The sequence below is a fragment of the Streptomyces zagrosensis genome (assembly GCF_014203645.1).
GTDB classification, from domain to species: Bacteria; Actinomycetota; Actinomycetes; order Streptomycetales; family Streptomycetaceae; genus Streptomyces; species Streptomyces zagrosensis.
On the sequence record NZ_JACHJL010000006.1, the window covers coordinates 172,471 to 230,141 of the forward strand.

Here is a 57,671-nt window from a genome sequence, read left to right on the forward strand (position 1 = left end):
ACTGGGTCCTGGACCGCAAGTTGCCGCCCGGTGCGGAGCCCAGCGAGGAGCAGTTGCGGCTCGCCGTACGCTACTTCCTCGCCGAACTCCCGCTGTTCGCCGATTCCGGCGGAATTTGTGGCGGCGGGCCCTCGCTGTTCGTGTACCACACCCGGGTCGCCTTTCTGGAGAAGTTTTACTCTGGGGAATTGCCCTGGGCGCCCGCGCCGGGACAGGGATTCCTCGTCGTAACGGAAAGCGAAGCCCGGCAGACCGATACCTCCATGCTCGGGGTGGGTGGCTGATGAGTACCGAAGAAGACCGGCTCGATGACTACGCGTTGACCCGAGTGCCGGACGAGGCACGCGTTTCTTGGGTATCGGTCGCGGTCCAGCGATTCGGGCAAGTTTCCTCGTTCCAGCAGTTCTTGGTGGGTGCGGTCCTCGGCTTCGGCATGGACTTCAAAGATGCCGTCATCGCCATCACCATCGGCTCGGTGATGCTGGAGATCATCACGATTTTGTTGGGCATCGCCGGAGTGCGTGAGGGGCTTTCGGTATCGGTCCTTGCCCGCTGGTCGGGATTCGGCCGAAAAGGCTCCGCGCTGGTCGGTATGCTTATCGCGCTCAGCCTCGCCGGATGGTTCGGCGTCCAAAACGGAGTATTCGCACAGGGAATGCACGACCTGGCGGGTGGCACCCCCGAATGGGTCTGGGCAATAATCGGCGGGGCCATCATCACGGCGATCACGCTCTATGGCTTCACCATCATGGCCTGGACGGCCTATCTGACCGTCCCTGCTTTTCTCTTCCTGGCCGGCTATTCCATTGTGGACGTGCTGTCCGACCATTCGATCAGCGCCCTGATGAGCTCCGCACCGCCAGGGCCCGCGATGTCACTCGCCGAGGGCACCACGCTGGTGTCCGGCGCCTTCATCCTCGGCGCACTCATGACCCCGGACATGACGCGGTTCAACCGGCGCCCCTCCGACGTCGTCAAGCAGACGCTGATCAGCGTGACGCTGGGGGAGTACCTGATCGGGCTGACCGCGGTGCTCCTGGCGCACGCCGCGAAGTCGTCGGACATCGTCGGCATCATCACCTCGTCATCCGGGGTGTTGGGCACATTGGTCCTGGCCACCGCGATCTTGAAGATCAACGACTGGAACCTCTACTCGTCCTCGCTCGGCCTGGTGAACTCCATCGACGTGCTGTTCGGGCGACGCGTGAGCAGGCGGGCAGTCACCTTGATCATCGGCGTCGCGGGTACCGCGCTGTCGGCCGTGGGCATCGTGGACAACTTCACCGACTTCCTGGAAACCATCGGCGTCCTGGCGCCGCCGGTCGCCGGGGTCATCATCGCCGAATACTTCCTCGTACGGCGGTTCCGCGCCGAACTTGACCAGGCACGGGAGCGCGGAACGCTGCCCGAAGGTGGCGCCGACTGGATGCCGCTGTCGCTGATCTGCTGGGCCTGCGGGTCCCTGGTCGGCAAATACGTGGACGGCGGAATTCCCGCCATCAATTCGGTCGTCACCGCCCTGGTGCTGTACGCCGTCGTCGGAAAGCTCGTCGTGGCCCGGCGCACACCACCCATCAAGGAACCCCGGCCCCCCATGGTCGAGGTCAACATGACGAAATCCGGAGGCTGATGTGCTGCCACTGATCACAAGGGAGCAACTCCGCAAGGAAATCGACGCCAACGCGGTGATCGTGATCGACACGATGCCGACCGACTACTACGAGCGCGAGCACCTGCCGGGCGCTGTCAACATCCCCGGATTTCCCTACGAAGACGCCGCCGAGTTCACCGACGAACTCGCCCCACGGCTGCTTCCTGACCAGGGCGTGCCGCTCGTCGTGTACTGCGCCAACGTGCCCTGCCGTAACAGCGAACTCGTGGGAGTGCGGCTCGTAGAGCTCGGCTATCTCAACGTTCGCAAGTACCGCGAGGGAATCGAGGACTGGGTCATGGGCGAACTGCCGACGGAGTCGGCCGCCTCGTGACTCCGTGCCGCGCTGGTCGCTACCCCCGGGCCAGCGAGGCAGCACACAGCACCACGCACAGGAATGCACCGGAAACCTCCGGGGCATCCCGGCGCACCCGGACGGCCGAGAAATCGAGCATTCCGGCAAAGCGCGGGACGTCAGTACCCCCACGGAATCGAGAGGACAAGCACATGTTCCGTAAATCGACCGTCATAGCGGCGGCAGTGGCCGCGCTTCTTGGAGGCGCCGCCCTTCCGGCCGTCGCCGCCCCGTCCTCGCACAGCGCCAGCGCCCAGGTTCAGGCGGAGCCGTCCGTTGTTGATGTGACGGCCTCCAACCTCGAACAGGTGCTGGAGATGTCCAACCGCCGTCCGGTGGTGCTCAACTTCACCGCCACCTGGTGCCCCCCGTGCAAGCAGATGAAGCCGTATCTGCAGCAGTACAACACCGCGGACAAGGGCACCTGGGTTTGGGCACGGGTGGACGCCGACGCCAACAGGGCGATCCTCACCAAGTACGGCGTGAAGTACCTGCCCACGCTGCTCAACATCCGCAACGGCAAGGAAGCGGGCAGCCGCATGGTGGGCTATGACGGCCCGCAGGCGCTGCGTACCTGGCTGAACAACCTGTAACAGGCCGACGCGCCGGGCCGGGTGCCCTCCTTGGCCTCGGCCCGGCGTGTCCCCCACAGCACGAGCTAATCCCCCCATTCGTGGCCTGAGACCGCCACCCCAGGCCCCGACAGGCCCGAGCCTGACAGGCCCGGAACTCCCCACACCAGGTTCGGGGCCGCGTGCTCCCGCACACGCGGCCCCGGGTCGATCCATCCCGTACCCCGCATGTCCCGCACGCTCCGTGCCTCGCCTGTGCCGGCCCGGGGACCGTGTGATGCCCCAGCTCCCCCCGCCATCTCGAAAGGTTCACGATGACGAAGAACGCCCTGTTCCGGTCGGTGGTGACGGCGGCAGCCGCCTCCGCCCTCGTGTTGCCGCTGGTCGGTTCGGCACATGCCGTGAGCGACACCAACCGGGCCGAGACCGCCGTCTACGTGGTGCAGTTGAACGACGTCGAAGCCACCAAGGACGCCGTCACCCAGATGGCCAAGGGCCTTGTCGCCGAGGACGGCGGCACCCTGCGCCGGGTCTACTACTCCGTGATGCAGGGCTTCTCGGTCACCCTGACCCAGGACCAGGTGGGCAAGTACCTGAAGGACACCCGGGTCGGCTCGGTCACCCAAGACCGGAAGTACCGCACCGCGGGCAAGCTGGGCACCCGGTCCCACCGCGGCCCCGCGCCCGCGCGGCAGGACACCCTCGCCGCGAACGCCGTGACCCAATGGGGCGCGCCCTGGGGCCTGGACCGCATGAACCAGCGGAACCTGCCGCTCGACGGCAAGTACACCGCCCCCAACACCGCGTCGAACGTCCGCGTCTACGTCGTGGACACCGGCGTACGCGCCAGCCACCAGGACCTGCGCGGCCGGGTCAGCGCCGCCTACGACGCGATCAAGGACCAGGCCGGTGGCACGGCCACGGACTGCAACGGCCACGGCACCGCCAACGCCTCGCTGGCCGCGGGCGTGTACGCGGGCACCGCCAAGCAGGCCAGGATCGAGTCCGTACGGGCGCTGGGCTGCGACGGCACGGGAACTCTGGAGCACATTGCCTCCGCCGTGGACTGGATCAACGTCAACGCGAAGAAGCCCGCCGTCGTCAGCCTCGGCTTCACCGGCGACCCCGCCTCCGTGCTCGACTTCCAGCTCTACATGATGACTGATGCGGGCATCACGTACACCGCTCCCGCCGGCAACGGGAACGGCAGTGGGGAAGCCGTCGACGCGTGCGAGGCCACGCCCGGCCGGCAGACCACCGGCATCACGGTCTCGGCGACCGACCGGACCGACCGCCGAGTGGCGTCGGCCAACACCGGTTCCTGTGTGCACCTGTTCGCACCCGGCGCTCGGATACCCGTCGCGAGCCTTGCCGGTGACCGGTACTACACCGAACTGACCGGCACGTCGGCCAGCGCGGCCCAGGTCGCCGGGCTCGCCGCCATGTATGTCTCGGACCACCCCGGCGCCACGGCCCGCGAGATCGACCAGGCGCTGATCGACGCGGCGACCAAGGACCACGTGCAAGACCCCGGCGTGGACAGCGAGAACCGGCTGGCCTACACGGGCCGCGAGGGGGCGTCCGGCGCCGGAGCGGGTGAGCGCCGGTGAACGGCGAAATCCGCGACACCATCATCATCGGCTCCGGACCCGCCGGCTACACCGCCGCCCTCTACACCGCGCGCGCCAGTCTGCACCCGCTGGTCTTTTGCGGGTCCATCTACGTCGGCGGCGCGTTGATGACCACCACCGACGTGGAGAACTTCCCCGGCTTTCCGGAGGGGATACAGGGCCCCGACCTGATGACGGACATGCGCATCCAGGCCGAGCGCTTCGGTGCCGAACTCATCGACGATCAGATCGTTTCGGTCGCACTCGACGGCACCATCAAGCAGGTCACCGACGCGCGCGGCAGCACCCATCGCGCCCGTACGGTGATCGTCGCAACCGGCTCCGGCTACCGCAAGCTCGGCCTGCCACGCGAGGAGCAGCTTTCAGGGCGCGGCGTGTCCTGGTGCGCGACCTGTGACGGGTTCTTCTTCAAGGGCCAGCACCTAGCGGTCGTCGGCGGCGGCGACACCGCGCTGGAAGAGGCCACCTTCCTCACCCGCTACGCCGCATCCGTCACCGTCATACACCGCCGCGACACGCTACGCGCCTCCAAGGTGATGCAGGCCAGGGCCTTCGCCGACCCGAAGATCAGCTTCGCGTACGACACCGAGGTCGCCGAGTTGCACGGTGACCCGAGGCTGACCGGAGTGACGGTACGCGACCGGATCACCGGCACCACCCGCCCGCTGGAGGTCACCGGCCTGTTCATCGCCATCGGGCACGACCCGCGCAGCGATCTGTTCGCTGGCCAACTCGACCGGGACGCCGACGGCTATCTGACCGTGCAAGCGCCCTCGACCCGGACCAACCTGCCCGGCGTCTTCGCCGCGGGCGACGTCGTAGACCACGTCTACCGACAGGCGATCACCGCCGCGGGCACGGGCTGCGCGGCGGCGCTGGACGCCGAGCGCTATCTGGCGTCGCTCCAAGATGCCGTGATCCCGGCAGCGTTGAGTGACACGGCAGACGTCACGACAGGTGATACGTCGGGCGCCACGGCAGGCGCCACGCGGGAGGCGAGCGCCGTCTCGTAACGGCGGTGCGATGGTCGCGTCCCTCCCTCCACCCCTACTCCGGCGGCGGTCGCTGCCCGCCGCCGGACCCCCCGGGGGCCAGCCCGGGGGATGCGAGGGGGAGCGGTCCCCCGGCGCCCCGAGCGCCGGGGGACTCCCCGATGTGACGGCGTTATGACGGCCGCTGACGTCGAACGCAGGCGTGTGAAAGTCGCTGTCGAGAGTCTGGGCTTCCGTATTCCGGTCGGCCATACTCTGCCGAATGGACTTGGAGGTGCGGCACCTGCGGCTCGTGGAGGCGGTGGACGCCGCGGGCAGCGTCACCAAGGCGGCGACTGGTCTGGGCGTCTCGCAGCCCGCGTTGACCGCACAGGTTCGGCGCATCGAACACGTCGTCGGCGGACCGGTCTTCGACCGTGGGCGGCACGGCGCGCGCCCGACGCCGCTCGGCGAGGTGTTGCTGCCCCACATCCGCGATGTACTCGCCGCGCTCGATGATCTCCATCGGGCGGTGCGGCACTTCCAGGGCCGCTCCGGCTCCCGCACCCTGCGACTTGCCGTCCGCCAAACGCCCTTCGCCTCGCAACTGTGCGGCGTGGTCGGCGAGGTCTGCCCCGACGACGTGGTGGACCTGTCGGTGGTGGATCGGCAGGCGACGGTGCTCGCCGCGCTGGCCGATGGCACCGTGGACCTGGCGCTTCACGTGGACTTCTCCGGTCAGCAGCTCGTCCTGCCGCCGGGCATACGCAAGACGGTCGTCGGCTCTGAGCCTATGTTTGTCATGATCGCGCCAGAGCACCCGCTGGCCGACCGAGACGAGGTCGAGCTAGCGGAGCTCGGCGGCTGCGAGTGGCTGCTCGCAGTCAACGGTGACGACGAATTCGACCGCCACCTGTCCGCGCAGTGCGACCTGGCGGGCATCGGACCCATCACCGTCCGGGCGTACGCACCGCTGGTGGCGACCCAGTTGATACGCAGGGGCGAGCCGGTAGTCGCCCCCGTACAGGCGCTCAACACCGGTCTCCCGATGACCGGCAAGGTGCTGCCCCTGCGCGGATCGCCGGTGCGCGTACGGCACATTTTGCTGTGGTCCGAAGACGGCCCCATCGATGCCGAACGCGCCGAACGCATCCGAGCCGGCCTGGTCACCGCGTACGGCTCGCTGGTCGATGAGTTGGGGAGGCTGCCGGGCTGGTGGGACCGCAACGACGGCTGGCTCGGCTCGGCCAGGGGCGTTACGGGCCACGCCCCCGACGCGCCCCCGCACGCGGCCCCCGACGCCGCGCCCCCCGACTGTGCCGCGAACGGGCCCACGCCGCACGGCCCGCGGAGTGCGGGCCCGGGGCGCGATGGGCCGCAGGGCGACGGTCCACTGAGCGATGGCCGGCAGACGGCGGCCCGGGGGGTGAAGGAGCATCCGCGCCAGGTGGTGCCTTTCGCGACATCGCCCACGCCGCCGCCCAAGCCGGCAGCGCGCCCCGTACCCCCTACGCGCCCGGCGCGTACTCCGCCACCATCTCCGGTGGCGTCGTACCCCACCGCGGATGGCGCACCAGCCACGCCTGATACACCGGCGTCTGCTCGATGATCCCGTGCTGCGCTTCCACGAGTTCCTTCCACAACCGCTCGACAAGGGAACGGGGCAGCGGACCATCGGCATGCCAGAACAAGCACGTGCGCTGCCGTAGCGGTGAGTCCCGCAACGGCACCAGGGTCTGCCCGGTGCGTCGCCGGCTGCCCGGCATCATCGGCAGCACCGCCTGCGCCAACTCGCACAGTTGAAAGGCGGTGGTGTAGTCGGCCTGGCGGATACGCGGCGTAAAGCCGGCCCTTTGGCAACCCTGACGCAGATGCTCAACGCCCTCGCTGCGCGGGCCATCCGCCACGCACCAAACCTCATCGGCCAACTCGCAAAGATCAATCTCACTCGCACCGGCCAGCCGGTGCCCCGCGGCCACTGAGACGAACAGCGGCTCAACGGCCACCACGGCGCACTCGATACCCGAACCGTCAGCGGGCCGTGGACCGAGGTTGCCCACGACCAGGGCCGCCTCGACACGGCGATCGGCGAGCAAGGAGAGCTGCACCGCCGGGTCGATCCCGGTGCGAACCTCCACCCCGATACCCATCACCTGCGGCACCGCCACCGTGAGGTTGGCGACCAGCAGGCTCGGCGTACAGCCAAAGCGGACCGAAGGAGGCAGCGTGCCCGAATGGTGCCGCGCGGTGGCCGCGTCCAGCCGGTCCATGGCGGTCAACACCGTACGGGCGTGGGCGGTGACCACCTCGCCCAAGGGGGTCGGTACCGCGCCGTGCGCATCGCGCTGGAACAAGGGCGCGCCCGTGGCCCGTTCGGCGCGCCGCAGGGCCTCGGTCACCGAGGGCTGCGTCATTCCCAACTCGGCCGCGGCGGCGGTGAGTGTGCCGTTGTCCGCGATGGCTCGTACCACCCGCAAATGCCGGAACTCCAGCTCCATGGGCGGACTCTACGCAACGTGGAGATTGTCGCGGAAGCGGTGCCGGCCGGGTTGGCAGGGCTGATCGGGGTGATAGGGGTGATAGGGGCGGTCGGCGGGCTTCGGCGCCGTTGGTCACTCGCCCTGACGCTCACCCTTGGGGCCCTTGCCCCGCTCGGTGCGCGGGCCCCTGCTTTGCCATTTCGGGTCCGCTTGCAGGGATTCGTTCGCCTCGATGTTGGCGTCCTGGTCGGAGATGCCGCGGTTCTCCGCTTCCTTGCGGCGCCGTGCGCGTTCCTTGTCGTACGCCTTGCTGCCGGGCTCCGGCATGGTGCCCGCCTCCTTCAACGGATCGGTGGTGCGGTCGTGCGCCCGTACGGCCCCGGGCCCTGGGGGCCGCGAGGCGGTAGGGGGTCTCGGATGGGAGACCTCTGGCCTCGGGCCCTGGCCCGGGGGCGCGGGTGAAGGGCCTAGAACCGGTCTCCCTTCGGCTTCGCGGGTTGGTCGGGGGTGCCGTGCGGCGGAGAGCTGGCCGGCTGGGCGGCGGTGCGCGGGGAGACCGGCGAGCCGGCGCGCGATGCGGTGGGGTGATCGACGCCCGCGTTGGGGTCGCCCGGCGACGGGGTGCTGCCGTGTTTGAGCTGATCGAGCCGGGTGGAAAGCACCTGCACCACCCCGGGCCGGTTGGCGTGCTCCTGCTCGTATCGCAGCACCATGCCGGTCTCCGTGGAGCTCAGCGAGCGAACGCGGTGCTCCAGGGCGCCGATGGCTAGCTGGTCGTAGTCGGCGAGCGGCAGCTCATCAGGTCGCTGGGTGCCCATCTTCTCCTCCTTCACACCGTGGCCGGTGGCGGCTCCGTCGCCCCGTACGGCTGGGTTGCGCTGGGTGCGCTCACTAGGCGCCCCATCGGTAGAGACCGGGTTCACCCGTGGAAGATTCCGAAACCCCTGCCGCAGTGCCGAAACGGGCCGCAGCACCGAACCCGGGCCGGCCGGCCCTAGCAGAGGCAGGGCCGAACCGGGCACGGTCGGCCCTAGCGGGGCGCCCGTGGGCCCGCCGCGAGCGGAACGCCGGTGCGCAGGCTCTGGACAAGCGATGGCAACGAGTCTCGGCTGAGCGCGGCCTCCAGCGGAATAACGGGCTTGCGCGGTGGTTGGTCAGCCGGCGGGGCGTACCCGTCAAGGCGGGCCCTGCCCCAGACGTACGGATCGGCCTGGGCACTGCCGTACGCGGACCAGGCCAGCCGGCTCTGGCCGGTCTTGTCCGCCGTATCGGAGTCGTAGACCAAGATGTTCGCCGTCAGGGCCGCGGGGTCGGCGGTGGCCGGCAGCACATCAAGCGGGATCTTCACCTCGACGGTGTACCCGGTGTACGGCTGCTCGCTGACGGTGGCCGCCCACTGCATGCCCGGCGCCGTCTGCGCCGCCGGGCCCTGATACTGGTCGGCGTCCCGAGCCGCGCACGCGCCGCCATCGGCGGTGAAGGGGAGCACCGCTGCCTTGAACGTGGTCGAGGTGTCATCGGCGGTGCCACGCGGATCAAGGGCGACCTCCACCGCGTCGGTGCGCCAGTGCCGCTTGCAGTCCGCCGTCTCCACAGCAGCGCCCCGCGTGTCATCGGCGACCTCGATCACGGCGTACAGATCGTCGCCGTGGCGGGCGAGCCGAGCCGTGGCCGCGCAGTCCGCCGCGGTGCACTGCGCGCCCTGCCAGTGCCCGAGCCGCAGCCGCTCGCCTGGATACTCGCCCGACCCCGCGGTGCCGTCAACGACGGGGCGCTGGGGGATGGCCGGAACCGTGGTGGTGGGGGCGGCGGGGTAGTTGGGCTGCGCGTCGTTCGCCAGCCAGGGCATATGGACCCGCGCGGCCCAGTCCCGGAACTCGGCGAACAACGGACGCAGGCCCGGCTGCGGCTGGGGCTGTGTGGACGTAGTGGTTGTTGGGTTCGTTGCGTTTGTCGGGTTCGCTGGGTTCGCTGGGTCGGCTGTCGGGGTCGGCTGTGTTGGTTTGCCGTTGTCGGCCAGTACGGAGAACCAGTCGCAGCCCAGCTTGTCCCGGGGCGTGGTGATCTTCGGCGGAAGGGAGCCGAAGCCCTGCGTCACGTAGGTGCGGGCCGCTGTGCGCTCCTGCTGTGCCCAGGTGGTGCGGTGCTGACGGGACCAGGCGCCCTCCCAAACACCTCGTAGCGGCAGCCCAGTGGCGGGGTCGCGCGCCTCGGCACTGGCGCACTCGGGGCCGACCGGCCCGCGGAAGCGCCAGTTCTGGGCCAGCAGTTGCGAAGGCTGCCAGGGCCGATATTTCTCCTTCGTGATCTGTTGCGGGAAGGCGGTGGGGTCCCCGGCCAGTTGGTACGCCTCGACGGCCAGCCGTCCGGCGAGTTGATGGGCGCCGTGCTGGTCGAAGGGGCGCGGGTCCATGGTCACCACGGTCTGCGGCGTGGTGGCCCGGATCAGCCGTACGAGCCGCTCCAAAGTGTCCGCCTCGCGGGGCGGACCGTCCCAGATGCGGGAGGTCAGCGGCGCCGAGAGGGTGTACCAGAAGTCGGGCTTGTCCAGGTAGAACACATTGCGGATGCCTGCGTGGCGTACCGCACGGCGCTCCTCCCGCTCCCGGATCAGCCCGAGCTCGGTGCCCTCCTGGGGCCCGTTCGCGTTGCCGCCGCCTTCGCCGCGCGTGATGGTCACCACGCCGGTGGTGGCTCCGCGCTGCTCGTGCCACTGCCCGAAGGTGGACAGCGCCCCGTGCTCGTCGTCCGGGTGGGCGCCGATGAACAGCACATCGGTATGGGCTCGTGTAGTCGGATGTCGTTCGGTATGAGCTTGTTCGGTACGGGCCCGGTCGGTATGGGCTCGTACGATAGCGGCCCGGCCGGTCGGCGGCTGGGCCGCCAAGGGGCCTCCGGGTTCTACGGCGCCGGGCCTTGTGCCGGCCGAAGCCGTCTTGTCCGGCTCCGCGCCCCACGGTTGGGCAGCGGACGCGGGCCCGGCACCGAGCGTGCAGACCGCAGTCAGCCCCAGCGTGGCGACGGCGGCCACCAGCGCCCCGCGCGAACGCCGTGTGATGCGTGGACGCTGTGCGGAGCGCGGGCTCCACGCGCCGCGCGGGCCGCCTGCACTCCGTGGACGCGGCGAGGCCGGGGTTGGTGGGCCCGGCGGGACTGGTGGGGCCAGTGGGTCTGGTGGGGCCGGTGGCTCCACCGGCCCCGGCGAACGGCGCGGCATGGGGGCGACTGCATCAGATGACACCGGGTCAACTCCTTCACACGGCTCGGCGCGATGGTTCATCTCTGCCCACGAGCGGTGCCGACCCGAACGTCCGGCTGGCGGCGACGGCGCGCCCCTCGGCGGTGTGGTGGTCCGCAGGACTCACCTTCACCGCGGTCACTGCTGGTCATGCCGTGGTTTCGCCTACGCGGCCGTGCGGGCCTGCGCCACGTAGACGGTGTTGGCTGACGTCCCATCCTGTAGAGGGTTGTCGAAGTTGACGACATGGGCTTGTGAGTTCGCGAAGACCTCGGCGAGAGCGGCAGTGAACTCTTCGTCCGGCGGGTCATTGGACCACAGCGCGAAGACACCACCGGGGTGGAGGCGATCGGCCAGGGCGCGCAGCCCCGCGGGCCGGTAGAGCGCCGCGTGGCGTGGATGCAGCACATGGCGTGGCGAATGATCAACGTCGAGCAGGATCGCGTGAAAGCGGCGGTTCGGCGCCTGCGGATCGAGGCCGTCGCCATCGCCGACCATGGCGAAGAAGTCGCCATGCACCAGGCGGCAGCGAGGGTCCGACGTCAAGTCGCCGCCCAGCGGCACCCAACCACGCTCGTGCCACTCGATCACCTCGCCGAGCGCGTCGATCACGATCAGCGAGCGCACCCGCTCGTCCTCCAGCGCAGCCTGGGCGGTGTACCCGAGCCCGAGCCCGCCCACGGCGACGTCCAGTGCGGTGTCCGGGACCCCCGCAAGACCGAGTTGGGCGAGCGCAACCTCGCCCGCGGTGAAGAGGCTGGACATCAAGAACTCGTCGCCGAGCTTCACCTCGTACACCTCGGCACCCGAGCCGGGGTCCCGTCGCCGCCGCAGGCTGATGTCACCCATGGCGGTCGGGCGCCAGTCGATCTCCTCGAAACGCATGCTCATCCGTACACCCTTCTGACGCCAGCGCTGCCGGCGAGTCATCCGTGCCCACCAGACTGCCGGCCCCGCGCCGGGCGTGCGGGGCGAGGAGCCGTACACAGCACCGACCGGCGGGCGATCCTCCCACGTCATGCTCCGTTTGCGCATCGCAGCGCCGACTACCGTCCTGTCGGCCCTCGGCCCTCGGCCCTCGGCCCTCGGTTGGGGCCCCGGTGCTGTGCTGGGCGTACCGGGGCCGCCGTGGGCCGTCACGAGGTGGCGGGGCGGGTCGCGCAGTGGTCGGCTGGCAAACCAATGCCCCGTGGTCCGCTGTCTGGCTGACAGCGGACCACGGGGCAGGAGCCGGTGGACGAGGCCGGCACAGGTCACAGGCCCAGGGGGGTGCGGGGACCGAACTGCGTCAGGGCGTGGGGTTAGAGACCGACGTTGAAGCTGCCCTTGGCTTCGGTGGAGTAGTACGTGCGGGTGCCCTTGAACTCGGCGACGTACCCGGAAAGCGCCGCCGTGGCCCAAAGTTGGGGGTCGCTGATCTGGGCGCCGGTGTCGAACGTCGCCTTGCCCTGGTCGTTGGTCCGGGCGGAGCCGAGCTCCTGGCCACCGGTGGCAACGTAGAAGTGGATCAACTGGCCCGGGATTCCCTGGCCGTCCTCATCGAGGAGGGTGGCCTCGACCTTCGCCCTCGCCTTGCCCTGAAGGGCGCTGCCCTTCACGGTGTTCGCTTCGAGAAACGCAGGCCGCTTGATCCGCGGGGCATCGGGATCAACCGGCGGAGCCGGCTGCTGCGGCGGGTAGTAGTAGACCGGCGGCGGGGGCTGCTGCTGCGGGTAGTAACCGGGCGGCGGGGGCGGCTGCGGCTGGTAGTACCCGGGTGGCGGGGGCGGCTGCGGCGGCGGGTAATAGGCCGGCGGTGCGGGCTGTTGGTAATACCCGGGGGGCGGCTGCGACATGGTGAACTCCCTAGATCGAGCTGCGGGTTGACCTCCACCAGGGTGTTGCGCGGGGGCCAGTTCTGCTGACCACCGCAGGCTCTCGCGAAAAGAAGTCACCGTCGGCCGCGTGCCGATGAAATGATTTCCTAAGCCCCTCGTACGGGCGTAACTGTCCGACTACGCGAGCGAACCTCCGAAAAGGCTGTCGGCACGTACGTGCGGGGCGCGGTTCAGTAGGGGTGCTTGTTGGGCCGGCACTTCCAAACGCAGTACGCGGTGGCGCCGAGCTCCGGGAAGATCTGCTTGATAGGGATGAGGCGCTGGTTGAGTGGCTTTGTGAAATCCTCGTACTGGAAGGCGTCGCTGAAGCCGATATCCGCGGTGGCCTTGAGGTCGCAGGCGAAGTAGACGGCCCCCAGCCGCGCCCAGTAGATAGCGCTCATGCACATGGGGCAGGGTGCGCCGCTGGTGTATATCTCGCACCCCTTGAGCATCCGGGCCCGCTTGGGGAGGGTGTCAGGTGATCCGTGCTCGCGGGGGATGAGTTTGAGGGTGCTGGCGTTCTTGCGGGCCTCGGAAATCGACGGGGCCCATGGGTTGAGAACCTGGACGGCCTTGCGGATGGCCTCGATCTCCCCATGGGCGGTGGGGTCTCCGGTCAGCAGAACCCGGTTCTGCCCGCGGGCGATGATCTTCCCGTCACGGGTGATGACCGCGCCAAACGGCCCGCCCCAGCCGTTTTCGACCGATTCTGTGGCCAGCCGTACGGCCTCGGCCATGAACAGCACATGCTTCGACATACGCGCTCTCCGTTTTCATCGCGTTCGGCCGGTCACACGGGAAGCCAATTGGCTCCTCTTGACGACGGTATGCGATGGGGTGAGAAGGGCAACTCAGCGCTGTCGAGATGGGCATCCCCCTTTTCGGCGACCGTGGCATACCGCCGCGTGAATGCGGCCGGATAGGCGTGATCGATGAGGACGCGGAACGACAGCTTGCGCTTGATCCACCGTCTGGCAGCAGCGTCAGGGGGCCAGGGGACGGAGCCGCCTAGGCTGTGTGTCATAGGAGCCGGTGAACAGCCCTGCCGTGCGCTGCACCGGTTGCAGGACGCCGATGCGCTGCCCCCGAAGAAGTTGCAGCGCGGGGAAACGGCCGTACTCGAATAGCTGGATACTCAACGACCCGCCGTACTGACAGTTGCCGATCTCATGCCCCTTTTTCACCGGGGCCGGCTCAGTGATCTTCTTGAATACATCCGGGAAATCAACGGAGGCGATCGAGTGGAGGCCAACGGGCCGATGTTGCTCCAATGCGCTGGACAACCATCCGCTGAGGCACATTGGCCCCCCGTAAAGGGGAGTTCACCGTGCCGGGAACGGGCACAGCCCCTCGCCGGGGGAGTCCCGTTGCCGAAACGTGGAGCGAGCCGGTGTCGGCAATCGAGGCCGCGCCGACCTGCGGCAGGCCAGGACGACCGGCGCCGGGCCGGCGCCGACCTGCGCCGGGCCAGGACGACAGCGTCGCCGAGGCCGGCTTCGCCACGGTCGAGCCCTGAACGTTCGACTCGTCATGGTCAATCCGAGCACCGCTGGGGCGGCGTCGGTGCCTCTCCATGTCGCGCGGACGGGTGCGTAGTCCCAGCTGGCTGACACAGCTGTGGGTGGCCTCCGCTAGCCTGATCTGCGTGATGACGGGTGAGTTGAAGAGCAAGATTGACCGACTATGGGATGCCTTTTGGTCCGGTGGGATCGCTAACCCGTTGGAGGTCATCGAGCAGATCACCTACCTGATGTTCATCCGGCGCCTGGACATTGTGGAGCAGGCCAAGGAGAACAGGACCCATCGCGTTGGGCGGCCGGTCGAAAACCCGATCTACACAGACGACACCCAAGTCCTGCGCTGGTCGGTATTCGCCAACGAGTCCCCTGAGAACATGCTCGCCCTGGTGCGTGACGGCGTCTTTCCCTGGCTGCGCACGCTGGGTGGTGAGGACTCCACTTATGCCCACCACATGAAGAGCGCACGCTTCACCATGACGACCTCGAATCTGCTCACCAAGGCCGTTGACATGATCAACGGCATCGATATGGGCGATAAGGACACGAAGGGCGACCTGTACGAGTACATGCTCAGCAAAATCGCCACGGCGGGGCAGAACGGCCAGTTCCGTACGCCCCGGCACATCATTCAATTGATGGTGGAGATGATGGCCCCGCAGCCGGACGACGAGATCTGCGACCCGGCGTGCGGCACGGCTGGCTTTCTGGTGGCCTCAGCTGAGCACGTTGAGCGCACGCACCGCGAAGCACTGTCCGAGCCGGCCCATCGACAGCACTTCAACGAGGGCATGTTCCATGGCTTCGACTTCGACACCACCATGCTGCGCATTGGCAGCATGAACATGCTGCTGCACTCGGTTGAGAACCCCGACATTCGCTACCGCGACTCGCTCGCTCAGAGCGCGGCGGGCGAGGCCGATCGGTACTCCCTCATCCTCGCGAATCCGCCCTTCGCTGGACGTCTTGACCACGACGCGACAGCGGCTGACCTACAGAAGGTCGTCAAGACCAGGAAGACCGAACTGCTGTTTTTGGCCCTGTTCTTGCGGCTGCTCAAGCCCGGCGGTCGGGCAGCGGTCATCGTGCCGGACGGGGTGCTGTTCGGCACCAGCACGGCACACAAGGAACTGCGGAAGCTGCTCGTCGAGGGCCATAAGCTGGATGCGGTGGTAAAGCTGCCAGCCGGCGCTTTCAAGCCGTATGCGGCCGTCTCCACGGCCATTCTGTTTTTCACGAAGACCAACAGCGGCGGCACAGACAGCGTCTGGTTCTACGAGGTCACCGCGGACGGCTGGAGTCTCGACGACAAGCGCGCCCCACAGCTGTCACAGGGCAAGCTCGGACCGCTCATCGGTGGTGATGCGCTGAGCGTGGACGAGCACACCAAGAACAACCTGCCTGATGTGCTTGCGCGCTGGCGACGCCGCAACGGCAGCGAGCAGGAGCGGGCACGGACTGAACAGAGCTTTTGCGTCCCCAAGGTCGATATCGCCGCGCAAGGCTATGACCTGAGCCTCAACCGGTACAGGGAGATCGTCCACGAAGAGGTCGAGCACCGGGCGCCGAACGCGATCTTGGACGAACTGGCTCAGATCGAGGCGGAGATCCAACAGGGGATGAGCGAGCTCAAAGGGATGCTGGGATGAAGCTTCGCCCCATCGGTGAACTCACCGAGAAGATCGCCACCTGGAATCCGGCCCGAGCTCAGTCTGTCGATAACTTCACCTACATCGATCTCAGCTCGATCGACTCGCTGACCAAGGAGATTGTCAAGCCCCAACAAGTGACTCCAGAGAGTGCGCCCAGTCGGGCACGACAGTTGGTCCGCGCTGGAGACATTATCGTCTCTACGGTGCGGCCCAATCTCAATGGTGTCGCAGTCGTACCGAGTGAGTGTGATGGGGCGACGGCATCCACCGGATTCACCGTGTTGCGACCAACGACCGAAGTGGAGTCCGCGTATCTCTTCCATTGGGTACGCTCCCCACTTTTCATCTCTGCGATGATCCGCCAGGCCACTGGGCAAAGTTACCCTGCTGTCTCTGACCGCATCATCAAGAATTCATTGATCCCTCTGCCCTCGCGAACTGAGCAGCTGCACATCGCACGGTTGTTGGACCACATGGATGCGCTACGCGCCAAGCGGCGCGAGGCCATTGCCCTTCTCGATGGCCTTGCTCAGTCTATTTTCCTCGATATGTTCGGCAACCCGCGCCAGAATCCCATGGGATGGCCTACGGACAATCTGGCCAATCTGGCCGACCCCACCGACCGCATCAACTATGGCGTCATCCAGCCAGGTGATCACCGCTCGGATGGCATCCCTCTGGTGCGCGTGGGCGATCTCTTGCATGGGCGCGTAGACCGCTCTGCGATGAAAAAGATTGATCCGCAGATTGAGGCAAAATATTCGCGTTCCCGTCTTAGGGGGAACGAGGTTCTCGTCGGTTGTGTTGGTTCGATCGGGGCTGTCGCCCTCGTCAACGACTCCGATATCGGATCAAATATCGCACGCGCTGTTGCGAGAATCCCGATCTCTTCAGAGCCGCTACGACAGTACATTGCCGAGCATCTCCGTGCTGCCAGTATCCAGCACTATTTCGTCAATGAACTGCGCTCGGTTGCGCAGCCCACTCTCAATATCAAGCAACTTGCTGAGACGGTTGTCATGATGCCGCCGCCGGGGCTACCGGAGGAATTCGCCTCGCGCGCGGCGTTGGTTCGTAGACAGCAGAAGAGCCACACCGCGCACCTCTCGCTGCTCGATTCCCTCTTCGTGACACTCCAGCACCGCGCGTTCCGCGGCGAAGTCGTGCCCAACGTCGCAGCGTCCGTCGCCTGAACGCCGACCGAAAACACGGTATGGCTCATCTCCGGGAGGGTGTACCCGGGAATTCCCGTATCGGCAGCAGCGTCCGGGCCACGTCCTTTTCGTGTCTCGGGCTGACCGGACAGGCATTCACGGCCCTTGGCTCTGCGCCCGCGCCGCGGTGTGCCTTGCGCTCCGATCCGCACGGGGGGACGGACCGAGGTGCGGCCTCGCAGGGGTCAGACCTTGATGACGCGGACGCCGGGGCGGCACAGCACGAGGAGGTCCTCGGGCTCCGACGTCTTCGGCGTCTTCGATGAGTTCGCGCAGCAGGTCCCGCTCAAGCTGGCGCTGGATGAGAGCTTCGACGTAGGCGGACATGCCTCGCTTGCCGGTACGCGCCTTGAGGGCGACGATCGTGCCCTCGTGGAGGGAGACGGAGACCGGACGGACGGGGCCTTCGCCGGGAGCAGCAGGGGTGACCATGAACCCACTTCAACAAAACTCTTGATATCGCGTGATCGCTATCCGCGCCCGGTCCCTCGTGCGGGTATCGCTCGCAGTGGTCACCGGCAGCACTGTTCGAACGGCGCACGAGGCGCTGACGTCGAGCGGGTGCGATGAACCACCAGGTCGGATGCCGTTCCGCGAAGGATTCCGCGGGGACTTCTCAGGGACTCTCACACCTGCCCCCGGGCCGATCCAGGGACTTTCCCGCCAGGTGAAGGGGAAAGTCCCTAACAGCGCCGAAAGGTGAGAAAGAGCTGGTCAGAGCCTAGAGCCTCAGCACTCGATCACATTCACCGCGAGCCCGCCGCGGGCCGTCTCCTTGTACTTGACCTTCATGTCAGCGCCCGTCTCCTTCATCGTCTTGATGACCTTGTCGAGCGAGACATGGTGGCGGCCGTCGCCGCGTAGGGACATGCGGGCCGCGGTGATGGCCTTCACCGCGGCCATGCCGTTGCGCTCGATGCACGGGATCTGCACCAGACCGCCGACCGGGTCACAGGTCAGGCCCAGGTTGTGCTCCATGCCGATCTCGGCCGCGTTCTCCACCTGCTCCGTGGAGCCGCCGAGCACCTCGGCGAGACCGCCGGCGGCCATCGAGCAGGCCGAGCCGACCTCGCCCTGGCAACCGACCTCGGCGCCGGAGATGGAGGCGTTCTCCTTGAAGAGCATGCCGATGGCGCCCGCCGCGAGGAGGAAGCGGACGATGCCGTCCTCCTGCTCGCTCGGCGAGGAGCTCTGCGCTACGAAGTTGACGTAGTAGTGCAGGACGGCGGGGATGATGCCCGCCGCGCCGTTGGTGGGGGCGGTCACCACTCGGCCGCCCGCCGCGTTCTCCTCGTTCACCGCCATCGCGTACAGCGTCACCCACTCCATCGCGTGCGCCGCCGCGTCACCCTCGGCGCGTAGCGCGCGAGAGCCGGTCGCGGCGCGGCGGCGGACCTTGAGGCCGCCGGGCAGGATGCCCTCACGGGCCATGCCGCGCGATACGCACGCCTGCATCACCCGCCAGATCTCCAGCAGGCCCGCGCGGATCTCCTCCTCGGTGCGCCACTCCTTCTCGTTCTCCAACATCAGCGCCGAGATGGAAAGGCCCGTTTCGCGAGAGAGCCGCAGCAACTCGTCGCCGGTGCGGAAGGGGTGGGCGAGCACCGTGTCATCCAGCTTGATCCGGTCCTCACCGACCGCGTCCTCGTCCACGACGAAGCCGCCGCCCACCGAGTAGTACGTCTTCTCCAGGAGCGGCAGTCCGTCCGGGTCGTACGCGAAGAGGGTCATTCCGTTCGCGTGGTAGGGCAGCGAGCGGCGGCGGTGCAGGATCAGTTCGGTGGACTCATTGAAGTCGATCTCGTGGTCGGTGCCGATCTCTGCGCCGAGCAGCCGCAGCCGCTTGGTGGTGCGAATGCGCTGGACCTCGGCATCGGCGCTTTCCACGTCCACGGTCTTGGGCGCGTGCCCCTCAAGTCCGAGGAGCACCGCCTTGGGCGTGCCGTGCCCGTGCCCGGTGGCGCCGAGGGAGCCGAAGAGCTCGGCCCGTACGGAGGTGGTGTGGGCCAAGAGGCCCTCGTTCTTCAGGCGGCGGACGAACATGCGGGCCGCACGCATCGGGCCGACGGTATGGGAACTGGAAGGACCAATGCCAATGGAGAAAAGATCGAAGACGGAGATGGCCACGGTGGCTGACCCCTTTGTCTGCTCGGTGTGGGTGGTTCGGAGTACGAAGGGAGAGATGTGACGCTGTGGACGCCGGTTCCTCGCCCATGGGGCTTGGGTGTGAGGGGGCCCCGGGGGCGGCGGTGGGGAGCGGGTGCTCCCACGGTGCTTTTTGATCGTGCTGCTGGCTGTGCTCTGTGGCCGTTCCCGCGGTGCGGTTGCGGCGCTTTGTGGCCGCCCCCGCGGGGCGGGTTGCGGTCCTTGTCGTAGGTGCGGTCCGAGTCGGCGACCCGGGCGGTGGGGCGGGCTGCGCTGGGTGTTGCACAACCGTTGTGTGCCCCGTCCGGACGTGGGACGGGGCACCGGCTCACTTACCAGTGTGCGCGGTGCCCCGGTAAACCCGGTAAACCAGCTTTGCCGCTGGGTTACAGCGTGGAGTACAGCGGGTGCTTCGTGGCCAGCGCGGTGACCCGCTCGCGCAGCGTCTGGGCGTCGTAGGACGGCTTCAGCGCCTCCGCGATGATGTCGGCAACCTCACGGAAGTCCTCCGTCTGGAAGCCTCGCGTTGCCAGTGCCGGCGTGCCGATCCGCAGGCCCGAGGTGATCATCGGGGGACGCGGGTCGTTCGGGATGGCGTTGCGGTTGACGGTGATGCCGACCTCGTGCAGCCGGTCCTCGGCCTGCTGGCCGTCCAGCTCGGAGTTGCGTAGATCCACCAGGACCAGATGCACGTCCGTGCCACCCGACAGTACGGAGACGCCCACCTCGGTCACATCGGCCTGGACCAGCCGCTCGGCCAGGATGCGTGCGCCATCCAGGGTGCGCTGCTGGCGCTCCGTGAACTCCTCGGAGGCGGCCATCTTGAACGCGACCGCCTTCGCCGCGATGACGTGCTCCAGCGGGCCGCCCTGCTGGCCGGGGAAGACCGCAGAGTTGATCTTCTTGGCGAGCTCCGCCGTGGACAGGATCACACCACCGCGGGGGCCACCCAGCGTCTTGTGCGTGGTCGTGGTCACGACGTGCGCGTGCGGCACCGGGGAGGGGTGCAGGCCCGCGGCGACCAGGCCCGCGAAGTGCGCCATGTCGACCATCAGGTACGCACCGACCTCGTCGGCGACCCGGCGGAAGGCCGCGAAGTCGAGCTGACGCGGATAGGCCGACCAGCCCGCGACGATCAGCTTCGGGCGGTGCTCCTTGGCGAGCCGCTCGACGTCGTCCATGTCCACCTGACCGGTCTGCTCGTCCACGTGGTACGGGACCACGTTGTAGAGCTTGCCGGAGAAGTTGATCTTCATGCCGTGCGTCAGGTGCCCGCCGTGCGCGAGGTTCAGACCCATGATCGTGTCGCCCGGCTTGAGCAGCGCGAACATCGCGGCGGCGTTGGCCTGGGCGCCCGAGTGCGGCTGCACGTTGGCGGCCTCGGCGCCGAACAGCGCCTTGATGCGGTCGATGGCGATCTGCTCGATGACGTCCACGTGCTCGCAGCCGCCGTAGTAGCGGCGGCCGGGGTAGCCCTCGGCGTACTTGTTGGTGAGGACCGAGCCCTGGGCCTCCAGAACGGCGACCGGAGCGAAGTTCTCCGACGCGATCATTTCCAGGGTGGACTGCTGGCGGTGGAGTTCGGCGTCGATGGCGGCGGCGACATCGGGGTCGAACTCGTGCAGGGAACTGTTGAAAGGCGACATCGGCATCCCGATCAGATCAGAGTCATCAGGGTTACGGGGGAGGTTGCGTCAGTTTTCGGTGAAGGCGGTGTACTCGTCGGCGGAGAGGAGATCGTCCGGCTCCCCCGACACCTTGACCTTGAACAGCCAGCCGCCCTCGAAGGGAGCCGTGTTCACCAGCGAAGGGTCATCCACGACGTCCTGGTTGACCTCGGTGATCTCACCGGTCACCGGCGCGTACAGGTCGCTGACCGACTTGGTCGATTCCAACTCACCGCAGGGTTCGCCCGCGGTGACGTCGGCGCCGACCTCTGGGAGCTGAACGTAGACAACATCGCCGAGCGCGCCTGCTGCGTGCTCAGTGATGCCGACTGTCGAGGCGCCGTCCTCGGCCGCCGACAGCCACTCGTGCTCCTTGCTGTAGCGAAGCTGCTGGGGGTTGCTCATGTCCTGATTCTCCTGGATGCGATGGCGTGTCGTGCACGGGGATGACAAAACGATGGGTCGGCTACCCGGTCGAAGCCCGAACGGGGCCCGAACGAGTGCAGACGTGCGTGTGAGGCGCAGGCCGCGGCAGCGCGGGGCGGCCCCGGTCCGGTCAGAGGCGGATCTAGCGCTCGCGCTTGTAGAAGGGCAGCGCGACGACCTCGTACGGCTCGTGCGTACCGCGGATGTCCACGGCCACGCCCTCGGTGCCGGGGGCGGCCTGCTCGGCGTCCACGTACGCGATGGCGATCGGCTTGCCGAGGGTGGGGGAGGGCGCGCCCGAGGTGACCTCGCCGATCACGGTGCCATCGGCGGATACGACCGGGAACCCGGCGCGCGGCACCCGGCGGCCCTCGGCGATCAGCCCGACCAGCTTGCGCGGCGGGGCCTGCTCGGCCCGCTTGGCCGCCGCTTCCAGCGGCTCGCGGCCCACGAAGCGGCCCTCGTTGGTCGTCTTCTCGAACTTGACCACGCGGCCGAGGCCGGCGTCGAACGGCGTCGTGTCGGTGGTCAGCTCGTGGCCGTACAGCGGCATGCCCGCCTCAAGGCGCAGCGTGTCCCGGCAGGAGAGCCCGCAGGGGATGAGGCCGACCGCCTGGCCCGCCTCGGTCAGCGCCTGCCACAGTGCCTCGGCGTCGCCCGGGGCGACGAACAGCTCGAAGCCGTCTTCGCCGGTGTAGCCGGTACGGGCGATCAGCGCGTCCACTCCGGCGACGGTGCCCGGCAGGCCCGCGTAATACTTGAGCCCGTCCAAATCGGCGTCGGTCAGCGACTTCAGGATGCCGGGGGACTCGGGGCCCTGGACGGCGAGCAGCGCGTACTGGTCGCGGTCGTCGCGCACGGCGGTGTCGAAGCCTGCCGCACGCTCGGTCAGCGCGCTCAGCACTACCTCGGCGTTGGAGGCGTTGGCGACCACCATGTACGTCTCGGCGGCGAGCCGGTAGACGATCAGGTCGTCGAGGATGCCGCCCTCGGCGTTGCAGATCATCGTGTAGCGGGCGCGGCCGACCTTGAGCCCGGCGAGGTTACCCACCAGCGCGAAGTCGAGCGCGTCGCCCGCCTGCGGGCCGGTCAGGGTGATCTCGCCCATGTGAGAGAGGTCAAAGAGGCCGGCGTGGGTGCGGACGGCGTTGTGCTCGTCGCGCTCACTGCTGTAACGCAGCGGCATATCCCAGCCCGCGAAGTCGGTCATGGTGGCGCCGAGCGCGCGATGGGTCGCGTCGAGTGCGGTACGGCGCGGAGAATCGGGCAGGGTGCTCATCGGTTGGAGACTCCCAAGGGTGGGCATGGCTGGCGAGGACATCCTCCCCATCTGTCATCGGAACCTGAGAGGTTCGCCATGACCCCTGAGCCGGGGTTCGGCTTGCACCTTGGGTGGAGCCGTGCGAACGGCTCGCTTTTCAGATCTGCCTCGTCCACGCGGTATCGGGGCCTGAGAGATTCAAGGGAGGACTTGCTCCTTCGGCGCCCCGGACGAGTGATCGATGAGATCACCGCTGGTCCGGGAACTCTCCCGCATGGATTCGAGCGGCCGGTATGCAGTTGCGCGCACATCATGACACGGACGCGCGTGCGATGGACCCCCCGACCGACATCCGCTTTACCTGTCGGCCGCATTACCTTTTCTTTACACTCAGTGGATACGGACCGTGGTGACCGCCGCCGTCGCGCTCGGGAGGACGATCACGTTGCAGGGTCAGGGCATGCAGGCGGGGCCGCAGGTGCCCGCTCCACCCCCACTGCCACGGCAGGTCGCGCGGCACCCGGGGGAAGTGGTTCAGCCCGGACGCGGTCAGGCGGTGCGCGACTTGCGCGGCGCCGGCCGGGCCAAGGTTCCGGCGCAGGACGGGGACCACGAACAGGCGCCGGACGAGGCGTCGGAGGAGTTAGGGGACCGGCCCCGCGGCGGGCGGCGCGAGACCGGACCGCCCGGCGCGGAGCCCGCCGATACGACCGGGATGGATGCCCCTGCGGCGGAAGCCGCCGCGTTAGGGGAGCCCGGCTTGGCGCGCGAGCCCGCCGCAGTGCAGGAGCCCGCCGCAGTGCAGGAGCCCGGCGTGACGCGAGAGCCCGGCGCGGTGCGGGAGTTGCGGTACGCCGCGGGAGACCTGCTGGTCGTCTCAGGGCTGCCGGGGAGTGGAAAGAGCACCTTGATCCGGCGCGTGGTGACGGGCGTGGACGCGCACGGTGCTCGGGTGCGGCGGGTCGATTCGCAGGACACCAGGGATCGCTGGGAGCGACGGATGCCGGGCTGGTTGCCGTACGCCGGCTACCGGCCGCTCGTTCGCCTCACGCACTACGCGGGGCTGCGCCGGGCCGTGCGCTCCGGTGGCAGCGTCGTCGTCCACGACTGCGGGACGCTGCCGTGGGTACGGCGGTGGTTGGCCCGCTCCGCGCGCCGGCGCGGCGCCGGGCTGCACCTGGTGCTGCTCGATGTGCCGCCAAAGGTGGCCCTGGCCGGGCAGGCGGCACGCGGACGTGGAGTCTCCGGTTACGCCTTCGGCCGCCACCGGGCCGCGGTGGACCGGCTACGCGCGGACGCGCTCGCCGGCGGCGCGCCCGATGGCTGCGCATCGGCCGTCCTGCTCGACCGTGCGGCGGCCGAGACGCTGTGGGAGATCGGCTTCGCCTAGCGGGCCTGGCTCGGCTCACGGCTGCGGGCCGCTGACCGGGCGGGCCCGGCCCGTCGGGGAGGTGGGTCGAGCCCCGCGCCGGGTGGCGCATGTGCCGCACCGGGCGCGGGGCCGTAGCGCCTGCTGGGGTGTCAGCGCGCCGGGTGGACCTCGGCGGGCAGTGTCGTCGCGGTGCCGGGCAGCTTCGGTAGCTTCGGCAGGCCCTTCAGGTCGGGGGCGGGTAGTTCGCCACTGAGGAGGACCACGGTGGCGACGTTGACCGCGCCGGTCAGCGTCTGCTGCGCCGCGGGCACGATCGTCCGGGGCGTGCCGGCCTTGACGGCCTTCACCAGCGTGCTCACCCGCGCCTTGAGGTCGATGATCGCCTGGTTCCGCAGCCGCTCGGCCACCGGAGGGCGGTTCGTCGCACCGGACTGCGCGACGCTCTGCTTCCCGGGCTTGGCGGGCTTAGCCGGGGTGGCGGGCTTGCCGGGAGTCGTCTGGCCCCGCAACAAGACTGCAAGCGCCTTGTCGATGGCCTTGGTGTGCTGGGTCAGCTGGGCAGGGGACGGCTTGTGGCCCTTGGCCTCCAGTACGTCGCGGACCAACTCGCTGACCGGATTGAGCACGTTCCCCGTGCGGTTCAGGAGCTGTGACTGGGCGGCGGTCTTTGCCGGGCTGGGCTTTGGCGCGCTGACGGAGCGAGCGGGGGACTCGTCCTCGACCAGGGCGACGGCGGTGCCCGCGGAACCAAGCGCGAGGGCGGTGATCGCGGCTGATGAGACGAGAACGCCGGTCTTCCGGGAGATGCGCATGAGAAGGGTGTCCCTTCGTGTTGCTGGCAGATACCCCACCACCGTGTGAAGCGTGAGCACGGCGTGCAACTTGTCAACTACCGAGGGTGCCGTGTCGGTCGGCGCGTCAACCTCGACCCTGCCCCGCTCACCTGGGGATTCACCGTGGTGAGCGATGGCCCCGGGAGCGGGCCCGGGTGCAGCCGTTAGGGTGCGTAGCCAGGTTGGACGAGACGGCGGTTGGACGAGATGAGCATCCCTGAGCGGCACGAAACCTCCCCGGCTGCTGGCGGGTTTCCATGCAATGAACTGGAAGAGGTTTTGGCCGCCTCGCTCGCGCTTGGCCCGGACGGCCAGTGGAACGCGGGAGCGGGCGCACGCATCGTCGAGGTACTGGGGCGCAGCTCGCTATGGGTGCCCTTGCCCAAGGGCGGCGGCCCGGAAAGCCGCGACCTGGATCTGCCCGCCATCGAGTGGGACGGCGCGGCCTTCGTGCCGGTCTTCAGCTCCGCTGAGCAGTTCGCGTCGGCCACCGGCGGGCGACTGTCCTTCGCCATCGCCCCCGCCGTGGAGTTCGCGCGCGGGCTGCCGCCCCAGGTCGGCATCGCCGTCAATCCGGGCGGCACGGTCGGCGTCCCGCTGCCGCCGCCCGCCGTCGCCGAGCTGTGCCGCGTCGGCCGTGCCCCCCTGGACGGAGCCGCGTCCGGTGGCCGGGTGCTGCTCTACGAGCCGGACTGGCAGGACGAACCGGTGGACTTCCTGGCAGCCGCCGGCCTCGAATTCACCGCGACCCCGGGCCTACGGACCGCGCGCCGAGTCCTGGCCAGCGTCGAGGGCGGCGCCCCGCAGCTGTTCGTCGGGGTCGAGCTGGACCGCCCCGACCCCCAGGCGCGCGCCATGGTGCTCGATGCCCTGGGGCGGGCACTTGGCGCCGTCCCGGTGGCCTGGCCGGTGCAGCTCGTGCTCTTGGACATCGCCGATGACCCGGTGGCCGACTGGATGCTGGGCCGGGTGCGGCCATTCTTCGACCGGGACGTATGACGCCTTCCGGGAGCTGTCGATGGGGACTCGTAAGCTGGTTGGATGACCGGACGGGTGCGTGAAGGGCGCTGTCCGGTCAGCCAGCCGACAGAAGGGGCGTAACCAGGTGAGCGCGGGCGCGGACAGGGGGGTGCGCAGCGACTCGTATCTCGGCGGTGGCGGGCGACGCGAGGCAGGCGCACCAGCCGGGCCGGTCGAGGATGCGCTGCGGCAGGTCGCCCCGGGACGCTTCGACGCGTATGAACGCCTGCTCCAGGCCCTCGCCGAAGGCCAGGTTTGGATGCTGCTGTGGCACGGCCACCCGGGTTCGCCCGACGCCCAGTACGGCAACATGGACATTGACGGGCTCGGCTACGCCCCGTGTGTGACCTCCGCGCAAGAGCTCGCCGCCAGCGGCTGGAACCGCACGCACGAGGTGGTCCCCGGGCGGCGGGTCGCCGCCGCGCTCTTCTCCGACCGTTACGGGCTGTGGCTCAATCCGCACGCCCCGGGCGGCGGCGTCGGCATCCCCTGGCTCGATCTGCGGCGCATCGCGGGCGGGCTCGACCGGCTGCCCGCCGGGCCGCTTCGGGTGAGCGAACCCACCGTGGAGATCCACCAGTTCTACGCCCTACTCGGGCAGAACGCACACCGCACGCCCGCCGTACGCTCGTTGCGCCGCGCCTGGGTGCAGCCCGCGCTGGGCAGCCCGTATCTGGCCATCGGCCTGGATCTGTACGACACGCGTCAAGCCGCCGTGGAATCCGTACGGTTGATGATGCGCCAGTCGATCGGCGCGGTGCCCGATGGGCTGCCCGTTTCCACGGTCGCGATGGCCGATGCGTACGACCCGGTGGCGATGTGGATGCGGGCCAACAGCCGCCCGTTCTTCGACCGCGATCTCTACGGGGCCGCGCCCGCACCCACCGCGGGGTACGGCTACCCACCGCAACCTCAGTCCTACTGACCGTGCTGCGTCCCCGCGCTGCTGGTCGTCGGTGATGGTCCCCGACGCTGGCGCGTGGGCGCGGTGTTGACGCCCTACCCGGACCCGCCGCGCGCTGCCGCTTTCGTCATGGAACGCGCCATGGTGACGCATGCCCGCCACCATCGCGCCACGCCCTCGACCGTGCCTCTCGGGAAGCTCTCCTTCCGGTCGCCGCGACGCCCGTTCCTGACCGTAAGCGCCTGATCCCACGGTTCCGTCTGGTCGTTGTCACCCCGTTTATCCGCCATGACTGTTCGGATAGCGGAACCTTGCTGGCCACATCACAGTTGCGCATCCATTACCGGTGAGGTCTGGCGGGTGATCGCAGCAGCGTTGAAGACTCCCGCTCCAAGGGGCGTGTGCCGCGTCACACACCCCGAACGGGTGAAGCGTGCCGAGTGAACTTCCCAGTTCGTCCGCACTCATGCGCAGAGCTCGTGCCAGCGTTCTCGCACGACGCCTCTGCACGGTCGCGAGGACGGCTCTCGCACCACGGCTTTCGCACCACCGTCGGTACTCGCACACCAAGATCAACCTTTGTGCACCAGCTCGGCAGTTTTGTACCAACTGACGTGAACGCAGCAACTGATGTGAACCAGGCCGCTCCAGCGGCGGGCGTGGGCCGGTCACCACCGGCCGAGAGGGGTCTCCACCACGATGACGGCACCACTGCACGACACGAGCGCGGCCGAGACCGCGGCTGTCGATGTCGCGGCTGACGCCCCGGCCAAGGAGATCTCGGGCCGTTCGCCCGCCCAAATCGCATGGGTGCGGCTCAAGCGGGACAAGATCGCGCTGGCTGGTGGCTGCGTCGTCCTGTTCCTGGTCCTGGTCGCGATCTTCGCCCCGCTGATCGTTGACTGGTTCGGCCACCCACCCAACGAGTTCCACGACGATGAGGGCACCGTCGATTCCCTGCTCGGCGGCCAGCCGGTCGGCGACTGGGGCGGCATGAGCAAGGACTTCCTGTTCGGAGTCGAGCCCGTCAACGGCCGCGACACCTTCAGCCGCGTGGTCTACGGCACCCGCATCTCGCTGATCGTGGCCTTCCTCGCAGCCATCTTCGCGGTGCTGCTCGGCACCATCTTCGGCGTCATCGCCGGCTACTTCGGCGGCATCGTTGACACGGTCATCAGCCGCACCATGGACCTGCTGCTCGCCTTCCCGCAGTTGCTGTTCATCCTGTCGCTGGTCTCGGTGGTGCCCGCCGAGATGTGGGGACTGAGCGGTTCCGGGGTGCGCATCGGCGTGCTGATCGTGGTGATCGGGTTCTTCGGCTGGCCCTACGTCGGCCGCATCGTGCGCGGCCAGACCCTGTCACTGCGTGAGCGTGAGTACGTGGAGGCGGCACAGAGCCTGGGCGCCGGCCGCCGCTACATCCTGTTCAAGGAACTGCTGCCCAACTTGGTCGCGCCGATCACGGTCTACATGACGCTGATGATCCCGACCAACATCCTCACCGAGGCCGCCCTGAGCTTCCTGGGCGCAGGCGTCACGCCGCCCACCGCCTCCTGGGGACAGATGCTGTCAACGGCGGTGCGTACGTACGAGATCGCGCCCATGTTCATGATCTTCCCCGGCCTAGCCATCTTCGTGACGGTGTTGGCCTTCAATCTCTTCGGCGACGGCGTCAGGGACGCCCTCGATCCCAAGGGGAGCCGTTGATTCCATCGCTCCACCGGCAGTTCCACGACGCCACGCAAAGAGCCACACAAAGAAACGTCACCACCACGGAGGTTGCGAGATCGTGACAACCCATCGCACATCGAAGCGCAGACTGGCCATCGGGTCGGCCGTCGCCGTCGCGGCTCTGCTGACCACCGCTGGCTGCGGTGGCGGCGACGACAAAGAAAAAAAGGGCAGCGGCCCCGGCTACAACGCCGCGGTCGGCAAGATCGCCAACCCGTCCGAGAAGAAGGGCGGCACGCTCAAGTTCATCGGCACGCAGGACGCCGACTCCTGGGACCCGCAGCGCGGCTACTACGGCTTCGTGTGGGACTACGCCCGGTTCTACACACGCCAGTTGATCACTTACAAACCCGCCCCCGGCGAAGGCAGCCAGGAGCTCGTGCCGGACATGGCCACCGCGACGGCCAAGATCAGCGAGGGCGGCAAGCGGTACGAGTACACGCTGCGTGACGGCCTGAAGTGGCAGGACGGCAAGCCGATCACGTCGAAGGACATCAAGTACGGCATTGAGCGGATCTGGGCCCAGGACGTGCTGTCCGGCGGCCCGATCTACCTCAAGGAGGTGCTCGACCCCAAGGGCGAGTACAAGGGCCCGTACAAGGACAAGGACCCGGAGAAGCTGGGTCTGAAGGCCATCGAGACCCCGAACGACAAGACCATCGTCTTCAAGTTGCCCAAGCCCAACGGTGACTTCGAGCAGATGCTGGCGATGCCGGCCGCCTCCCCGGTCCCCAAGGACAAGGACACCGGGTCGCGCTACGGTCAGAAGCCGTTCTCGTCGGGCCCGTACCAGTGGGTCTCCTACGAGAGCAACAAGTCGATGGTCCTGACCCGCAACCCCCACTGGAAGAAGTCCTCGGACCCCGTCCGCAAGGCGCTGCCGGACAAGGTCACGCTGACCCTCATCACCAACTCCGATGAGATGGACAAGCGCCTGATCAAGGGCAACTACGACGTGGACCTCAACGCGACAGGCGTCGGCCAGGCGGGCCGCGTGGAGGCGCTGCGTAAGCACAAGGGCAACATCGACAACCCGCTCACCGGGTTCATCCGGTACGCGGTCTTCCCGCAGACCGTGGAGCCGTTCAACAACATCGAGTGCCGTAAGGCGGTCATCTACGGCGCGGACAAGAAGTCGCTCCAGACCGCGCGCGGTGGCCCGCAGGGCGGTGGCGACATCGCCACCAACATGCTGCCGCCGGTCGTCAAGGGCTCCGACCCCAAGTACGACCCGTACGGTGCCCTGGAGAACAACGGCGGCCCGGACACCGCCAAGGCCAAGGAAGCGCTGAAGAAGTGCGGTAAGCCCAACGGCTTCGAGACCACCATCGCGGTGCGCAACAACAAGCCCGTCGAGGTGGCCACCGCCGAGTCGCTCCAGGCATCGCTGTCGAAGATCGGCATCAAGGCCAACATCGCGCCGTACGACGGCTCGCAGACGCCGGGCATCATCGGTAACCCGAAGGTGGTCAAGAGCAAGAACTACGGGATCATCATCATGGGCTGGGGCCCTGACTTCCCGACCGGCCAGGGCTTCTCGATGCCGCTGGTCCACAGCAAGTACATCCTGAACAACGGCAACAACAACTACAGCATGCTCAACGACCCCAAGATCGACGCCAAGTTCACCGAGGCCGAGGCCGAGCTGGACGAGAACAAGGCCGCCGAGATCTACACCGAGATGAACAAGATGGTCTCGGAGAAGGCCGTGTACCTGCCGTTCGTGTTCGAGAAGAACATCATCTGGCGCAGCAGCAGGCTCACCAACGTCTACACGGCCCACGCGTACAACGGCCGTTACGACTACTCGGCGCTGGGCGTCGTCAAGTGATCGCCACCACCCGCATCCGCAGGTCTGGCGCCAGGCCACCCGCATCCCGGCGCACCCGCCGCTAGGCACGAAGGGCAGGTGATGGCCGCGTTCCGCGGCGGGGAACTACCGGATCACCTCCGGTAGTTCCCCGCCGCGGCCGGGCCGAGAGCAGTGCTCGCATACCTCATCCGGCGGCTATTCGCCGTCGTCCTGACACTGATGGTCGTCATCTTGGTGACCTTCGGCATCTTCTTCATCATCCCGAAGTGGACCGGCGTCGATCCGGCGACGATGTACGTCGGCAAGCAGGCGGACGCACAGGCCATCGAGGCCATTCGCCAAAAGCTCGGGCTCGACGACCCGATCATCGTCCAGTTCTGGGAGTTCCTGCGTGGCTTGTTCGTCGGCCGCGACTACACCAGCGGTGCCGACACCGTGCACTGCTCCGCTCCCTGCTTCGGCTACTCCTTCCGGAACGAGCAGCCCATCTGGCCGGTCCTGACCGACCGGCTGCCGGTCACCTTCGGCCTCGCCGGCGGCGCGGCCATCTTGTGGGTGTTCGGCGGCGTGGCCACCGGCATCGTCTCCGCGCTCAAGCGGGGCACGTTGTGGGACCGCTCGGCCATGACCGTCGCCCTCGCGGGCGTCTCGCTCCCCATCTACTTCACCGGCGTCGTCTCGCTGGCGATCTTCTCCTACCAACTCGACTGGGTGAGCAACGAGTACACCGAGTTCGGCGTCAATCCCGGCGACTGGTTCAGCGGGATGATCCTGCCCTGGGTCACGCTCGCCTTCCTGTACGCGGCGATGTACGCCCGACTCACCCGGGCCACCATGCTCGAAGTGCTCGGCGAGGATTACATCCGTACCGCTCGCGCCAAGGGGCTGCGTGAACCGGTCGTCATCGGCAAGCACGCGATGCGCTCGACGATGACCCCGGTCCTGACCATCCTGGGCATGGACCTGGGCGCCCTGATCGGCGGCGCGATCCTTACCGAGACCACGTTCAGCCTGCCCGGCCTCGGCCAGGCGGCGGTGCGAGCGATCAGCGAACGCGACCTGCCACTCGTCCTGGGAGTCACGCTGCTCACGGCGGGCGCCGTCGTCATCGCCAACCTCATCGTGGACCTCTTGTACGCCGTGATCGACCCCCGAGTGAGGCTCTCATGACGACGGATTCCACCCCGGGACCCGTGCCCGGCCCCACGGTCGGCAAGACCAGCGGCACACCAGCGGGCAAGACCAGCGCGGTGGGTGAGCCGGTACGGCCCGGCGCCCCCGACTCGAACGTCTTCCTCGACGTGCGGGACCTCAAAATTCACTTCCCGACCGACGATGGCCTGGTCAAGTCCGTGGACGGGCTCTCGTTCCAGTTGGAGCGCGGCAAGACGCTGGGCATCGTCGGCGAGTCGGGCTCGGGCAAGTCGGTCACCTCGCTGGGCATCATGGGGCTGCACACCGTCGGCCAGTACGGCCGGGGCAAGGCGCAGATCTCCGGCGAGATCTGGTTCGACGGCAAGGAACTGCTGAGCGCCCAGCCGGACGACGTGCGGCGGCTGCGGGGCCGCGAGATGTCGATGATCTTCCAGGACCCGCTGTCCGCGATGCACCCCTACTTCACGGTCGGCGCGCAGATCGTCGAGGCGTACCGGGTGCATCACACCGTGGACAAGAAGGCGGCCAAGCGGCGCGCGATCGAACTGCTCGACCGAGTCGGCATCCCGCAGCCGGACCGTAGGGCGGACGACTATCCGCACCAGTTCTCCGGCGGCATGCGGCAGCGCGCGATGATCGCCATGGCGCTGGCGAACAACCCAGAGCTGCTGATCGCCGACGAGCCGACCACCGCCCTTGACGTCACCGTGCAGGCGCAGATCCTCGACCTGATCCGGGATCTGCAAAAGGAATTCGGCTCGGCCGTCATCATCATCACCCATGACCTGGGCGTCGTCGCCGAGCTTGCCGACGACATCCTGGTCATGTACGGCGGCCGATGCATCGAGCGCGGACCGGCCGAGAAGGTCTTCTACGAGCCCCAGCACCCCTACACCTGGGGCCTGTTGGGCTCCATGCCGCGCATCGACCGCGATCAAACGGCGCGGCTGATTCCCGTCAAGGGCTCCCCGCCCAGCCTCATCAACGTGCCGAACGGCTGCGCCTTCAACCCTCGCTGTCCGTACGCGGACATACCCGAGGACAACCGCACCCGCACCGAACGGCCTGAATTGAGGGAGGTCGGCAGCCACCACTTCTCCGCGTGCCACATGACGCAGGAGGAGCGGACGCGGATCTGGACCGAAGAGATTGCGCCCAAGCTATGAAGGACCAAGCTGTGTCGGAGAACAACGTGACGTTGCACAAGCAGCGGCCCGCCGATGGCGAGCCCCTGCTCAAGGTGACCGGCCTGGTCAAGCACTTCCCGATCACCAAGGGCCTGCTGCGCAGGCAGGTCGGCGCGGTGCAGGCCGTGGACGGGCTGTCCTTCGACGTACGGGCAGGTGAGACGCTGGGCGTGGTCGGCGAGTCCGGCTGCGGCAAGTCCACCATGGGCCGGCTGATCACCCGGCTGCTCGAACCCACCGGCGGCAAGATCGAGTTCCAGGGCAAGGACATCTCGCACCTGAACGTCGCCGGGATGCGCCCGTTGCGACGCGACGTCCAGATGATCTTCCAGGACCCGTACTCATCGCTGAATCCGCGGCACACGGTCGGCACGATCGTCGGCGCGCCATTCAAGCTGCAAAAGATCAACCCCGATGGCGGCATCAAGAAGGAGGTCCAGCGACTCCTTGCGCGGGTGGGCCTCAACCCGGAGCACTACAACCGCTATCCGCACGAGTTCTCCGGCGGGCAGCGGCAGCGCATCGGCATCGCCCGTGCGCTGGCCCTCAACCCGAAGCTGGTCGTCGCGGACGAACCGGTCTCGGCGCTCGATGTGTCGATCCAGGCTCAGGTGGTCAACCTGCTGGATGACCTTCAGGACGAGTTGGGCCTGACGTACGTGATCATCGCGCACGACCTCTCGGTGATCCGGCACGTATCGGACCGGATCGCGGTGATGTACCTGGGCAAGATCGTCGAGTTGACCGACCGCAAGTCGCTGTACGAGCGGCCGATGCACCCGTACACCCGGGCGCTGCTGTCAGCGGTACCGGTGCCCGACCCCAAGCGGCGCGCCAAGCGCGAGCGGATTTTGCTGCTGGGCGATGTGCCCTCGCCCATATCCCCGCCGAGTGGTTGCCGGTTCCACACTCGGTGCTGGAAGGCGACGGTGGTGTGCACCGTGGAGGAACCGCCACTGATCGCCCTGAAGACCGGCCACCAGGTGGCATGCCACCACCCGGAGAACCACGAGGACCTCAAGCCCGACGATGCCGCGCTGCCTGTCGCGGTAAAGGGCGGCCCTGCACGGACGGCGCAGCCGGCGGCAGTGGCTGAGTCTGTCGCAGTGGCTGAGCCGGCGGCGGCGGACAAGTCAGCATCAGCGGTCGTGGACGAGCCGGCGGCCGTGGCCGAGTCGGCGGGGCCGGGGCTGGCGAAGCCGGGGCTGGACAAGAAGCTGTCCGCCAAGGACGCGAAGCCGAAGCAGTCGGCCGACACCGCGGTGGCCGGTGCGAAGCCGGCGGCGGCCACGGCCGATGAGCCGGCGGGCCAGGCCGGGGAGCCCGAGCGGCAGGAGGGTGCCGAGGGCTCCGGCGGCTCGGCCGGCAAGGAGTGAGCCCCGCGGGGCGGCGACCCTGCGGGCAAGTGACGGTGGTGGAGGAGGCCGGGAGCGGCTGGCGTGGCCGGTGGAGGAGGTCGGTCGCGGTTGCCGATGGCGGGATGGTGGGCCGGATCACTGCCGCTCGGATCGGGGCATCCCGGACCCACGGGGTAAAAATAGCGGGTGCTCACTGACCTGTTCACGCCATCCGTGCTGCGCTCCATGGACCTCGCCGGGATCTTCGTCTTCGCGATGTCGGGCGCACTGCTCGCCGTACGCAAGAACTTCGACATCTTCGGCATAGCCGTGCTGGCCGAGGTCACCGCGTTGGGCGGCGGGCTGATCCGGGACCTGATCATCGGGGCCGTGCCGCCCGCCGCCTTCGCCGACCTCGGCTACTTCGTGACTCCGCTGATCGCCGCGGGCCTGGTGTTCTTCCTTCACCCCGAGGTGGAGCGGATCAACGGGGCGGTAGGGATCTTCGATGCGGCGGGCCTTGGCCTGTTCTGTGTCGCGGGCACGACCAAGGCCCATGCGTACGGGTTGAGCCTGACCGCATCGGTCGCCCTGGGCATCGCCACGGCGGCTGGCGGCGGCGTGCTGCGGGACGTACTGGCCAATGAGATCCCCTCGCTGCTGCGTTGGGACCGCGAGATCTATGCCGTACCGGCCCTGGTGGGCTCGTCGGTGGTGGCCCTGCTGCTGCACTTTGACGCGTTGAGCGGCGGCACCAGCGCGCTGGCCGCGATGCTGGCGTTCGGGCTGCGGCTGTGTGCGATGCGCTTCGGTTGGCGCGCGCCGCGGGCGTGGAACCGGCGTAGTGCGGCGCAAGAAGAGGCTTAGCGGGAGAAGATCAGAGGAAAAGTCAGAGGAAGAACTGCGAAGGGAGCGGTGTGGATATTCCGTAGGAAATGGCGCGTAAATGGCGTCGAAGTGGCGGAGAAAACGGCGCAGCAAGTGCGGCGGGAAGGGCGAACCTACCCGCCGGTAATCAACCCGTGTACCGTGCTCGTCATGGCACAGGCAACCATCGGTAACAGCGAGTTCGACCGGGACACGGTGGTGACCCGCCGCGTCCCTGGCCCAGGCTCCGACGCCGAACCCGGCGCCGATCACACCGGGGCCCTCGCGGCCTACGACGTTGACCTCTCCGCACGGTGGAGCATCCTCAAGGCACTCAACGGCGGCTACCTGCTGGCCGTGCTCGGCCGCGCGCTGGGGGATGCGCTCGCACATCCCGACCCGTTCACGATCACGGCGCACTACCTGACCGCCTCGCAGCCGGGCCCCGCCGTCATCCGCACCGAGTCGATACGCACCGGCCGCACCCTCTCCACAGGCCAGGCATCCCTCGTCCAAACCGATGAGAGCGGCGCAGAGGTGGAGCGCATCCGCGTACTGGCCACCTACGGGGATCTGGGCGCCCTGCCCAACGACGTACGCACGGCCGCCACGCCGCACGCCATGCCCTCGTACGAGAACTGCCTGGGCGCCGACGACGCCCCCGATGGGCAGCCTTCGCTGGCCAACAGCTCCGAGATCGTCGGCCGGTTCGACATGCGCCTCGACCCGGCGACCGCGGGCTGGGCGATCGGCCAGCCCAGCGGGCTTGGCGACATGCGTGCTTGGTTCGGCCTCGCTGATGGCCGGGACCACGACCCGCTGTCCCTGCTGCTGGCGGTGGACGCGCTGCCGCCCACCGCGTTCGACCTGGGGCTGAGCGGCTGGGTGCCCACGGTGGAGCTCACCGCCCACATACGCCGCCGCCCCGCCCCCGGTCGGCTACGGGTCTTCGTCGCCACCCGCAACCTGGCGTGCGGCTTCCTGGAGGAGGACACCCAGGTGTGGGACAGCGCGGACCAACTGGTAGCGCAGGGACGCCAGTTGGCGCGGGTCAAGCTGGGGTAGCGGCTGCTGCGGGCTGGCTGCTGACTGCCAACCCCGCGGCCCGCGCGCTCCGTTCACTGTCCGGGCCCCAGCGCCTCATGCCACACTGATCGACATGGGGGATCTCGCGCTGACCTTCGATGACGGCACCGTCGCCTGGCTGCACCTCACCCCGGTCGCCGACGGGGCACGTCCTGCGGCGCCGCCTGCGGCTCCTGGGGGCGCTGGTGGCCCTGGTAGTTCCGGTGGCCCGGAGGGCCCTGATGACAGGCGGAATCCGGGTGCCAGCGGTTCAGGTGGTGCCAGTGATTCAGGTGGTGCCAGCGGTTCACGTGCGGGCAGTCCGGCCAGTGGCGCGCCTGCTGACTCGTACGGTGCGCCGCGACCCGATCTCGAACTGCCCGCTGGTTTCGGCGGCGCCCGAGCGATCAGCGCCGATGGCAGGACCGCCCGGGCCCTCACCGCGGGCGGTCAGGCGCTGGTGACCGCGCTACGCCCGCTCGGCGGGGTGCTGGAGAGCATCCACCAGTCCCTCGCGGACTCCGCGCGCCGCCCGGACGAGGTCACGGTGGAGTTCGGCGTCACGCTGGGCACCGACCTCAGCCTCGGCGTCTTCACCGGCAAGGGCGAGGCCAACTTCACCGTCTCCGCCACCTGGAACCTCGGTCCGACGTCGCCGTAGGGTGGCGGCCCCCTAGGCCGGCCCCCAGGCCGGCAAAACCCGGCCCGTCCCATCCCGATCTATCTCGTCCCATCCCATCCCATCCCGACCCGGCTTGGCCGGCTCCAGGCGGGTGGCGTTGCGCCGCCGGTGGAGCGGTCCCTCCGGACGCCGAAGGCCCCATCGTCACCCTCCCCAAGTCGAAGCCGTACACCTACCCGGCGGGCGAGGCGTGCCCCTTCCGGGCCCGGGGCGAGGCGACGTGTGTCCCTTCCGGGCCCGGGGCCGGGCCGATTTCCCGGTCAGCGAACTGCGGGCGTGGGGGCCGAGTCAGTCGTCGAGGCCGTGCAGAAACCCCGTCAGCGCCCCGGTCAGCTCCGCAGGGGCGTCCTCCTGGACCAGATGCCCGGCTCCTTCGATGAGGCGAAGGCGGGCGCCAGGGATGAGGGAGGCCAGTTCGTGCGCCTTGGCGACGGGAATCCAGGCGTCGTCGGTGCCCCAGCAGACAAGTACCGGTAGCCGGAGTTCGCCATAGCGACCCTGGATCTCGTCCGTGTAGCGCTGGTCGTTTTGTGCGATCTGCCGGTAGAAGGCGGGCTGCCCCGCGTCGCCGCACCACGGTTCGACCAGTCGGTCGAGAACGGCCGGGTGCAGCCCATGGGCGCTTGCGGAACTGACGTACTCACGTAGCAGCGCACGGTGCAGGCTGGGCGGCAACTGCCCGAACACCTCGGCATTGTCGCCCAGCAGCCGATACGAGGCCGAGCCCCAGGGGGCCAGCGCCACGGGGTCCACGAGGGCCAGCGCCCGGTACGGGGCGCCGTGCAGCAGATGGGCGCGGAGCGCGACGCAGCCGCCGAAGTCGTGTGCGATGACGTACGGGGCGGGAAACGCGTGCGGCGTGGCGAAGGGGGCCCCGCTGCTTCCATCCGATCCCGGAGCCTGTTGCGGGCTCTCGTCTGCGCCGCCCGGATGCAGGCCCCAGTGCGCCAGCAACTCCACAAAGACGGACGCCTGCGAGGCCAGGGACACGTCCTGCCCCTCGTGCCGGTCGGACGTGCCGTAGCCGGGCATGTCCCACACCAGTACGCGATACCGGTCGGCCAGCGAACGGGCGACACCGCGCCAGACGTACGACGAGAACGGCGTGCCGTGCAGCAGGATAACGGGCGGCGCGTCGGGCGCGCCGAGTTCCGCCCAACGCACGGTGCCGGCGGACGAGAGGTATGTACGATCCAGTGCCCAGGATGTCATGTCCGTAATGCTAGTAACTCATTACAGGCTCGTCGAGCCTGTACGGGGCGCCACCGCCGGCCTGTCCGTGGCTGTGGGTACGGGGCATGGGGCGCGGAGCGCGGAGCCCAACGGGGCACGGAGCACGCACGGGCACGGAGCCCCCACGGGGCACGAGCCGCGGGGCCCTACGGGGCGCGGAGCCCCACGGGGCACGGGGCACGGAGCCCCACGGGGCACGGAGCACGGAGCGCGGAGCACGAGCCGCGGGGCCCTACGGGGCACGGAGCACGGAGCCATGGGGCCACGGGCCACGGAGCGCGCGGGGCCTTACGGAGCACGGGGCCACGGAGCCCCACGGGGCACGGAGCACGGGGCACGGAGCACGGAGCACGGAGCACGGAGCACGAGAGACCGTCACGGGGCACGGAGCCGCGGGGCGGCCCTCGGAGGGGCCCGTGGGCGCCCCGCGTAGGCCCGGTGGACACGTCGTGGACACCTCGTGGGCGCCGGGGCGGCGCACCGGCGCTTGGCTCCGTCACCGGGTGCCACCTGGGGCAACAGCGTCCGCGCCGGGCTCGTGCTCGGCTGCGTAGGGTTTCCGAGCCTCCACGCGCCTGCCGTGCACGCCGTTGCGGCTCGTAGAATCGTCCGCATCATGGCCTACCTCGACCACGCCGCCACCACCCCGATGCTTCCGGAGGCGGTGCGGGCGATGACTGACCAGCTCGCCGTCACCGGCAACGCCTCCTCGTTGCACGCCGCCGGGCGGCGTGCGCGCCGCACCGTGGAGGAGTCCCGCGAATCGCTTGCCGCGGCGTTGGGCGCCCGCCCCAGTGAGGTGGTTTTCACCGCGGGCGGCACCGAGTCCGACAACCTGGCCGTCAAGGGCCTCTACTGGGCCCGGCGCGCCGCCGACCCGGCCCGTACCCGGGTGCTCGCCAGCCCCGTCGAGCACCATGCGGTGCTGGACGCGGTGGACTGGCTCGCCACGCACGAGGGCGCGCGGGTGGAGTGGCTGCCGGTTGACGCGTACGGCAGGGTCAGTCCCGACGCGCTCCGTGCGGCCATCGCCCGTGACCCGTCCGATGTGGCGCTGGCGACCGTGATGTGGGCCAACAACGAGATCGGCACGATCATGCCGGTGGTGGAACTGGCCGCCGTTGCGCGCGAGTTCGATGTGCCGCTGCACGCGGATGCGGTACAGGCGTTCGGCCAGGTCGAGCTGGACTTCGCGGCCTCCGGGCTCGCTGCGATGACCGTGACCGGACACAAGATCGGCGGCCCGTACGGGATTGGGGCGCTGTTGCTCGGTCGCGCCTATGCGCCCGTTCCGCTGCTGCACGGCGGTGGCCAGGAGCGGCACGTGCGCTCGGGGACGCTGGACGTGCCCGCCATAGCGGCGTTCGCGGTGGCCGGAGAGCTGGCCGCCGCGCGCCGTGAGGACTTCGCACACGAGATCGGCGCGCTGCGGGACACGCTCATCGCGGCCGTCACCGAGACGGTCCCGGACGTGGTGCTGGGCGGCGACCCCGACCCGGCGGGCCGACTGCCCGCTAACGCGCACTTCTCCTTCCCCGGCTGTGAGGGAGATTCCTTGCTGCTGCTGCTCGACGCCCAGGGCATCGAGTGTTCTACGGGCTCTGCCTGTACGGCTGGTGTCGCCCAGCCGAGCCATGTGGTGCTCGCCACGGGCTCCTGTCCGGAGTTGGCGCGCGGCACGCTGCGGTTCTCGCTGGGGCACACCTCGACGAAGGCGGATGTGGAGGCAGTGGGGGCAGTCATCGGCCCCGCGGTCGCACGCGCCCGCAGCGCGGGGCTGAGCTAGCGGTTCGCGCCCCGGCGCCGGGGCGCGAACCGCTGGCCGAAGGGTCCGTACGGTGCGACGGGGCCCGCGTTCCACACGACGCTCCGTACGGCGCGGCAGGGCGGGCGTTCCATACGAGGCTCCGTACGGCGCTCCGTACGGCGCGACAGCGCCGGGGGCCCCACACGACGGAGCGAGGCCGCAGCCCACAAAGACGGGACGTGGCCGCTCGGAAAGAGCCGTGGCCGCCCGGGAAGGAACCGTCGCGACGCGCGGTCCCGCACACCCGTACCCTGGGACCGTTATGACTGACTTCCCGGGCGCCCCTGACCCCTCCGCTCCGCGCGACGGCCGTCGCCTTCGCGTACTAGCCGCCATGTCCGGCGGCGTTGACTCCGCCGTCGCCGCCGCGCGGGCCGCCGAGGCCGGGCACGAGGTGACCGGCGTGCACCTCGCGTTGTCCGCCAACCCGCAGTCGTTCCGTACCGGTGCGCGCGGTTGCTGCACCATCGAGGACTCGCGGGACGCGCGCCGTGCGGCCGACGTGATCGGCATCCCGTTCTACGTCTGGGACCTGGCCGAGCGGTTCCGGGAGGACGTGGTCGAGGACTTCGTCGCCGAGTACGCGGCGGGTCGCACTCCGAACCCGTGCCTGCGCTGCAACGAGAAGATCAAGTTCGCGGCGCTGCTCGACAAGGCGCTCGCCCTCGGCTTCGACGCGGTGTGCACCGGTCATTACGCCACCGTCGTCACCCGCGACGACGGCTCCCGGGAACTGCACCGCGCCTCCGATCTGGCCAAGGACCAGAGCTATGTCCTCGGCGTGCTGGATGACCGGCAACTCGCGCACGCGATGTTCCCGCTCGGCGACACCCTCACCACCAAGGGCGAGATTCGCGCGGAGGCGGAGCGGCGCGACCTGGCCGTCGCGAAGAAGCCCGACAGTCACGACATCTGCTTCATCGCCGACGGCGACACTCAAGGCTTCCTAGCCAAGCGGCTGGGCATGGCGGAGGGCGACATAGTGGACGAGGACGGCGCCAAGCTGGGCACCCACGAGGGTGCGTACGGCTTCACCATCGGCCAGCGCAAGGGCCTACGCCTCGGCGTGCCCGCCGCCGATGGCAAGCCCCGCTATGTGCTCGATATCTCCCCGGTGAACAACACCGTCACGGTCGGACCGGCCGACGCGCTCGACATCACGGCGCTGACCGCGATCAAGCCCCGTTGGTGCGGCACCCCGCCGTCAGGCCCCGGCACGTACACCGCCCAGCTTCGCGCCCACGGCAGCGAGACGGCGGTCGCGGCGGAACTGGTGGACGACGCCCTGAAGGTCAGCTTCACGGAGCCGGTACGCGGCGTGGCCCCGGGCCAGGCGATCGTGCTGTACGACGGGACGCGGGTGGTGGGCTCGGCGACGATCGCCCAGACGGAACGCCGGGCTCCGGCCCGCTTGGCTTGAACGGGACCACCCCATCCACCGCGCGGCGAACACCCACCGCGCGGCGAACAGGTGAGCGCAGGGGAACGCGGCGCGCGGTCTCCCTCGTACAGTGACGCGTATGAATATCTGTGTCTTTTGCTCCGCCGCCGACCTGGATGAGCGCTATGTCGGGCCAGCCCGTGAGTTCGCGGAGCTGCTCGGCAAGGGCGGTCACACGATGGTCTGGGGCGGGTCCGAGGCCGGGCTCATGAAGGTCATGGCCGATGGGGTGCAGCAGCATGGCGGGCGGCTGGTCGGGGTGTCTGTGGAGTTCCTCCGGGCCAAGGCGCGCCGGAACGCCGACGAGATGCTGATCACCAAGGACCTGGCCGAACGCAAGGCGCAGCTCCTCGCGCGCGCCGACGCGATCGTGATCATGGTGGGTGGTACGGGAACGCTGGACGAGGCGACCGAGATCCTGGAGTTGAAGAAGCACGGGTTGCACACCAAACCGGTAGTGCTGCTGAACGCGGCGGGCTTCTACGACGGCCTCAAGCAGCAGTTCCAGCGGATGGAGCAGGAGGGCTTCCTGCCCCTTCCGCTGACCGACCTGGTGTTCTTCGCGGAGGACGGGGTGGGCGCGCTGGCGTACCTGGAGGAGCAGGCAGGCGTACGCCCCTGACGGCCGGCTAGGCGTCGCGCGGGTCCGTGACGACGGTCACGGCGTCGGCGGCGTTGGCGGCGTTGGCGGGGCCATGGTGGTCGCCGGAGCGGGGTGCGCGGGAGACGGCCTCGCACGGATGACGGCTTGGTCGCCTCGCGGTCCGAACAGGTGCAGAATCTCCACGGCGCTCGCGTTGGCCGGGCCGAACCAGTGCGGTTCTGTCGTGTCGAACTCGGCCACCTCACCGGGGTGGAGCGTGCACTCCTGTTCACCGATGATGAGGCGTAGCTCGCCCGCGAGCACGTAGAGCCACTCGTAGCCGTCGTGGGTCACCAAGGTCGGCTCGCGAGGAGCCAGCACCTGCTTGAACACCTGCACCCGGCCCGGATACTGCGTCAGCGGTACGAGGATGCTGCCGTGACCCTTGCGCACGGGCTTGAGGTGCACCCGAGGGTCACCGCTGGCCGGCGCGGCCACCAGTTGGTCGAGTGCGATGCGGTACGTACGCGCGAGCGGGATGAGCAGGTCAAGGGTGGGGCGCCGGTTGCCCGACTCAAGCCGTGACAGCGTGCTCACCGACATCCCGGTCGTCGCCGCAAGCGCCTCCAGCGTGAGTCCACGGTCCCGGCGCAGCGTGCGCAACCGGGGGCCGATGCCATCGATGATCTGCTGTAGCTCCGCGTCCATGGAGCCCATTTTGCAGTTTCCGCAAAGGTACTGGGCAGCGGTTGCCCCCGGGCCTGAGCCTTGCCGGGCAGATGTTCCCCGGAAAAAAGAGGTAGGCCGTGACCGCGACGACTCAGTCCATACCGTCCCCTTTGAGCGCGCGCAGACGCTGGACGGTGCTGGCCGTCTGCTGTCTGAGCATGTTCCTGGTGGGCCTTGACACCACCATCGTCAACGTGGGCCTGCCCGCCATCGGGCGCGGCCTGGATATCGGCACCCGCAGCCTCGAATGGACCGTGGACGCGTACACCCTCATGCTGGCCAGCCTCCTGATCTCCTCCGGTGCGCTGGCGGATCGCTTCGGACGGCGGCGGGTGTTCCAGTTCGGGTTGGTCGTGTTCGGCGCATCCTCACTGGTTTGCGCGATCGCCCCCTCGGCGGGCGTGCTCATCGCGGCCCGTGCCGGTCAGGGGATCGGAGCCTCGATGCTCAGCCCGGTGGCGCTCGCGATCGTGGTGAACGCGATGCCCGACCCCAAGGAGCGCGCGCAGGCGATCGGTGTCTGGGCGTCGGTCTTCGGGCTCAGCATGGCCGCAGGACCTGTCGTAGGCGGCGCGCTCATCGCGGCCTTCGGCTGGCGCTCGGTGTTTTGGATCAATGCGCCGATCATCGTGACCGCCCTCGTACTCACCGCGGTGTTCGTACCGGAGTCCCGGGCGCAGCGGGCGCCGCGACCCGACCTCCCCGGGCAGGCCCTGCTGACCGTGGTCATCGGGGCCTCGATCGGCGTCCTGATCGAGGGGCCGCACATCGGTTGGACGTCGCCCCCGGTGCTGGGCGGTTGCGCGCTCGTCGCCGTGGCGGCGGTCGGATTCGGGTACGTCGAGTCCCACCGGCCCGAACCCCTGATGGACCTACGGCTCTACCGGCGCTTGGCCTTCAGCAGCGCGGTCCTGGGCGCCATGGCGATCTTTGTGTCCCTCAACGTGACGCTCCTGCTCAACACCTTCTACCTGCAACACGCTCGGGGATGGACACCACTGGCCGCCGGCCTTGCGACCTTGCCCATGGCCGTCGGAGCGACCATCTGCGCACCCCTGGCCGGCCGGTTGGTCGGACGTACCGGACCGCGGCTGCCGCTGGCGCTGGCCGGCGGCTTCACCACGGTCGGCGGACTCTGCCTAACCGGACTCGACCAGCACACGAGCGTGCTGCTGCTTTTGCTGGCATATCTGCTCATCGGCATCGGATTCGGCTTCGCCAACGCCCCGATCACCAACACCGCAGTGAGCGGGCTGCCCCCCGAGCGGGCTGGGGTGGCCGGAGCGATCGCCTCCACCGCCCGCCAATTCGGCTCCGCGCTGGGCATCGCCATCGCCGGCGGTCTGGTCGCCGGCGCCACCCCGACGGGGCTCGCGCACGCTTCCCGCCCTGGCTGGGTCCTGGTCGCCACCTGCGGACTGTTCCTGTTCTTCGTGGCCCACGCGTCCCGGCCGCGGCCGAAAACCCTGCGCCCCGCGCCCCCGCTAGCGCAGCGAGCAGTCTGATCCGCTGCCCCGTGCTGCTGTGCATGGCAGGGTGACGGACGCTCATGAGCGCTGCCGTCTCGTAGCGCGGGGTGGGGCCTTCCGCGTTCCCTGCCCGCTCCTCCACCCGGGTGCCGGTGGGGTCCGGGAGGCGTCGTTAGGATCAGTGCATGGGTACGCATTTGATCACTGGGGCAGGCTCCGGCATCGGCACCGTCGTCGCGGAGCGGTTGTGCGCACGCGGCGCGGAGGTGTGGCTGCTGGCACGCGACGCCGGGCGGGCGAAGGAACTGGCGGCGCGGTTCCCCGGAGCCAAGACGCTCGTCGGTGATCTGGCGGAGCCCGAGCGGTTGTCCTGGGCGCTCAGCCACCAGCAGGTGCCAGAACGCCTCGACTCGCTGTTGCACATCGCCGGCATCGTGGAACTCGGCGAGGTCGGCGAACTGACCCCGGCGGCGTGGAACCAGCAACTGGCCGCCAATCTGGTCTCCCCGGCCGAGCTGACCCGACTGCTGCTGCCGCAGCTCCGGCTGGCCAAGGGGCATGTGGTGTTCGTCAACTCGGGTGCGGGACTGCGGGCCAGCGCCCAATGGAGCGCGTACGCAGCAAGCAAGCATGGCCTCAAGGCCCTCGCCGACGCACTGCGCTGGGAAGAGAGCGGCAACGGGCTTCGGGTCACCACCATCTACCCGGGACGTACGGCCACGCCGATGCAGGTCAAGGTGCATCAGCAGGAGGGCAAGGAGTACGACCCGGAGCGCTGGATGAAGCCGGAGTCGGTCGCCACCACGCTGCTCACCGCCCTGGACCTGCCGCGCGACGCGGAGATCACCGACATGTCGGTCCGCCCGGTCGGCTGAGGCGCTCGCCACGAGGCGCGCGCACCGCGCCGCGCACCCGTGTTGCGGCGTTGGGCGCCCGGCTTGCTTGGCGTACGGACCGTACGGCGTCGGGCCCGTAGAGCGGGTGGCGCCGCGCCCGAGCGGGTAGTGGGAGGCGGTGCGCCCCGCGCCTCGTACGCTTCCTGCGTGAGCGTGAGCGAGAACAACGAGATGGCTTGGGGCGCGGGCGTCGCCACCGGGATCGGGTCGATGCCGGGCGAGGACGCGCGGGAGGCCGCGAAGAGCGTGACCGGGTCGCTGGAGCGACTGCCGTATCTGCCAGAGCTGCCCGCACGGGGGCCCGGGGCCGATCTGATCGGGCGCACCGCCGGGATGCTCATCGAGCTGTACGCGCGGGTGGAGCCCAGCGGCTGGCGGCTCGGCGACCGGCCGGGCCGGGACACCCGGCGGGCTCGGTCCTGGCTTGGCGAGGACCTCGACGCCCTGGAGGAGTTCACCCAGGGGTACGCCGGAACGCTCAAGGTGTCGGCGGTCGGGCCCTGGACGTTGGCCGCCGCGCTGGAGCTACGCGGCGGCGAGGCGATGCTCAGCGACCCCGGTGCCTGCCGCGACCTGACCGGATCGCTGGCCGAGGGGCTGCGCGAGCACCTCGCCGAGGTTCGCCGCCGGATGCCGGACGCCCGCGTGGTGCTCCAACTCGACGAGCCGTCGCTGGGCGCCGTACTGCTCGGCCGGGTCAGCTCCGCCAGTGGCTACCGCACCCATCCCGCCGTGGACCGGGTGGCGGTCGAGGGGGCGTTGCGCGAGGTGTTCGCGGTGACCGATGGTCCTGTGGTCGTGCACTGCTGTGCGCCGCAGGTGCCGTTCACACTGCTGCGCCGCGCGGGGGCTGCGGGCGTCTCCTTCGACTTCTCCCTCCTCACGGAGAGTGAGGAGGAGTCGATCGGTGCGGTGGTCGAGGACGGCCTGACCCTGTTCGCCGGTGTGGTGCCCGGCGTGGACCCGCAATCGGGGGCATTGTCAGACCCTGCCGGTAGCGTCATGGGTGTCAGGACGCTATGGCGCAGGTTGGGGCTGGCGCCGGGGACTCTCGCGGAGTCCGTGGTGGTCACACCCTCTTGCGGTCTTGCGGGTGCCTCGCCGAGGTATGCGCGGGCCGCGCTGGCCCATTGCGTTCGGGCGGCGGCATCGCTCGTGGACAACCCTGAGTGAGGGCGCGCCCGTTCCGCGGTGCGGTGGCCTGCGGAGCGGTGGGTGGACGGATGAGGTTACGGGAGGTCGAGACGGTGGCTGGCGAAACGGTGGCCGAAGGCGAGAGCGCGGCTCAGGGCACGGCGGCGGGCGAAAGCCCCACGGCGCTGCCCGCCGAGGCGCGGTCGGAGGTGCCCCCCGATGCCAGGGAGCGGCACCAGCTCCTGGCCGAACAAGTCGAGGAACACCGCTTCCGGTACTACGTCAAGGACGCGCCGGTCATCAGCGACGCGGAGTTCGACAAGCTACTGCGCACCCTTGAGGCACTGGAGAACGAGCACCCGCAGTTGCGTACGCCCGACTCGCCCACCCAGAAGGTGGCCGGGGCGTACGAGACGGAGTTCACCGAGGTCGAGCACCGTGAGCCGATGCTCAGCTTGGACAACGCCTTCGATGAGGAGGAGCTGACCGCCTGGATCGACCGCATCGCCAAGGACGTCGGCGCGGACGCCTCATACCACTACTTGTGCGAGTTGAAGGTGGACGGTCTCGCGATCAACCTCACCTACGAGCACGGCCGGCTGACCCGCGCGGCCACCCGGGGCGGTGGGCGCACCGGTGAGGACGTCACGCCCAACGTGCGCACGATCGCGGAAATCCCGGACCGGCTGCACGGTGGCGACGACGTGCCGGCCCTGGTCGAGGTGCGGGGCGAGGTCTTCATCCCCATGGAGCGCTTCCAAGAGCTCAACGCCCGTTTGGTGGAGGCCGGAAAACCGCCCTTCGCCAACCCGCGGAACGCGGCGGCCGGGTCGCTGCGGCAAAAGGACCCCAAGGTCACCGCAAGCCGACCGCTGCACATGGTGGTGCACGGCATCGGCGCCCGTACGGGATTCGACATCGACTGTCAGTCCCATGCGTACGCACTGCTCCACCAATGGGGCCTGCCGACCTCCTCCCACTATGAGGTAGCCGATACGCCAGATGGCGTACGGTCGTTCATCGCCCGCTACAGCGACCCCACGGCGCGGCACTCAGTGGAGCACGAGATCGACGGCGTGGTCGTCAAGCTGGACGAGATCCCTTTGCAGGGGCGGCTCGGGTCCACCTCGCGGGCACCGCGCTGGGCCATCGCCTGGAAGTACCCGCCGGAGGAGGTCAACACCAAGCTGCTCGATATCCGGGTCGGCGTGGGTCGCACCGGCCGCGTCACACCGTTCGCGGTGGTCGAGCCCATCACGGTGGCCGGCTCCGAGGTCGAGTTCGCGACCCTGCACAACCAGGAGGTCGTCAAGGCCAAGGGCGTGCTCATCGGCGACACCGTCGTCCTGCGTAAGGCGGGCGATGTGATCCCGGAGATCCTCGGCCCGGTGGCGGACCTACGGGACGGCAGCGAGCGGGAGTTCGTGATGCCCACGACATGCCCCTCCTGCAAGGAGCCGCTCCAGCCGATGAAGGAGGGCGACATCGACCTCCGCTGCCCCAACGCCCAGCACTGCCCGGCCCAGATCCGGGAGCGGATCTTCTACCTCGCCGGGCGCAAGAGCCTGGACATCGAGCACCTGGGCTATGTGGCGGCCGTTGCGCTGACCCAGCCGCTGGAGCCGGAAGAACCGCCCCTGCGGAACGAGGGCGACCTGTTCAGCCTCGACATCGATGCCCTGCTGCCGATCCGTTCGCACGTGCTGAACATGGACAGCGGACTGCCCAAGCGTGACCCGGAGACCGGCGAGGAAAAGGTCGTCACCTTCTTCGCCAACCAGAAGGGCGAGCCAAAGAAGAACGCGCTGGCCATGCTGGAGAACATTCAGGCCGCCAAGGAACGACCGCTAGCCCGCATCATCACCGGCCTTTCGATCCGTCACGTCGGCCCGGTGGCGGCACAGGCGCTGGCCCGCGAATTCCGGTCCCTGGACCGGATCGCGGAGGCCAGCGAGGAGGAACTGGCCGTCGTCGAAGGCGTCGGTGGGACCATCGCGGCGTCGGTGAAGCAGTGGTTCGCCGAGGAGTGGCACCGAGAAATCGTGGAGAAATGGCGGGCGGCGGGAGTGCGTTTCGAGGAGGAGGCAGGCGAGGAGGAAGGGCCTAGACCACTTGCCGGTCTCACGGTCGTCGTCACCGGAACGCTCCAGTCGTATACACGTGATGGCGCGAAAGAGGCCCTACAAAACCAGGGCGCAAAGGTGACCGGCTCGGTTTCCAAAAAGACGCATTTCGTCATCGTGGGCGACGATCCCGGTTCCAAGTACGACAAGGCCGTGCAAGTGAAGGTCCCCGTACTGGACGACCAGGGCCTTGGAGTGCTGCTGGAGCAGGGTCCAGATGCCGCCCGGGAGGTTGCGCTCACGCCACCGGAAGAGTCGGAATAGTACAAAGACGTTTCAACAGTGGACTCGCCATAGTCGGCGGGCATCACTCTTATAACGCATATTAGATGGATACGGAGAGCGGGGGCGCATTCGGGCAACCGCTGACGATCGCTGCCCGCCGTAGCCTAGTGCGGCCTACTGTTGAGATGTGCGCCTGCCGTGACGCGGGCACCGCCGGCTGTGAGAGGGACGGGTATGAAACCGACCGACAGCGCCGCCCCAGTGTCGCGGCTGTGCCGGATCGCTCTGCCCGGATTACCGGCGGCGGTCGTCGCCCTGGCCGCCATCGCCCTGGGCGTTGGCGTATTCCGGGTACTGCGGACCGACACCGCCCTCTTCCCGAGCGGCACCGTCGGCTGGTCGCTCGCCGTGCTGACGGGAGCGATCGTCGGCCATTTGGTAGCCCTCGGCCGTGATCGCTGGTGGGGCGGCACCGGCTCCGGTGCCGCCCTCACCCTCGCCGCCCTGCTCCTCTACGGCTGGCTGCCCGCGGTCGTCATCAGCCTGGCCGTGGTGGTCCTGGTCGGCGCCGCCCGGCGGCACCGCTGGCGACAGGCCCTGCTCCACGGCGCCGTTGACATCCTCGGCATTGGCGCCGCCGGGCTCGCCCTCGCAGCGCTCGGCACCATCCCCTCGGTGGAACACCCCTGGCGCCCCGACGCGTGGAACCTGTACGTCATTCCCCAGATAGCTCTGGTCGCCTTCGCCTATCTGCTAGTGACCCGGGCCCTGCTGTGGTACACCCTGTCGTCGCGCGGTGGAGGACTGCGCACCGTTGTGCGCACCGCCATAGTGCGGCAGGCGCTGGTCGGCATCGCCCTCCTGGGCATAGCGCCACTCATCGTCGTCGTCGGCGTGCACACCCCGATGCTGCTACCGCTGTTCGCGGTGCCGCTCATAGCCCTCGACTCCACGTTGTGGATCGCCCGGGTCCGTGCCGAAGAGCAACTGCGTGACCCGCTCACCGGCCTGCCCAACCGTCAGTGGCTGCTGGAACGCACCTGGTCAGCGCTTGACGAGGCCGAGCGAGCCGGGACCCGCTCGGCCCTTGTGCTCATCGACCTCGACCGGTTCCGGTCCGTCAACGACACCCTCGGCCATCTGGCGGGCGACCGACTGCTGTTGCAGATAGCCGAGCGGCTGCGGCTGGCGCTGCCGCGCGGCGCCGAGGTGGCCAGGCTCGGCGGCGACGAGTTCGCCGTACTGCTGCCCACCGCCGACTCCCTGACCAGCGCTCAGCGCGCCGCACGCTCGCTTATCGCCTCCCTCAGCTCCCCACTCGACCTTGACGGGCTGACTCTGGTCCTTGAGGCCAGTGCCGGAGTCGCCGTCTTTCCCGACCACGCCATCGACGCTGAGGGTCTGCTGCGCCGCGCGGACGTCGCCATGTACCAGGCCAAGCGGGACCGCAGCGGCACCGAGGTGTACGAGGCGCGCCGCGACGGCAACACACCGGACCGGCTCGGCCTCCTCGGCGACCTGCGCCGCGCCCTCGACGCGGGCGATGTGGAACTGCACTACCAGCCGAAGGTCGGCTTCGACGGGCACGTCGCCGGCCTTGAGGCGCTGGTGCGCTGGGTGCACCCGGACCGGGGCAAGGTGCCGCCGGACGAGTTCATCGCCATGGCCGAAAGCTCGGGCCTGATGCCCAAGCTGACGGAGTACGTACTGGAGACGGCGCTCGGTCAGGTCGCCCAGTGGCGGGCCGCCGGGCTCAACGTGCCGGTCGCGGTCAATGTGTCCCCGCGCGACGTGCACACCCCCGGCTTCGCCGGCGCGGTCGCCGCGCGACTGGCCCGGCACGGCGTGCCGCCCGGTGCGCTGCAACTGGAGATCACCGAGCACGTCCTGCTTGAGGACCCGCAGCGGGCCGCCGACACGATGGCGGGACTGACCGGGCACGGCGTCAAAATGTCACTGGACGACTTCGGCACCGGCTACTCCTCGCTGGTGCACCTGCGCCGGCTGCCTGTGAGCGAGCTGAAGATCGACCGGTCGTTTGTGGCCCGCCTGGTCGTGGACAACGAGGACGCGGAGATCGTCCGTTGCACGCTCGACCTTGCGCACTCGTTGGGCCTGCTGGTCGTCGCGGAGGGCGTGGAGGACGACGAGACCTGGGAGCGGCTGCGGGACCTGGGCTGCGACGCGGTGCAGGGCTGGCTGGTGGCCGCGGCCATGCCGCCGGAGGAGACGACGGCCTGGCTGAAGCTTCGCGGCAAGAGCGGCTGGCACCGCGAAGCCGAACGTGCTCGTGCCGCGCAGGCCCTCGCTGCCGAGTCGCCGGTACCGGCAGCATCGTTGCCGGCGGCGGTACCGGCAGCGTCGATACCGGCAGCGTTGGCGCCGGCCGAACAGCCGGCGCCCGCGTCGCCCGTGGCCAAGGAAGCGGACCAGCCGGTCACGTGAAAAAGACCCGCCCGACATGGTGCCGCAACGTTTTTTCCCGACGTATGGGTACGCGCCACGGCTGGCTGAAGACGGCCGCTTCAGACAGTTGGAACGGGCGGGGCAGAACGAGCCCGGTGTGGCGGGACGAGGCAACGGGCTGGGCGAGTCGGCGAGGAGGCAGCGGCGCCCATGGGCGCACGAGGCGCTCAACCAGTTCCGGGACCCGTCCGACGTACTCGATCTCGCTTCCACCGGCATGCCGGGCATAGCGGAAGCGGCCCGTGGGGCCGGTGGTCGCAGGCGTGGTGATGGTCGCGTTGGCGGCGGTCGTGAGGGTCGCCTCCAGGGCGTCCAGGTCTGTGACAACCACGGTGGCGGAGGCGTGCGCGTACGCGGCACGCGCGTGGTCCGGCCCCGCGATGACAAGGAAGTCACCGATGGCCGCCAGTTCGATGGACTCGAACGCCAGCCGAAGAGCGGGTTCGGCACCGGTCAACTCGCGCAGCAGGGGAAGGGTGGCATCGCGGCTGTCCGTCCACTGCCGGGCGTAGGTCCTCACAATGGTGGTCATGGCGCTTCCTACCTTTGTGTTGGGTTCGAAGTGGTCATTCGTCAGACCAGCGGTACTGCGGAACTCAGGGGTTCTGGGCATGGCTGATGTGGTCGCCCATTGGATGGCTCAAGGAGCTTGGCCGCCCGAAGCACCACGACGACTCGACCGCTCCTTCAACGGCATGTGCGCATGGACTCGCCGGTACCTCGACGAGATCGAGGACGCCCGCCGCCGCTTCGATACGCACGCCGCGGGTGGCGCCGCCCGGTGATGCACCCCGGGCGGTGCTCCGGGGCACCACCGCCCGCGACCTGGCATGCGTCGTGCCCTATGCCGTGGCGGCGGCGTACTCCGCCCGCTCGTGCCCCGTGCTCCGTGCTCCGTGTCTGGGAGCGGCTTCGCTCCGTGCTCCGTGGCCCGTGGCCCGTGGCCCGTGCCTGAGGGGGAGGCCGGCTTCGCCCCGTGCTGCTCCGTGCGTGCCCTGTACGCTCCCGCTCCCCGTGGGCCCATGCCCCGTGCTCCGTGCCCCGTGCCCCGTGCTCCGTGCCCCGTGCTCCGTGCTCCGTGCTCCGCTCCCCGTACCCCCGTAGCCCCGTAGCCCCATGGCTCCGGCCCCGTGACTAGCGCCGCCCGTGCCCCGTGCCCCGCCGTCCCCCAGAAGCCGGGTTGGCCCGCTCGTCCGGTGGCTGCTGGAAAGGCCTTCGTCGGGTGTCGTCTGTGGCGCATAGGATTGGGCGCGCATCACGACCCAGCGCACGGGCCGGTCTCGGCCACGTACCGCATTCACACCCATCCCGAGATCCGAGCCCGAGAACCCAGCCCGAGAACGAGCCCGACAACCGAGCTCGAACCACCAAGCCCGAACCACCCAAGCCAAGAACCCAGAGGATCGCTGCATGCCTGGCATCACGCGCGAGGAGGTCGCCCACCTCGCTCGGCTGTCGCGTCTTGAGCTGAAGGACGAAGAGCTCGACCACTTCGCCGGACAGCTCGACGTGATTATCGGCGCGGTAGCCCGCGTAGCCGATGTCGCCACCGAGGACGTACCCCCGACCTCCCACCCGTTGCCGCTGACCAATGTCATGCGGTCGGACGAGGTCCACCCGTCGCTGACCCCGCAGGAGGCGCTGTCTGGCGCCCCGGCCCAGGAGCAGCAGCGTTTCAAGGTGCCGCAGATCCTGGGGGAGGAGTGACCGTCGTGACGGGTACCACCGATTTGATCAAGCTCACGGCGGCCGAGACCGCCGCCAAGATCGCCTCAGGCGAGGTGACCGCCGTGCAGGTGACCGAGGCCCATCTGGCCCGGATCGCCGCTGTTGACGAGAAGGTGCACGCCTTCTTGCATGTGGACCGCGAGGGTGCCTTGGCGCAGGCCCGCGCCGTGGACGACAAGCGCGCCCGAGGCGAGAAGCTGGGCCCGCTCGCGGGCGTACCGCTGGCGCTGAAGGACATCTTCACCACCAAGGGCGTGCCGACCACCGTGGGCTCCAAACTCCTTGAGGGTTGGATTCCGCCGTACGATGCGACGCTCACCCAGCGGTTGAAGGCCGCCGACGTGATCATCCTCGGCAAGACCAACATGGACGAGTTCGCGATGGGCTCCTCCACCGAGAACAGCGCGTACGGCCCGACCGGTAACCCGTGGGACCTGACCCGCATCCCCGGTGGTTCCGGCGGCGGCTCGTCAGCCGCCCTCGCCTCGTACCAGGCCGTGTTGGCGATCGGCACCGACACCGGCGGTTCGATCCGCCAGCCGGCCGCCGTCACCGGCACCGTTGGCGTGAAGCCGACCTACGGTGGCGTCTCGCGATACGGCATGGTCGCCTTCTCCTCCTCGCTCGACCAGGGTGGCCCCTGCGCCCGTACCGTCCTTGACGCGGCCCTGTTGCACGAGGCCATCGCCGGGTACGACCCCCTCGACTCCACCTCCATCGACGCGCCGGTGCCATCGGTGGTCGAAGCGGCGCGCAACGGCAACGTGGCGGGTCTGCGCGTGGGTGTCGTCAAGGAGTTCGGCGGCGAGGGCTACCAGGCCGGCGTGATGCAGCGGTTCAACGAGTCCGTGGAGCTGCTGCGCGAGATCGGTGCCGAGATCGTTGAGATCTCCTGCCCGTCCTTCGACCTGGCACTCGCCGCGTACTACCTGATCGCGCCGTCCGAGTGCTCCTCCAACCTGGCCCGCTTCGACGCCATGCGCTACGGGCTGCGGGTCGGCGACGACGGTACGCGCTCCGCCGAGGATGTCACCGCGCTGAGCCGTGAGGCGGGCTTCGGCGACGAGGTCAAGCGGCGGATCATGCTCGGTACGTACGCGCTGTCCTCCGGCTACTACGACGCGTACTACGGCTCGGCACAGAAGGTTCGTACGCTCATCACGCGCGACTTCGAGAAGGCGTTCGAGTCCGTGGATGTGTTGATCTCGCCGACGACGCCGACCACCGCGTTTCCGATCGGTGAGCGCGCGGACGACCCGATGGCGATGTACCTTGCCGATCTGTGCACCATCCCGTCCAACCTGGCCGGGAACGCGGCGATGTCACTGCCGTGCGGCCTGGCGCCCGAGGACGGCCTTCCGGTGGGGCTACAGATCATCGCCCCTGCCATGGCTGACGACCGGCTCTACCGGGTAGGCGCGGCTGTCGAGGCCGCGTTCATCGCCCGCTGGGGCCACCGACTGCTTGAGGAGGCACCGTCCCTGTGATCGCCGTTCCCGTGATCGCCGTTCCTGGGCACGCCTGCATGAGTGCCCAGCCCATGGACGCCGTCTCCGTGAGCGCCGCCTCCATGCGCGTCGCGCGTACGGCCGTCGGGTCGCACCCGACTACGACATCCACCCCGCTGCACCCTGCGGGCGGGGAAGCGAAGAGGAGCAGCCTGTGAGTGGCAAGCTTGAGAAGGCCAAGGGGTTCAAGAAGTCCAAGCCCGGTCTCTACCTTTCCATCGGCACCACCCTGTTCGGCGCGGTCAGCGTCATCAAGCAGGGCAAGAAGGCCCGCTACGACAACGACACGCTGCAACTCGTAGACGCTGTCGTGTCGGCCGCGGCCATCGCCACCGGTGTCGCTCTGCTCTTCCGTGAGCTCAAGCGGCTCGGCGACGACGATGTTTTGCTGGGCTGAGAGGGTTAGTTTTCCGTGACCGTCACTGAACTGGTGTCCTACGAGGACGCGCTGGCCACCTACGACCCCGTGATGGGGCTTGAGGTGCATGTGGAACTCGGCACCAAGACCAAAATGTTCTGCGGATGCTCGACCGCCCTGGGCGCCGAGCCAAACTCGCAGACCTGCCCCACCTGCCTCGGCCTACCCGGGGCGCTTCCGGTGATGAACGCGATCGGCGTCGAGTCCGCCATCAAGATCGGCCTCGCGCTGCACTGCGAGATCGCCGAATGGTGCCGCTTCGCCCGGAAGAACTACTTCTATCCGGATATGCCGAAGAACTTCCAGACCTCGCAGTACGACGAGCCGATCGCCTTCAACGGCTATCTGGACGTCCAACTGGAGGACGGGGAGATCTTCCGGGTCGATATCGAGCGCGCCCACATGGAGGAGGACACCGGCAAGTCCACGCATGTGGGCGGCGCCACCGGCCGCATCCACGGCGCCTCGCACTCCCTCCTGGACTACAACCGTGCGGGCATCCCCCTCATCGAGATCGTCACCAAGCCGATCGTCGGGGCCGGGGAGCGCGCACCGGAGGTCGCCAAGGCGTACGTCGCCGAGCTGCGGGAACTGATCAAGGCGCTGGGCGTCTCCGAGGCCCGGATGGAAATGGGCCAGATGCGCTGCGACGTCAACCTGTCGCTGCGGCTGAACGGCGTCGAGAAGTTCGGCACCCGCTCCGAGACGAAGAACGTCAACTCCCTGCGCTCCGTCGAACGGGCCGCGCGCTACGAGATCCAGCGGCATGCGGCCGTCCTCGGCAGCGGCGGCACGATCATCCAGGAGACCCGCCACTTCCACGAGGAGGACGGTTCCACCACCGCGGGCCGGATCAAGGAGGAGGCCGAGGACTACCGGTACTTCCCCGAGCCCGACCTGGTGCCCGTCGCCCCGGCCCGAGACTGGGTCGAGGAGCTGCGGGCGGGACTGCCGGAGTTGCCGCGGCTGCGCCGCAAGCGGCTGCGGGAGGAGTGGGGCATCTCGGAGCACGAGATGCAGTCCGTCCTCAACGCGGGCGTCATCGACCTGATCACCGCCACCATCGAGGCGGGCGCCGACGCGGCGTCGGCCCGTAAGTGGTGGATGGGCGAGCTGGCTCGGCGCGCCAATGAGGAGAGCATCGACCCCACCGCGCTGCCCATCACGCCGACCCAGGTCGCACGGGTAGCCGAGTTGGTCGCCGATGGCGGGCTCAATGACAAGCTGGCCCGCCAGGTCATCGAGGGCGTTCTCGCGGGCGAGGGTGACCCGGACACGGTCGTGGACAAGCGCGGTCTGAAGATCGTGTCCGACGAGGGCGCGCTCGGCACCGCAGTGGACGAGGCCATCGCCGCCAACGCGGCCATCGCGGACAAGATCCGTGGCGGCAAGGTTGCCGCCGCGGGCGCCCTGGTCGGCGCGGTCATGAAGGCCACTCGCGGCCAGGCGGACGCGGCCCGGGTGCGCGAGCTGATCCTGGAGCGGCTCGGCGCAGCGGAATGACCCCGTCGGGCCACGGCCCTGGCGCGCACCGCAGACCGGGTGCGGGCCGATGGCCCGGTGCGTCGCGGCGTACGCGCGCGGCGCACAGGAGTGGCGTCGGGGCGCAGCGGCCCGACGCCTTCGGTTGAACCGGCTGTGCCGGGCCGCCAGGCTCGGGTCGGCCACAAGTTGATGCGGCGGGTCCTCTTACCGGGGGCCCGCCGCTGGCGTTGGGACCTGCCCATCGGCGCACGCCGGCGCGGCGCGTGGTCCCGGCATGGGCGGTCTTGGCGTGCGCGGTCTTGGCGTGCGCGGCGCGGCACCGGCTGTTGGGGCCGCTGCCCCGACTGTTGTGGCCCGTCAGCCGGTCATCGCGCCCAGGTGCCTCGTACGGGCCGCGTCGTCGGTCAGTGGCAGCACCCGTTGCCGTTAGCCCCGTTGCCGTCAGCCCGTTGCCGTCAGGCCCGTCACTTCGTTCACTTCGTCCCCATGACCATCGCTAGCGGACCGTTCTTCTTGGCCGGGTCGTCGGGTTCGCTAATGAGTTTTACGCCGAGATACAGGCGGCCCCGCGCATAATGGGTCTGGCCGCCGGCCTCGAATGTCGCCTCGGTGTCGCGGCCCGCGGCGCCGCCGTAGCCGACGTCCCGGCACTCCTCGTCCTCCTTCGGCTTCCACAGCGGGTGCCAAGGGCCGATGCGTTCCCCCGCGTGACCAAAGGTGGATATCCCTTGGAAAGAAGCGAATCGGAAATGGCGCCCACTACCTCGCCATCAACTAGCAGTGAAAATACGGGGGTTATCTGTATCATCCAGCACTGACAACCCCGGGCCTGGGGAGTCGCGGCATTCCGGATGGGGTGCGGGCCGCCAGCGGGCCCGTACTCCTGCTCCAGCAGCGACACCAGCGTCCGGACGCCGGCCTTGCCGGAGGAGAGGCTGACGCACTGCGGTGTTGGCTACGGAATGCCGCTGGTGATCAGGGACGTATTGTTGCCGCGCTGTGCCAGGGCGGGCGTCACATGGGCGGCGGCGGTGTGCGGGGCACGGGGCACGGGGCACGGGGCACAGGGCCAAGCGTGCCGCAAACTCGCGGAGCACGGAGCACGGAGCACGGAGCACGGAGCCAAGCGTGCCGCGAACCCACGGGGCGCGGGGCCAAGCGTGCCGCGAACCCACGGAACGTACGGCGCCAAGTGTCCCGAGGAACCCACGGGGCACCGGGGCGCCCGGCGCGGACCCCGGGGAGTGCACCTGGCGCGGCCCTCGCTCAACCATGCGCTCGCGTCAGGTGCTTGACTCCGCGGTGGCCCGTCTCCGCGGCGAGGGCTGCGCTGCGCCTCTGTTCACAAATATGCCATCTCGTCACCTATCGTTCGCCACGCGACTGCACTACGGTCCCCACCGTAGGTTCCAATGGTGTGGCATAGGACCATTAGTGGTCGATCGGGAGGAAGAGCGTGGCATCGGAGATATCTCGCAGGCAGGCGCTGGCACTTGGGGCGGGCGGGGCGGGGCTTGCCGCGGCGGGTTCCCTGCTGCCGCCCTCGCTCCAGCAGGCGCTGGCCAGCCAGTCGGCCCACCAGCGCGGCGGGCGTGGTCTGAAGGACATCCGGCACGTGGTGGTGCTGATGCAGGAAAACCGTTCCTTTGATCACTACTTCGGCATGCTGCGCGGTGTGCGCGGCTTCGGCGACCGTAACGCCATCGAACTGCCCAGCGGCAAGAGCGTCTTCGAGCAACCCGGCGCACTCGGCGTCGGCACCGTGCTGCCGTTCGGCGTGCGCGCCGCCGCTGCGGCGCAGCAGAAGGAGCTCCAGTACAT

At 69.0% G+C, this 57,671-nt stretch carries 51 protein-coding genes, 1 pseudogene and 1 riboswitch (2 of these 53 only partly in view); of the genes and pseudogenes, 35 read left to right on the top strand and 17 right to left on the bottom strand.

What is annotated here, in order from left to right:
• The 7 genes from FHS42_RS13965 to FHS42_RS13995 all read left to right on the top strand — a co-directional run.
• On the top strand, positions 1-284 hold the final stretch of the coding sequence (locus tag FHS42_RS13965) for a tRNA-dependent cyclodipeptide synthase (RefSeq protein ID WP_184572521.1). The gene continues 427 nt to the left of window position 1, outside the view; the window shows 284 of its 711 coding nt (coding positions 428-711); its start codon lies beyond the left edge, outside the window; its stop codon occupies positions 282-284.
• Positions 284-1,630 carry a purine-cytosine permease family protein gene (locus FHS42_RS13970; RefSeq protein ID WP_184572522.1) on the top strand — a complete coding sequence of 449 codons (1,347 nt, stop codon included), beginning with the start codon at positions 284-286 and terminating at the stop codon, positions 1,628-1,630. The genes FHS42_RS13965 and FHS42_RS13970 overlap by 1 nt, the downstream gene beginning before the upstream one ends.
• A gap of 1 nt (position 1,631) precedes the next feature.
• Positions 1,632-1,985, top strand: a complete 354-nt coding sequence (locus FHS42_RS13975; RefSeq protein ID WP_184572523.1) for a rhodanese-like domain-containing protein — start codon at positions 1,632-1,634, stop codon at positions 1,983-1,985.
• 173 nt (positions 1,986-2,158) lie between these two features.
• The gene (locus tag FHS42_RS13980) at positions 2,159-2,599 is read left to right on the top strand and encodes a thioredoxin family protein (RefSeq protein WP_184572524.1); all 441 of its coding nucleotides are present in this window, start codon (positions 2,159-2,161) and stop codon (positions 2,597-2,599) included.
• 293 nt (positions 2,600-2,892) lie between these two features.
• Positions 2,893-4,188: a S8 family peptidase gene (locus tag FHS42_RS13985; RefSeq protein ID WP_184572525.1), complete on the top strand. Its 1,296-nt coding sequence runs from the start codon at positions 2,893-2,895 to the stop codon at positions 4,186-4,188.
• The gene (trxB, locus tag FHS42_RS13990; RefSeq protein ID WP_184572526.1) at positions 4,185-5,222 is read left to right on the top strand and encodes a thioredoxin-disulfide reductase; all 1,038 of its coding nucleotides are present in this window, start codon (positions 4,185-4,187) and stop codon (positions 5,220-5,222) included. The genes FHS42_RS13985 and trxB overlap by 4 nt, the downstream gene beginning before the upstream one ends.
• A gap of 241 nt (positions 5,223-5,463) precedes the next feature.
• On the top strand, positions 5,464-6,789 hold the full coding sequence (locus FHS42_RS13995) for a LysR family transcriptional regulator (RefSeq protein WP_184572527.1): 1,326 nt from the start codon (positions 5,464-5,466) through the stop codon (positions 6,787-6,789).
• On the opposite strand, the gene FHS42_RS14000 is transcribed toward FHS42_RS13995, so the two are convergent.
• The 8 genes from FHS42_RS14000 to FHS42_RS14035 all read right to left on the bottom strand — a co-directional run bounded on the left by FHS42_RS14000 (position 6,689) and on the right by FHS42_RS14035 (position 14,040).
• Positions 6,689-7,678, bottom strand: coding sequence for a LysR family transcriptional regulator (locus tag FHS42_RS14000; protein WP_184572528.1), 990 nt, complete (start codon positions 7,676-7,678; stop codon positions 6,689-6,691). The two genes, FHS42_RS13995 and FHS42_RS14000, sit on opposite strands and share 101 nt — an antisense overlap.
• Before the next feature lie 114 nt (positions 7,679-7,792).
• Positions 7,793-7,987 carry a hypothetical protein gene (locus tag FHS42_RS14005; RefSeq protein ID WP_184572529.1) on the bottom strand — a complete coding sequence of 65 codons (195 nt, stop codon included), beginning with the start codon at positions 7,985-7,987 and terminating at the stop codon, positions 7,793-7,795.
• A 140-nt stretch (positions 7,988-8,127) separates the two neighbouring features.
• On the bottom strand, positions 8,128-8,583 hold the full coding sequence (locus tag FHS42_RS14010) for a DUF8129 domain-containing protein (protein WP_312866863.1): 456 nt from the start codon (positions 8,581-8,583) through the stop codon (positions 8,128-8,130).
• A 107-nt stretch (positions 8,584-8,690) separates the two neighbouring features.
• Positions 8,691-10,691 (bottom strand): sugar-binding protein, encoded by a 2,001-nt coding sequence (locus FHS42_RS14015; protein ID WP_312866864.1) that lies wholly within the window; start codon positions 10,689-10,691, stop codon positions 8,691-8,693.
• Between the two features lie 372 nt (positions 10,692-11,063).
• Positions 11,064-11,789, bottom strand: coding sequence for a polyamine aminopropyltransferase (locus FHS42_RS14020; RefSeq protein ID WP_184572530.1), 726 nt, complete (start codon positions 11,787-11,789; stop codon positions 11,064-11,066).
• Between the two features lie 410 nt (positions 11,790-12,199).
• Positions 12,200-12,733, bottom strand: coding sequence for an Ig-like domain-containing protein (locus tag FHS42_RS14025; protein ID WP_184572531.1), 534 nt, complete (start codon positions 12,731-12,733; stop codon positions 12,200-12,202).
• A gap of 212 nt (positions 12,734-12,945) precedes the next feature.
• Entirely contained in the window at positions 12,946-13,515 is a 570-nt protein-coding gene (locus FHS42_RS14030) for a nucleoside deaminase (RefSeq protein ID WP_184572532.1), read from the bottom strand.
• 225 nt (positions 13,516-13,740) lie between these two features.
• The gene (locus FHS42_RS14035; protein ID WP_184572533.1) at positions 13,741-14,040 is read right to left on the bottom strand and encodes a hypothetical protein; all 300 of its coding nucleotides are present in this window, start codon (positions 14,038-14,040) and stop codon (positions 13,741-13,743) included.
• 107 nt (positions 14,041-14,147) lie between these two features.
• Between FHS42_RS14035 and FHS42_RS38205 the strand changes: the two genes are divergently transcribed.
• From FHS42_RS38205 to FHS42_RS14045, 3 genes are all read left to right on the top strand, one after another.
• Entirely contained in the window at positions 14,148-14,273 is a 126-nt protein-coding gene (locus FHS42_RS38205; RefSeq protein WP_281392745.1) for a hypothetical protein, read from the top strand.
• Between the two features lie 105 nt (positions 14,274-14,378).
• Positions 14,379-15,923: a type I restriction-modification system subunit M gene (locus FHS42_RS14040; RefSeq protein WP_312866865.1), complete on the top strand. Its 1,545-nt coding sequence runs from the start codon at positions 14,379-14,381 to the stop codon at positions 15,921-15,923.
• Positions 15,920-17,119, top strand: coding sequence for a restriction endonuclease subunit S (locus FHS42_RS14045; protein ID WP_184572534.1), 1,200 nt, complete (start codon positions 15,920-15,922; stop codon positions 17,117-17,119). The genes FHS42_RS14040 and FHS42_RS14045 overlap by 4 nt, the downstream gene beginning before the upstream one ends.
• Before the next feature lie 117 nt (positions 17,120-17,236).
• Here the strand turns inward: FHS42_RS14045 and FHS42_RS39085 are convergent, their stop codons facing one another.
• From FHS42_RS39085 to gcvT, 5 genes are all read right to left on the bottom strand, one after another.
• Entirely contained in the window at positions 17,237-17,572 is a 336-nt protein-coding gene (locus FHS42_RS39085; RefSeq protein WP_246494724.1) for a hypothetical protein, read from the bottom strand.
• Positions 17,573-17,869: 297 nt separating this feature from the next.
• Positions 17,870-19,267, bottom strand: a complete 1,398-nt coding sequence (locus FHS42_RS14055) for an L-serine ammonia-lyase (protein ID WP_184572535.1) — start codon at positions 19,265-19,267, stop codon at positions 17,870-17,872.
• Positions 19,268-19,671: 404 nt separating this feature from the next.
• Entirely contained in the window at positions 19,672-20,931 is a 1,260-nt protein-coding gene (glyA, locus tag FHS42_RS14060; protein ID WP_184572681.1) for a serine hydroxymethyltransferase, read from the bottom strand.
• Between the two features lie 48 nt (positions 20,932-20,979).
• Positions 20,980-21,357 carry a glycine cleavage system protein GcvH gene (gene gcvH / locus FHS42_RS14065; protein ID WP_184572536.1) on the bottom strand — a complete coding sequence of 126 codons (378 nt, stop codon included), beginning with the start codon at positions 21,355-21,357 and terminating at the stop codon, positions 20,980-20,982.
• Positions 21,358-21,520: 163 nt separating this feature from the next.
• The gene (gcvT, locus tag FHS42_RS14070) at positions 21,521-22,657 is read right to left on the bottom strand and encodes a glycine cleavage system aminomethyltransferase GcvT (RefSeq protein ID WP_184572537.1); all 1,137 of its coding nucleotides are present in this window, start codon (positions 22,655-22,657) and stop codon (positions 21,521-21,523) included.
• A gap of 149 nt (positions 22,658-22,806) precedes the next feature.
• Positions 22,807-22,922, bottom strand: a riboswitch (glycine riboswitch).
• A gap of 432 nt (positions 22,923-23,354) precedes the next feature.
• On the opposite strand from gcvT, the gene FHS42_RS14075 reads away from it, so the two are divergent.
• Positions 23,355-24,029, top strand: a complete 675-nt coding sequence (locus FHS42_RS14075; RefSeq protein ID WP_184572682.1) for an AAA family ATPase — start codon at positions 23,355-23,357, stop codon at positions 24,027-24,029.
• 131 nt (positions 24,030-24,160) lie between these two features.
• Here FHS42_RS14075 and FHS42_RS14080 read toward each other — a convergent pair whose 3' ends face one another.
• Positions 24,161-24,823: a hypothetical protein gene (locus FHS42_RS14080; RefSeq protein ID WP_184572538.1), complete on the bottom strand. Its 663-nt coding sequence runs from the start codon at positions 24,821-24,823 to the stop codon at positions 24,161-24,163.
• A 228-nt stretch (positions 24,824-25,051) separates the two neighbouring features.
• Here FHS42_RS14080 and FHS42_RS14085 point away from each other — a divergent pair, with 228 nt between their 5' ends.
• The 10 genes from FHS42_RS14085 to FHS42_RS36215 all read left to right on the top strand — a co-directional run bounded on the left by FHS42_RS14085 (position 25,052) and on the right by FHS42_RS36215 (position 36,584).
• Entirely contained in the window at positions 25,052-25,843 is a 792-nt protein-coding gene (locus FHS42_RS14085) for an enhanced serine sensitivity protein SseB (protein ID WP_184572539.1), read from the top strand.
• 205 nt (positions 25,844-26,048) lie between these two features.
• On the top strand, positions 26,049-26,789 hold the full coding sequence (locus tag FHS42_RS14090; RefSeq protein ID WP_221476502.1) for an enhanced serine sensitivity protein SseB C-terminal domain-containing protein: 741 nt from the start codon (positions 26,049-26,051) through the stop codon (positions 26,787-26,789).
• Between the two features lie 678 nt (positions 26,790-27,467).
• Positions 27,468-28,475: an ABC transporter permease gene (locus FHS42_RS14095; RefSeq protein WP_184572540.1), complete on the top strand. Its 1,008-nt coding sequence runs from the start codon at positions 27,468-27,470 to the stop codon at positions 28,473-28,475.
• Positions 28,476-28,557: 82 nt separating this feature from the next.
• Complete coding sequence (locus FHS42_RS14100) at positions 28,558-30,330, top strand: ABC transporter substrate-binding protein (RefSeq protein WP_184572541.1); 1,773 nt, start codon at positions 28,558-28,560, stop codon at positions 30,328-30,330.
• Positions 30,331-30,483: 153 nt separating this feature from the next.
• Complete coding sequence (locus FHS42_RS14105) at positions 30,484-31,482, top strand: ABC transporter permease (RefSeq protein ID WP_184572542.1); 999 nt, start codon at positions 30,484-30,486, stop codon at positions 31,480-31,482.
• Positions 31,479-32,633, top strand: coding sequence for an ABC transporter ATP-binding protein (locus FHS42_RS14110; RefSeq protein WP_184572543.1), 1,155 nt, complete (start codon positions 31,479-31,481; stop codon positions 32,631-32,633). Before FHS42_RS14105 ends, FHS42_RS14110 begins: the two co-directional genes overlap by 4 nt.
• The gene (locus tag FHS42_RS14115; RefSeq protein WP_184572544.1) at positions 32,630-34,030 is read left to right on the top strand and encodes an ABC transporter ATP-binding protein; all 1,401 of its coding nucleotides are present in this window, start codon (positions 32,630-32,632) and stop codon (positions 34,028-34,030) included. Before FHS42_RS14110 ends, FHS42_RS14115 begins: the two co-directional genes overlap by 4 nt.
• 168 nt (positions 34,031-34,198) lie before the next feature.
• Positions 34,199-34,858, top strand: a complete 660-nt coding sequence (locus FHS42_RS14120) for a trimeric intracellular cation channel family protein (protein WP_184572545.1) — start codon at positions 34,199-34,201, stop codon at positions 34,856-34,858.
• Positions 34,859-35,029: 171 nt separating this feature from the next.
• Positions 35,030-35,923 (top strand): thioesterase family protein, encoded by an 894-nt coding sequence (locus FHS42_RS14125; RefSeq protein ID WP_184572546.1) that lies wholly within the window; start codon positions 35,030-35,032, stop codon positions 35,921-35,923.
• 94 nt (positions 35,924-36,017) lie between these two features.
• Complete coding sequence (locus FHS42_RS36215; protein ID WP_221476471.1) at positions 36,018-36,584, top strand: CU044_2847 family protein; 567 nt, start codon at positions 36,018-36,020, stop codon at positions 36,582-36,584.
• Positions 36,585-36,893: 309 nt separating this feature from the next.
• Here the strand turns inward: FHS42_RS36215 and FHS42_RS14135 are convergent, their stop codons facing one another.
• The gene (locus tag FHS42_RS14135; protein ID WP_184572547.1) at positions 36,894-37,817 is read right to left on the bottom strand and encodes an alpha/beta fold hydrolase; all 924 of its coding nucleotides are present in this window, start codon (positions 37,815-37,817) and stop codon (positions 36,894-36,896) included.
• A 637-nt stretch (positions 37,818-38,454) separates the two neighbouring features.
• Between FHS42_RS14135 and FHS42_RS14140 the strand changes: the two genes are divergently transcribed.
• The 3 genes from FHS42_RS14140 to FHS42_RS14150 all read left to right on the top strand — a co-directional run bounded on the left by FHS42_RS14140 (position 38,455) and on the right by FHS42_RS14150 (position 41,708).
• Positions 38,455-39,624 carry a cysteine desulfurase family protein gene (locus FHS42_RS14140; RefSeq protein ID WP_184572548.1) on the top strand — a complete coding sequence of 390 codons (1,170 nt, stop codon included), beginning with the start codon at positions 38,455-38,457 and terminating at the stop codon, positions 39,622-39,624.
• Positions 39,625-39,907: 283 nt separating this feature from the next.
• Positions 39,908-41,065 (top strand): tRNA 2-thiouridine(34) synthase MnmA, encoded by a 1,158-nt coding sequence (gene mnmA / locus FHS42_RS14145; RefSeq protein ID WP_184572549.1) that lies wholly within the window; start codon positions 39,908-39,910, stop codon positions 41,063-41,065.
• 100 nt (positions 41,066-41,165) lie between these two features.
• The gene (locus FHS42_RS14150; protein WP_184572550.1) at positions 41,166-41,708 is read left to right on the top strand and encodes an LOG family protein; all 543 of its coding nucleotides are present in this window, start codon (positions 41,166-41,168) and stop codon (positions 41,706-41,708) included.
• Between the two features lie 36 nt (positions 41,709-41,744).
• Here FHS42_RS14150 and FHS42_RS14155 read toward each other — a convergent pair whose 3' ends face one another.
• Complete coding sequence (locus FHS42_RS14155; RefSeq protein WP_184572551.1) at positions 41,745-42,377, bottom strand: helix-turn-helix domain-containing protein; 633 nt, start codon at positions 42,375-42,377, stop codon at positions 41,745-41,747.
• Positions 42,378-42,475: 98 nt separating this feature from the next.
• Between FHS42_RS14155 and FHS42_RS14160 the strand changes: the two genes are divergently transcribed.
• The 5 genes from FHS42_RS14160 to FHS42_RS14180 all read left to right on the top strand — a co-directional run bounded on the left by FHS42_RS14160 (position 42,476) and on the right by FHS42_RS14180 (position 50,690).
• Positions 42,476-43,903, top strand: a complete 1,428-nt coding sequence (locus FHS42_RS14160; RefSeq protein WP_312866866.1) for an MFS transporter — start codon at positions 42,476-42,478, stop codon at positions 43,901-43,903.
• 149 nt (positions 43,904-44,052) lie between these two features.
• Positions 44,053-44,742 carry an SDR family oxidoreductase gene (locus FHS42_RS14165; protein ID WP_184572552.1) on the top strand — a complete coding sequence of 230 codons (690 nt, stop codon included), beginning with the start codon at positions 44,053-44,055 and terminating at the stop codon, positions 44,740-44,742.
• Between the two features lie 192 nt (positions 44,743-44,934).
• Positions 44,935-45,936, top strand: coding sequence for a methionine synthase (locus FHS42_RS14170; protein WP_184572685.1), 1,002 nt, complete (start codon positions 44,935-44,937; stop codon positions 45,934-45,936).
• A 50-nt stretch (positions 45,937-45,986) separates the two neighbouring features.
• Complete coding sequence (ligA, locus tag FHS42_RS14175; protein WP_184572553.1) at positions 45,987-48,284, top strand: NAD-dependent DNA ligase LigA; 2,298 nt, start codon at positions 45,987-45,989, stop codon at positions 48,282-48,284.
• A 195-nt stretch (positions 48,285-48,479) separates the two neighbouring features.
• Positions 48,480-50,690 carry a putative bifunctional diguanylate cyclase/phosphodiesterase gene (locus FHS42_RS14180; RefSeq protein ID WP_184572554.1) on the top strand — a complete coding sequence of 737 codons (2,211 nt, stop codon included), beginning with the start codon at positions 48,480-48,482 and terminating at the stop codon, positions 50,688-50,690.
• Positions 50,691-50,868: 178 nt separating this feature from the next.
• On the opposite strand, the pseudogene FHS42_RS14185 reads toward FHS42_RS14180, so the two are convergent.
• Positions 50,869-51,243, bottom strand: a pseudogene (locus FHS42_RS14185) (VOC family protein); the annotation flags it as partial.
• On the opposite strand from FHS42_RS14185, the gene FHS42_RS14190 reads away from it, so the two are divergent.
• The 6 genes from FHS42_RS14190 to FHS42_RS14215 all read left to right on the top strand — a co-directional run.
• Positions 51,242-51,496: a hypothetical protein gene (locus FHS42_RS14190; RefSeq protein ID WP_184572555.1), complete on the top strand. Its 255-nt coding sequence runs from the start codon at positions 51,242-51,244 to the stop codon at positions 51,494-51,496. The pseudogene FHS42_RS14185 and the gene FHS42_RS14190 overlap by 2 nt on opposite strands.
• Before the next feature lie 625 nt (positions 51,497-52,121).
• Positions 52,122-52,418: an Asp-tRNA(Asn)/Glu-tRNA(Gln) amidotransferase subunit GatC gene (gene gatC / locus FHS42_RS14195; RefSeq protein ID WP_184572556.1), complete on the top strand. Its 297-nt coding sequence runs from the start codon at positions 52,122-52,124 to the stop codon at positions 52,416-52,418.
• Between the two features lie 5 nt (positions 52,419-52,423).
• Positions 52,424-53,926: an Asp-tRNA(Asn)/Glu-tRNA(Gln) amidotransferase subunit GatA gene (gene gatA / locus FHS42_RS14200; RefSeq protein ID WP_184572557.1), complete on the top strand. Its 1,503-nt coding sequence runs from the start codon at positions 52,424-52,426 to the stop codon at positions 53,924-53,926.
• Positions 53,927-54,101: 175 nt separating this feature from the next.
• Positions 54,102-54,344, top strand: coding sequence for a hypothetical protein (locus FHS42_RS14205; RefSeq protein WP_184572558.1), 243 nt, complete (start codon positions 54,102-54,104; stop codon positions 54,342-54,344).
• A 15-nt stretch (positions 54,345-54,359) separates the two neighbouring features.
• Positions 54,360-55,868: an Asp-tRNA(Asn)/Glu-tRNA(Gln) amidotransferase subunit GatB gene (gene gatB / locus FHS42_RS14210; RefSeq protein WP_184572559.1), complete on the top strand. Its 1,509-nt coding sequence runs from the start codon at positions 54,360-54,362 to the stop codon at positions 55,866-55,868.
• Positions 55,869-57,306: 1,438 nt separating this feature from the next.
• Positions 57,307-57,671 carry the start of a phosphocholine-specific phospholipase C gene (locus FHS42_RS14215; RefSeq protein ID WP_312866867.1) on the top strand. It continues 1,924 nt past the right edge of the window, so the window shows 365 of its 2,289 coding nt (coding positions 1-365); its start codon is at positions 57,307-57,309; the stop codon falls past the right edge of the window.

Coding starts and splice junctions, on each gene's coding strand:
- FHS42_RS13970 (WP_184572522.1), top strand. CDS start 284: ATGAGTACCGAAGAAGACCGGCTCGATGACTACGCGTTGACCCGAGTG.
- FHS42_RS13980 (WP_184572524.1), top strand. CDS start 2,159: ATGTTCCGTAAATCGACCGTCATAGCGGCGGCAGTGGCCGCGCTTCTT.
- FHS42_RS13985 (WP_184572525.1), top strand. CDS start 2,893: ATGACGAAGAACGCCCTGTTCCGGTCGGTGGTGACGGCGGCAGCCGCC.
- FHS42_RS13995 (WP_184572527.1), top strand. CDS start 5,464: ATGGACTTGGAGGTGCGGCACCTGCGGCTCGTGGAGGCGGTGGACGCC.
- FHS42_RS14000 (WP_184572528.1), bottom strand. CDS start 7,678: ATGGAGCTGGAGTTCCGGCATTTGCGGGTGGTACGAGCCATCGCGGAC.
- FHS42_RS14005 (WP_184572529.1), bottom strand. CDS start 7,987: ATGCCGGAGCCCGGCAGCAAGGCGTACGACAAGGAACGCGCACGGCGC.
- FHS42_RS14020 (WP_184572530.1), bottom strand. CDS start 11,789: ATGAGCATGCGTTTCGAGGAGATCGACTGGCGCCCGACCGCCATGGGT.
- FHS42_RS14025 (WP_184572531.1), bottom strand. CDS start 12,733: ATGTCGCAGCCGCCCCCCGGGTATTACCAACAGCCCGCACCGCCGGCC.
- FHS42_RS14030 (WP_184572532.1), bottom strand. CDS start 13,515: ATGTCGAAGCATGTGCTGTTCATGGCCGAGGCCGTACGGCTGGCCACA.
- FHS42_RS14045 (WP_184572534.1), top strand. CDS start 15,920: ATGAAGCTTCGCCCCATCGGTGAACTCACCGAGAAGATCGCCACCTGG.
- FHS42_RS39085 (WP_246494724.1), bottom strand. CDS start 17,572: ATGGTCACCCCTGCTGCTCCCGGCGAAGGCCCCGTCCGTCCGGTCTCC.
- glyA (WP_184572681.1), bottom strand. CDS start 20,931: ATGTCGCCTTTCAACAGTTCCCTGCACGAGTTCGACCCCGATGTCGCC.
- gcvH (WP_184572536.1), bottom strand. CDS start 21,357: ATGAGCAACCCCCAGCAGCTTCGCTACAGCAAGGAGCACGAGTGGCTG.
- gcvT (WP_184572537.1), bottom strand. CDS start 22,657: ATGAGCACCCTGCCCGATTCTCCGCGCCGTACCGCACTCGACGCGACC.
- FHS42_RS14075 (WP_184572682.1), top strand. CDS start 23,355: ATGGATGCCCCTGCGGCGGAAGCCGCCGCGTTAGGGGAGCCCGGCTTG.
- FHS42_RS14080 (WP_184572538.1), bottom strand. CDS start 24,823: ATGCGCATCTCCCGGAAGACCGGCGTTCTCGTCTCATCAGCCGCGATC.
- FHS42_RS14085 (WP_184572539.1), top strand. CDS start 25,052: ATGAGCATCCCTGAGCGGCACGAAACCTCCCCGGCTGCTGGCGGGTTT.
- FHS42_RS14095 (WP_184572540.1), top strand. CDS start 27,468: ATGACGGCACCACTGCACGACACGAGCGCGGCCGAGACCGCGGCTGTC.
- FHS42_RS14110 (WP_184572543.1), top strand. CDS start 31,479: ATGACGACGGATTCCACCCCGGGACCCGTGCCCGGCCCCACGGTCGGC.
- FHS42_RS14115 (WP_184572544.1), top strand. CDS start 32,630: ATGAAGGACCAAGCTGTGTCGGAGAACAACGTGACGTTGCACAAGCAG.
- FHS42_RS14125 (WP_184572546.1), top strand. CDS start 35,030: ATGGCACAGGCAACCATCGGTAACAGCGAGTTCGACCGGGACACGGTG.
- FHS42_RS36215 (WP_221476471.1), top strand. CDS start 36,018: ATGGGGGATCTCGCGCTGACCTTCGATGACGGCACCGTCGCCTGGCTG.
- FHS42_RS14135 (WP_184572547.1), bottom strand. CDS start 37,817: ATGACATCCTGGGCACTGGATCGTACATACCTCTCGTCCGCCGGCACC.
- FHS42_RS14140 (WP_184572548.1), top strand. CDS start 38,455: ATGGCCTACCTCGACCACGCCGCCACCACCCCGATGCTTCCGGAGGCG.
- mnmA (WP_184572549.1), top strand. CDS start 39,908: ATGACTGACTTCCCGGGCGCCCCTGACCCCTCCGCTCCGCGCGACGGC.
- FHS42_RS14150 (WP_184572550.1), top strand. CDS start 41,166: ATGAATATCTGTGTCTTTTGCTCCGCCGCCGACCTGGATGAGCGCTAT.
- FHS42_RS14155 (WP_184572551.1), bottom strand. CDS start 42,377: ATGGACGCGGAGCTACAGCAGATCATCGATGGCATCGGCCCCCGGTTG.
- FHS42_RS14165 (WP_184572552.1), top strand. CDS start 44,053: ATGGGTACGCATTTGATCACTGGGGCAGGCTCCGGCATCGGCACCGTC.
- FHS42_RS14170 (WP_184572685.1), top strand. CDS start 44,935: ATGGCTTGGGGCGCGGGCGTCGCCACCGGGATCGGGTCGATGCCGGGC.
- ligA (WP_184572553.1), top strand. CDS start 45,987: ATGAGGTTACGGGAGGTCGAGACGGTGGCTGGCGAAACGGTGGCCGAA.
- FHS42_RS14180 (WP_184572554.1), top strand. CDS start 48,480: ATGAAACCGACCGACAGCGCCGCCCCAGTGTCGCGGCTGTGCCGGATC.
- FHS42_RS14190 (WP_184572555.1), top strand. CDS start 51,242: ATGGCGCTTCCTACCTTTGTGTTGGGTTCGAAGTGGTCATTCGTCAGA.
- gatC (WP_184572556.1), top strand. CDS start 52,122: ATGCCTGGCATCACGCGCGAGGAGGTCGCCCACCTCGCTCGGCTGTCG.